We start from the raw sequence: 41419 nt of genomic DNA, 5'->3' as shown, positions 1-41419 counted from the left end.
CCAACGGGCTGCTGCGCCAATACTTCCCCAAAGGCACCGACCTGAATGTCTACGGGCCCGAGGACCTCGAACACGTCGCCCAGGAACTCAACGCCCGACCACGCAAAACACTCGACTGGGACACCCCCGCCGAACGTCTTCGTGCTTTACTGGAAGCCAGCTGACCTCGGGTGTTGCATCGACCCCTGGAATTCGCCCCCGGGTGTGAAGAATGGGCATGTCCCGCGGCGCGGAACGGTCCAGGCTCTGTCTGACCCCCGACGAACTAACGAAAATGACTGCTAGCCGCAGTCTGCAGGCAGGGCCCACAACGGGCTGCAGTCAACACCGGTAGGATTGAGCGATGACGTCCACCGCTGTTTCCATTCCGATGCCAACCGTTCCGCGCCGTCGGCGCACTCCGGAAGACGTGCTGGCGGCGGCCCCCGTACCAGGTCCCAAAAAGGTGCTGCTGGCAGCCCCGCGCGGCTACTGTGCCGGCGTCGACCGGGCTGTTATTGCGGTGGAAAAAGCCCTGGAACATTACGGCCCCCCGGTGTACGTGCGCAAGCAGATCGTGCACAACGTGCACGTGGTCAGCTCCTTGGAGGAAAAGGGGGCCATCTTCGTTGAAGAAACCGACGAGGTGCCCGAGGGGGCGCTGGTGATCTTCTCGGCCCACGGCGTCTCGCCCGCAGTGGTCCAGTCCGCCGAGGACCGTGGCCTGCGCACCATCGACGCCACATGTCCGCTGGTGACTAAGGTGCACAAAGAGGCGGTCCGCTTCGCGAAAGACGATTTCGACATCCTGCTGATCGGCCACGACGGCCATGAGGAAGTCGAAGGCACCGCAGGCGAGGCCCCCGAACACATCCAGATCATCAACGGCCCGCACGAGGTTAACAAGGTCACCGTCCGGGACCCGGAGAAAGTCATCTGGCTCTCCCAGACCACGCTCAGTGTGGACGAGACCATGGAGACCGTCCGGCTGCTCAAGGAGCGGTTTCCCACCCTGCAGGATCCGCCCAGCGACGACATCTGTTACGCGACCACCAACCGCCAGGTGGCGATCAAGAAGATCTCGCCCCAGGCCGACCTGGTGATCGTCGTGGGGTCGGCCAACTCCTCGAACTCCGTCCGGCTGGTCGAGGTGGCGCTGGAATACGGCGCGAAGGCTTCCTACCGGGTGGACTTCGCCAACGAGGTCGATGAGGCGTGGTTCGAGGGCGTCGCCACCGTCGGGGTGACATCGGGTGCCTCCGTCCCGGAGGTTCTGGTCAAGGACGTCCTGCGGCTCCTGGCGGACTACGGGTACGGCTCGGTCGAGGAAGTGGTCACGGCGGAGGAGGACTTGCTGTTCTCGCTGCCCAAGGAACTCCGCGCCACGCTGAAGCAGGCCGGCGATGTTACCCGCGCCCTCGGCGGCCGCGGCGCACGCACCGCCCAGACGTCCTGACCCGCCACCCCTAGGCTGCGGACTCGCCGGGCTCCGGCTCCCGCCGGGGTCCGGGCCCCGTATCCCTCAGTGGGCCGCTCCCGGTTGCGAGCTCTGACCCGCTGCCCGGCTGGAGTTCCGGGGCCGCCACAGACCGCGGCGTGACCTCGACGGCCGCGGGTGTGGCCAGCCCCGCGGCGTCGAGGGCATTGAGCTTGCGGGCGGTCGGCAGAACTCTCGCCTCGAGCGTGCCCACCATGGAGTTGTAGCGGTCCACAGAGGTTTTGAGCGAGGCGCCGAGTTTGGTGACGTTCTCGCCCAGCGTCCCCATCCGCTCGTAGAGCTGGTGCGCGAGCTCGAAGAGTTCCCGGGCACTGTCCGTGAGGACGTCCTGACGCCAGGTGAACGCGACGGACTTCAGCACCGCCAGCAGGGTCCCCGGCGAGGCGAGCACCACGTTCTTGGACAGGGCATAGTCCAGCAGTGCCGGATCCGCCGAGAGCGCGGCCGCCAGAATCGACTCCGCGGGCAGGAAACAGACCACCAGCTCGGGGGAGTTGCCGGGGATGTCCCAGTACTTCTTGTTGCTCAGTGCATCGACGTGGGCCTTCAGCGCTTTCGCATGGGCCAGGAGGTGCGCCTGCTGGCCGGCCGGTGAGGCAGCGCCGCTCCGGCCGGACGCGCCGAGTTCCTGGGCCTCAAGGTAGGACGCGAGCGGCACCTTGGCATCGACCACCAGTTGCTTCTGGCCAGGAAGCTGCACCACGAGGTCCGGCCGGATGCTGGTGTCTGTCGCGGCACTGTGCAGCTGTTCGTGGAAATCGACGTGCCGCAGCATCCCGGCAGCCTCGACCACCCGGCGGAGCTGGACTTCACCCCATTGGCCGCGGGCACTGTTGGACCGCAGCGCGGACTCCAGGGCATGGGTGGACCGCAGCAGCTGCTCATCGGAGAGCCGGGCTTCCTGTAACTGCTGGGCAAGCTGGCCGTATTGTTCCAGCCGGTCCCGCTCCAGCAGCGAGACCTGCTGCTGGACCGCGCTGAGCTTCTCGGCCACCGGGGCCAGGGCCCGCAGTACGCTTCCGTCCTGGGTCCTGGACTCGCCAAGCTCCCGGTTCTGCGCAGCGAGAAGGCGCCTCTCGGCGTCGGCCGCGGCGAACCGGGAACTGACCTCGGAGAGCCGCGCGGACACGGCGTCGAAGTCCTGCTCGACGGCCAGAGAGCGGCGCCGCAGCAGAACGTAGGCGACGGCGGCGCCGGCGATGGCGCCGACGAGCAGCATGAGCAGGGCAAGTATCAGTGCAAAAGCGTCCATGTCTTCACTCTGGCATGCCGCTGTGACAGTTTTGGTCCGGCTCCCTGCGGACAGCTCGCCGGGTGGCACACCAGCCGGCGGACCAGGCGGCCGCGGAGATCCCCGGCCGCAGCGGGTAGAATCTATCCTCGTGGCTCTTACTATCGGCATCGTCGGACTGCCCAACGTCGGCAAATCAACTCTTTTCAACGCACTGACCCGCAACCAGGTGCTCGCAGCGAACTACCCGTTTGCCACGATCGAGCCCAATGTCGGCGTCGTGAGCCTGCCGGACCCGCGGCTGGCGAAGCTGGCCGCCGTCTTCGGCTCCCAGCGGCTGCTCCCCGCCCCGGTGTCCTTCGTCGACATCGCCGGTATCGTGAAAGGCGCCTCCGAGGGCGAGGGTCTTGGCAACAAGTTCCTCGCCAACATCCGCGAGGCTGAGGCCATCGTCCAGGTGGTCCGCGTGTTCGATGACCCCGACGTCATCCACGTTGACGGCAAGGTGGATCCCCGCTCGGACATGGAGACCATCAACACCGAGCTGATCCTGGCGGACCTCCAGACAATCGAAAAAGCCGTCCCCCGGATTGAAAAAGAAGTAAAGATCAAGAAGCGGGGAGCCGCGGAACTGGCAGCAATCCTGGCCGCCCAGGCCGTGCTGGAACGTGGCGACACCATCTTCGCCTCCGTTAAGAGCGACAAGCTGGAGATGGAGCACCTCAGGGAGCTCAGCCTCCTGACCGCCAAGCCTTTCATCTACGTCTTCAACGCGGACGAAGGCATCCTGGGTAGTCCGGAGAAGCAGGAAGAGCTGCGGGCCATGGTTGCCCCGGCGGACGCCATCTTCCTCGACGCCAAGCTCGAATCGGACCTCGTGGAGCTGGACGAGGAAGAGGCCCGCGAGATGCTGGAAATGAACGGCCAGGACGAGTCCGGCCTCGATCAGCTGGCCCGCGTCGGCTTCCACACCCTCGGGCTGCAGACGTATCTGACGGCCGGCCCCAAGGAAACCCGGGCCTGGACCATCCACCAGGGCGCCACCGCCCCGCAGGCGGCCGGCGTGATCCACTCCGACTTCCAGCGGGGCTTCATCAAGGCCGAGGTGGTGTCTTTCGATGATCTGATGGAGGCCGGCACCATGGCTGAGGCGAAGGCCCGCGGCAAGGTCCGGATCGAAGGCAAGGAATATGTCATGGTCGACGGCGACGTGGTGGAGTTTAGGTTTAACGTATAGCTCAATGAATTTTTGAGACGGCCCCATCTGCTTCGGCAAATGGGGCCGTTTCTGTTTGTGCTGTTTAAGCATCCGTGGGTTCTGTGTGCTTATTGTGTAACAGGCGGGTGTGCGTCGGTGCCGCGGATGCCCGCAAATTGCAGCACCGAAGCGTGCGCTGACGCGTGGCATGACATACGTCCTTCCAACCCACAGGGCTGCGGCATGAGACTTGGGGCGCTTCACCCCGGGGGTGCGCGTGAAGCTTGCCTCGCTGCCTGGGGAATACCGCAGGCGTCCAACCTCAGCAAACAGACTCGGGCTGGGCTATCTGCCGCACGTGATTTAAGATCTATCCATGACGAATCTTCAGGGTGCGGTTGTTCTGGTAGTCGGCGCCACCGGCGGGCTCGGCTCGCGGATCGCCGATCAGCTGGAGAGTAACGGCGCTATTGTTGCCCGGTCGTCAAAGTCTGCTGGGCACGATCTACGTGCGCCCTCTGTGATTCGGGAGGTGCTGGATGCCACGAAGGCGCAGCACGGACGTCTCGACGGGCTTGTGGTTGCGTCCGGGGTCGTCGCCTTCGGCGCCGCTTCAGACCTTGAACCCGCCACGGTGGACGAACTGTTCGCTGTGAACACGACCAGTGCGATCCAGCTCATTACCCAGAGCCAGTCCTACCTCGCGGCCTCGGCACATGACGGCCGGGAGCCCTTCGTGGTAACACTGAGCGGCGTTGTCGCTGAGACACCCGTCGCCGGTCTGGCAGCATACTCGGCGTCGAAAGCTGGGCTCGCGGCCTTCGTTGTCGCAGCGGCGCGCGAGTATCGCCGCGTGGGAATCCGACTCGTGGATGCCCGCCCAGGCCACACTGGCACCGCGCTGTCCGAGCACCCGATCGCCGGGTCAGCGCCGCGATTCGGAGCGCCGCTGGATCCAGACCTCGTTGCAGCGCGGATCATCACCGCGATCGTCGATGGCGAGAAGGATCTGCCCAGCACCGCCTTCTAGGCGCGGCCGTGATGATGAAACTGAGCGCTGTATGCGAAAGGCACGGCTCGAGTGTGCGAGCCTGGCCTTTCGATTACAGCGCTAGAGAGTCGAATGGATTCTGAAGTGGGTCCATTGCTGACGGCCGGGGCATCGAATCCACCTTGCTCCTGCTCGGAACCGACCCGAGGCGTCAGAAGTTCCTTGCATGCCGCATGGGTGTCAGTCACAGTGCCTGAGTAGATCGTGTTGTCACCAGAGTTCAGGGCCGACAGTCTCGCGCTCCGAGCAGAAGTTATTCGGCTACAGAATGTGGTGAAATTTTGATTTAATATCTAGTTGATTCCGGTTGACTGTCTAAGCCAAGTGGACTTTCCGGCGCTGCAAGCAATGGTGACGCGCGGAGCTCGGGGACAGGATGCAAATCAATCTCGTGGCGGGCGAGAGCCATGATGGGCCCGACCGAACGAGTGCGGGAGCCGGACCGAACTGCTTGTTCGTGACTCTCAGGGTGATGGCTGCGCTCAGGGGACCGGTGGCGTCTCGGTCAAGATGCTCGAGCGCCTGCGGACGGCCGCGCGGCCACTGCCTCATGATGCGCTCGCTGCGCGCCGTGCCGACCTTGTGAGCCTTGCGGGCCGGTATGGCTTCGACAATGTCCGTGTCTTCGGCTCGGCGGCTCGCGGCACAGACAGTTACGGCAGCGATCTGGACATCTTGGTCACCCGATCGCCCGGCACCGGGTTGCTTACGGTCGCGGCGTTCGCTGCTGACGCGAGCGAGTTGCTCGGTGTCGAGGTCGATGTGGTGACCGACGGCGGTCTGCGTGCCGATCATGAGATCTTGGCGACGGCTGTCGCGGTATGAACAAGCGGGATGATGCGGCTCTGACGGAGATCGTCCGACTGTGCGGCGTCGGCGCGAATCTCGTGGCACGCGGCACCGAGTGGTACCTCGGGGACCCCGACAACGTTCCGGGCCTGGCGGCAGAGTCACTGATCATCAAGATTGGCGAGAATGTGGCTCGTTTGAGCGACGCCACGACCGACCGGCATCCCGAAGTGCCATGGTCATTGATCAAGCGGATGCGGGACTGCCTGGCGCATTACTCCGAGGGAACTGACTACGGTGCGGTCTGGGACACGATGGTCGTCGACCTGCCGGCGATCAGCAGATACATCCAGTCGCTCTCAGCAGAGTGAGACCGCGAGGCCCATCGGGGGAAAGGTTGCTCCGTGCCGGAACGCGGTGGGGTGCCGGTTTGATGTATAGCTAATTCGAGGTTCGCCATGATCGAAGCGTGCGACGGCGTGCGGCCACTCCTGCACGAAATCGTGGACGGGCGCATAAGCGCGGACCCAGCGGAACTACTTTCGCCGGCATTCATCGGCGAGTGGTCCTTTGAATCGCTCCGATGACAAAGCGGCGGTCGGAGCGGGTCGCACTGGGGTCCACGAACTCGGCCGCAACTATTGAGCGAGCGACTGAGCCGACGTCGTAGCACGGTGCGACAATTGGACCATGACTAGGACCAGCCAGCCGACCCGGCTTCCCGCAGACGTGTATGAGTCCGCTCTCGCAGCCACGCTTGTCACGTCGCGCACGGTGCCTCAGCAGATTGCCCATTGGGCACGCATCGGACGCGAGCTGGAGATGTCGCCGCGGGTGAACCACCGTGCGATCAGCCAGATCCTCGCGTGCACGGGTTCATACGACTCGCTCGGAGAGCAGGAGCAGGCCATCGTCCGTGAGGAATGGACAGGTCGCATGACGGTGCTGCGAGGCGAGCTTAACTACGCGGCGCAGTTCGTCGCCGCAGGGGAGTCGTACTCAGAGGTAGATAAGGACGGCAACCTCCTCATTCACCCGCCTCGCGGCTGATGCCGCTGCTGCATCTGCTCGTTGGACCCAACGGTGCCGGGAAGTCCAGTTACGTTCGTGACGTCCTGAAGCCAGCGACTGGCCTGCCGTTCATCAATGCCGACGAGATCGCCGCCTCGCTGTGGCCCGAGGCCCAGGCCGCGCATGCTTACGAGGCCGCGTAGATTGCCGAAGCGCAGCGTCGCGAGCGGATCGCCGACGGGGAGTCCTTTATCTCGGAGACGGTGTTTTCACACCCGAGCAAGGTTCAGCTTGTCTCAGATGCCGTGGACGCCGGATACCTCGCGTATCTTCATGTGATCATCGTCCCCGTCGAGCTCACGGTCCAGCGCGTCCTTGAACGCGCGCGCCGCGGAGGCCACGAGGTGTCTGAGCAGAAGATCCGAGAACCCTACTCGCGTCTTTGGGGGCACCTCCGCGCGGCGATCCGGATCGCCGATGTGACCGAGGTGCTCGACAACAGCAGCGCACGCGCTCCATTTCGTCCGGTCGCTTTGTTTGAGCACGGTGCGCTCATCGGCTCCCCAGGCTGGCCGGCGTGGACGCCGCACGTGCTGAGGGAGTCTGAAGGCAGGTCTGATGACGGCCAATGCGACGGTGCCTGAAGGTACCATCCGCGAGACGTTGCACAGTTGATGACGTTTCTCCATGACGGAACGCGGTGGGGTCCCGCTTCAACGCCTACTGCCCATCCGCTCGCTTGATCTCGATTCACGGTGCCAACCGGGAGTCTTGCTCGCCTACTTTCAGCTGCCCGTAACGAGATGCGCGCAGACAGCGACATCGACCTCCTCGTTGTCATGCCAGACGAGGCGACAGAAGACGCTGTAGAAGACTTAGTGCGTCGACTTGTCGCCCAAGCGACCCTGTGGACCGGAGACGACGTGCGCCCCCCCTTGTATACCGATGCGCAGAAGTGCGGCCGGCGAGCAGTGGCTCCAAGACCCATCGCGAACCGGACACGCGTGCTGATCTGGCTTGATCTCGCCAGGGATTCCATTCCCCCGACGCCTCGCAGCCGCGCACTGCCCTGATCGTGGTCCAGAAGGTTGCAAGCTCCATTATCGTAAAGGGATGAGTTCCGGCCCGAGTGTGCGCCTCGTTTTGCCGCATCAGCTCTTCGACGAACATCTCCAAGCGGCTGGCGACACCGTGTTCGTGCTCATCGAGCATGACCTGCTCTTTCGCCAGTACGCTTTCCATTCCCACAAGCTGGTCCTGCATCGCGCTTCGATGTCCCGCTTCGCGCGTCGCCTGCGCGGGCACGGCTACGAGGTTGAAGTCCTCAGCAGCGATGCTGACCATAGCTCCCACGATCAGCTCGCCGAATTTGTTCGGAACCGCGGCCCAATGCAGGTGACCTGGTTCGACGTGGTCGATGACTGGCTCGAGCAGGATCTGTTCGCAGGGCTCGCCGACGGCGGCTATCGGATGCTCGAGAAAGACGTGCTGGAGACGCCGAACTTCCTCACCGACCGCGAGCAGATCGCTGACTGGTTTTCACACAACGCCCCCCGCATGCACGACTTTTATATATGGCAACGCCGCCGGCTCAACGTTCTTCTCGACGACGGCGGACCCCTCGGCGGGAAGTGGTCCTTCGATGCCGAAAACCGCCGGAAGCTCCCCCGCGGGTACACTCCCCGGACCGTGGGCCGGTTCGCGCGCCATCCCGTCCTTCAGCGCGAGGGGACCTTCAATATCGAAGCACTGCTGGAGGACGCCGACGAGGTCAGTGACGAGGCATGTGACGAGGTCAACCTTGCGATCGCCTGGGTCAGTGCGGAGTTCCCGGACGCTCCGGGTGACCCCCACCTGTTCGCCTGGCCTACAAATGCCGACGAAGCCCGTGAGCATCTGCAGGAGTTCGTACGCGAACGCCTGGACGACTTCGGACCCTACGAGGATGCGATCTCCGCTGCGCATCCGTTCATCGCCCACAGCCTGCTGACTCCCGGTCTGAACATCGGACTGCTCAACCCGCGAGAAGTCCTGCGGACAATACTCGACGGTGCCGGTCACAACACCCCGCTCGCCTCCGTAGAGGGGTTCGTGCGGCAGGTGATCGGCTGGCGGGAATACATGCGCGCCACCTACCGAACCCGCGGCCGTCAGATGCGCACCTCCAACCGGCTCGACCACCGGAACGCACTCGGGGACGGCTGGTGGGATGCCACCACCGGATTGGAGCCCGTGGACCTGGTAATCTCCCGCGTGCTCGCCACCGGGTATGCCCACCACATCGAGCGGCTGATGGTGCTCGGCAACGCAATGTCCCTGCTGCGGATCCATCCCGATGCGGTCTACGAATGGTTCATGGAGCTGTTCATCGACGCTTACGACTGGGTGATGGTCCCCAACGTCTACGCGATGAGCCAGTTCGCTGCGGGGGAGGAGATCACCACAAAGCCCTATGTATCGGGCAGCAACTATCTGCGGAAGATGTCAGACCTCCCTGCGGGACAGTGGATGCCCGATTGGGATGGTCTGTACTGGACTTTCATCGAGGACCACCGCGCGGTCCTCGAAGTAAACCTGCGCATGCGTATGGTCCTCTCCCAGCTCGAAAAGATGGACCCCAACACACGGCGCGAGCATCGACGCCGCGCTGAGGCGCTGCTCGACGTCGGGCATGATGCGACACGGCTGTTGCGAACGACGCCGGCGGGCTGACAACATCACGGGCCAAGCTCAGGTCGGTCGGCTCCGGAACTGTGTTGATTTCCGCTTCGACGTGTGACGGCCCGATGATCTCGTCGCAGTTGTCGGCTCGGAACGCTGCTCGAATGTTGCAGCTCGATAACAAACTTTACAGTCGGTCAACTTTCCTCGCGCCTGCCGAACTTTGGGTTTACGCTTCTTCCCATGTGAGACGCACCACACTGCCACTGGGGGAGTGTGCACGTCTGTCCGGTGCCTTTGGCCCCGGTCTCACCCACACCACAGAAACAAGGAGGCGGAATGCGATTCGGTCGTATTTCCAAAGCAGTGGGCGTGGCAGCAGCAGCTGCCCTGGCCCTTAGCGCCTGCGCCGGCAACAGCGGCGGGTCAACCCCGACGACTGCTGCGGCAGGCGGCCAGCAGGGCGGCTCTGCCGCCGTTGCCGAAACGAATGGTTTCAGCAGCTTCAATCCAGTGACCGCTGACGGCAACTCAGACGTCAACGGTCATATCGCCTACGCCACCCACTCAAGCTTCATTTACATCGACGACAAACTGAACATCGTCAAGAACGAGAAGTTCGGCAAGTACGAGAAGCTCTCGGACGATCCGCTGACCGTCAAATACACAGTCAATGAAGGCGTCAAATGGTCGGATGGAACACAGGTGAGCGCCGCCGATCTGCTCCTCTCCTGGGCATCCGGCTCCGCATACTATGATGATGCCGATTCCGAGGCCAAGACCGGCACCACCTACTTCAAGACGGCGGCCGACACCTCCGGTCTCAACCTCACGGACTTTCCCGAGCTGGGGTCCGACGGACGGAGCCTGACGCTGAAATACTCCAAGCCATATGCCGACTGGGAACTGGCGTACAGCTTCCCCGGCAACGGCGGGGTCGACACCCCCGCCCACGTGGTGGCGAAGCAGGCCGGCCTGAAAGACGCACAGGCGCTGGTCGATCTTTTCAAGGGACTCAAGCGCGGTGACAGCAAGTCACCGCAGCCGGCCGACGCCGCACTGAAGGCCGTGGGTGATTTCTGGAGCACCGGGTTCGAGTCGAAGACGCTGCCGAGCGATCCGGGCCTGTACCTCTCCAACGGTCCGTACATTATCAAGTCGGTGGTGCCGGAACAGTCCGTGACACTGGTCCGGAACAAGGACTACAACTGGGGCCCGATCCCCAAGCTGGACGAGATCGTGGTCCGGACAATCGGCGCCGCGCCGGCCCAGGTCCAGGCCCTCAAGAACGGTGAAGTGGACATCATCAACCCGCAGGCTTCGGCGGACACCGTGGACCAGCTCAAGGCCCTCAGCGGCGTCAATCTGCTCCTGGGCAACCAGCTCTCCTACGATCACCTTGACTTGAACTTCTCGGGCCCGCTGGCGGAGAAGAGCGTCCGGGAGGCCTTCCTGAAGACTGTTCCCCGCAAGGACATTGTGGACAAGATCATCAAGAAGATCGATCCCAACGCCAAGCCGCTCGATTCGCAGATCTTCGTGCCGGCCCAGGCTGCGTACGCCGATTCGGCCGCGAAGAACGGGTCCTCGATGTACCAGGATGTCGATATCGACGGTGCCAAGAAGCTCCTCAACGGCGCCACCCCTGAGATCCGCATCATGTACAACAAGGACAACCCCAACCGGGTCGATGCCTACTCACTCATCCGCGAGTCCGCCACCAAAGCCGGTTTCAAGATCGTCGACGGCGGCCTGGGGAAAGCGGACTGGAGCTCAAGCCTGGGCGACGGATCCTACGACGCCACGATCTTCGGCTGGATCAACTCCGGTGTCGGTGTCTCCGGCGTCCCGCAGATCTTCAAGACCGGCGGCGGATCGAATTACAACGGCTTCTCCGACGCAGAAGCGGACAAGGCAATGGGTGAGCTGATCATCACGACGGACAAAGCCAAGCAGGATGAGCTCCAGACCAAGGTCGACGCGGCCATCTGGAAGTCCGCCTACGGTGCTCCGCTGTTCCAGTCTCCGGATGTCAAAGCATCCTCTGACCAGATCAGCGGCGTGACGTCAATGCCGAACCAGACCGGCGTCTGGTGGAACGTCTGGGACTGGTCCCGGAAGTGATCACACGCTGAGCGAGCGCATCGCCTAGCGGGAGGCGCCGGGGCCGGGCATGGCCCCGGCGCCTTCTGACAACCCACCGGTACCGTGCCGGCTCCGCAGGCATTACAAGTCCGTGGAGCCGGCGCGATTCTGCGATAGGCCCGGCCTGACCCCGGACCTGGATCCCGAGGCTTATTCATCATGGTGACCTATATTGTCAGGCGGCTCGTCACAGCCGCCCTCATCCTCCTGGGAGCATCCTTTCTCGTCTATCTCCTGACAGCGTCGTCTGGAGACCCGCTGGCCGATCTGCGCGCCCTCAACTCGCCCAACAAACAGCAGCTGATGAACGCCCGCACCGAGCTCCTGGACCTTGACACCCCTGCGCCGGTGCGGTATTTCAAGTGGCTGGCCGGGTCCGCACAGTGCCTCGTTCCGTTCGCCGGCTCGTGTGACCTGGGACAGAACATTTCCGGACAACCGGTCACCGAAGCGCTGGGCATCGCGCTGGTCCAGACACTGACGCTCGTCACCACGGCAACTATCCTGGCCATCCTGATCGGTATCACCCTGGGCATCGTCACGGCCCTCCGGCAGTACAGCGCCTTGGACTACGGGGTCACATTCATGGCGTTCCTCTTCTTCTCCCTCCCGATCTTCTGGGTTGCGGTGCTGCTGAAGGAGTATGGGGCCATCGGATTCAACGACTTCCTGCGGAAGCCGGAGATACCCATCCCGACGGCGCTGGGGGTGGGCGCGGCCGCCGGGCTGCTCGTCGCGGTGGCCCTGGGCGGCCAGCTCAAACGACGCTTCATCACGGGCAGCACGGTTTTTGCCGCCGTCGCGCTCGTCCTGGTCTACCTGTCCGCCACGGAGTGGTTCAAGACCCCGGGCCTGGGCCCGGTAGTGATTGCGATCGCCGGCGCCGGCATCGCCGTCGCCGTAACGGTGCTCGTCTCGGGTCTGCGGAACCGACGGGCCCTGCAGTCAGCACTCATCGTGGTGGGGCTAGGCGTGATCGCCTACTTCGCCGTGCAGCCCCTGCTGAACGAGGCCACAGCCCTCATGATCGCCCTGCTGGCGATCGCTGCCGTCCTGGTCGGCGTCGGCGTCGGGTACTTCATGGGCGGTTACGACCGCGGACAGTCGATGCGGGCAGCGGGTATCACCGCCTTCCTCGTGGGCGGACTGGTCGTGATGGACCGCTATATGCAGGCATGGCCCACATACTTCAACAACAGCCGAGTGCGGGGGCGTCCGATAGCGACGATCGGCGCCGGCACCCCCAATATAGAGGGAGACTACTGGGTGCTGGGCACGGACACTTTCACCCATCTGCTCTTGCCAACCGTGGCACTGATCCTCGTGTCGCTGGCGAGTTACACGCGGTTCACCCGGTCCTCGATGCTTGAAATTATGAACATGGACTACATCCGCACCGCGCGGGCCAAGGGTCTCTCCGAACGGTCGGTCATCATGGGGCACGCGTTCCGCAACGCACTGATCCCGATCGCCACGATTGTCGCTTTCGACATCGGCGCGCTGATAGGCGGCGCCGTCATCACAGAGAGCGTGTTCTCCGTCCGGGGGATGGGCTTCCTGTTTCTGGACGGAATCACCCGCATTGACCCGAACCCGGTCATGGGCGTCTTTCTCTGCGTCGCCGTCACCGCCATGGTCTTCAACTTGATAGCGGATCTGGCGTATTCCGCACTGGATCCGCGCGTAAGGATAAAAGCATGAGCCAGCCGACCCAAGAGGATGACATCCTGGCGCAGAAGGCCCTACGGGACCCGGGCACAACATCGCCCGAGCATGAATCGGCAGGACTCAGCCAGGGCCAGATCGTCCGGAAACGGTTCTTCGGGCACACCGGTGCGCTGATCGGGCTCGCCGTCTTTGCGCTCATCTTCATTGTGGCTTTCACCTCCGTCGGGGTGGCGGGGATACCCGGCTGGTGGAAGTACAACCATCTGGACGTTTCCCCGCTGGTGAACGACGGCGGGCCGACGGCGGGTCTCTGGCCCCCGGCGTGGGGGGAACACCCCTTCGGGCAGGACCGGATCGGCCGGGACCTGTTTGCCATGACGATGCGCGGGGCGCAGCAATCCATCACCATCATGGTCCTGATTGGCGCCATTGCCGGGATTCTGGGTGCCGTGATCGGCGGCCTCGCGGGCTATTTCCGGGGTTGGGTAGAAGCGGTGCTGATGCGGATCACGGATGTCATAATCATCATCCCCGTCCTGCTGCTCGCCGCTGTCGTTGCACAGACTGCCGGGCGCCGGGATGAGGGGAGTTTGTTTTCCGCCTTCGCGAACGCCAACGGGATAGTCGTTCTGGGCGTCTTCCTCGGACTCGTCAGCTGGGTGGGTCTGGCGCGGCTGGTCCGTGGCGAGTTCCTGACCCTGCGCGAGCGCGAGTTCGTCGATGCGGCCAGGATATCCGGGGCGTCCAACGGGAGGATCATTTTCAAACACATCCTGCCCAACGCCGTCGGGGTGCTGATCGTGAACGTCACGCTGACCATGTCGGCCGCGATCCTGCTGGAGACCGCCTTGAGCTACCTCGGCGTCGGCGTCAAATCGCCGGACACGTCCCTGGGGCTGCTCATCTCGCAGAACCAGGAGGCCTTCGCCACCAGGCCGTGGCTGTTCTGGTTCCCGGGCCTGTTCATCGTGTTGATCTGCCTGAGCATCAACTTCATCGGCGACGGTCTGCGCGATGCCTTCGATCCGCGGCAGAAGAAGTTCAATGCCAAGAAAGCCGCTGGCACCGGGGGGCACCCCCTTGCAGTGGCACCCGTCACCGCGTTCGATGAAACCAAGAGGGACTAGATGTCCGCCCCCCGCTGTGCCGGTGCTGCCGCCGGCCTAACCGGCGATGGCCCAGTAACTGGCCGCCAGCAGCAGTACGACGGCGCCGGCCGCCGCCCAGCGGACGGTCACTTTCACCGCCGTCGTGGCGGCCTCTCCGGCGACAAGCCCGCCGCTTTCCACCAGATACTGCCAGCGGGCGCGCACCAGCCGGGCTGCCTGGCCGGAGTCGGTGGACGTCAGGTCCCCGGGACGGACGGATTCGCCGGGGCCGTAGGTGGTGGCCGGCAGGCCGCGGAGGTCTTCCGGGCGGGCATTGCGGCCGCCCCAGATTCCGGGAGCCGGTGCGGCCCAGGACGTGTAGCTCTTCTCCGCCGTGATCAGCGTCAGAGCGAAGCGGGTATCCACATGCACCAGGGCCGCCCACGGCACCCGGATGGACCGGAACGGGTTCTCCAGGCTGACACCGTCGCCATGGACCACGACGGCGGGCATCCAGAACAGCTGCCAGCCCAGGAAAGCGATCAGCAGCAGCGGCGCCGCGCCGGCCAGTGCCCCGGGGCCCGCCGTCACTGCGGTCACTACCAGGCCGAACCCGGCGACCGCCCAGGACAGCCAGGCGAACCATTTGTTGGTGCGGGCCTTGAAGATTTCAACGTTACCGGCGTGCGGCGCAGAGCTCATGCCCCTAATAATTCAGTACTCCGAGCCGCAGCACCAATCCCCGGTGACCCGGCGGCCCGGGCGGAAGGAAAGCCCCATCATGACTGACTTCATCACCCTCGATCCGGCCGTCACCCCTGAACCCGGTAAAGGTGAACCCGTCCTGGTGGTTCGTGACCTCAGCGTCGACTTCGGCGTGGACAAGAAGTGGGTTCCGGCCGCGATCGGGCTGAACTACGAGGTGCGGGCCGGTGAAGTGCTGGCCATCGTGGGGGAGTCCGGCTCGGGCAAAAGCGCCAGTTCGATGGCGCTGCTGGGCCTGCTGCCCAGCAACAGCCGCGTGACGGGAAGCGTCAAGCTGGCCGGCAAGGAGCTGCTGGGCACGAACGAGGCAAACATCCGGTCCGTCCGCGGCAAGGACGTTGCGGTGATCTTCCAGGAGCCGATGACGGCCCTGAACCCGGTGTACACCGTGGGCGCGCAGATCGTGGAGACCGTGCGGCTGCACAGCGAAGTCTCCCCTGCGGACGCCCGGCTGCGGGCGCTGCGGATGCTGGAACTGGTGGAGCTGCCGGACCCCGAAATGGCATTCCGGTCCTACCCGCACCAACTCTCCGGCGGCCAGCGCCAGCGCGCCATGATCGCCCAGTCGCTGTCCTGCGATCCCAAGCTGCTGATCGCCGACGAGCCCACCACAGCCCTCGACGTGACCGTCCAGGCCGAAATCCTGGACCTCATGCGGAACCTGCGGAACAAGCTGGACAGCGCCATCGTGCTGATCACCCATGACATGGGCGTGGTGGCGGACCTCGCGGACCGGATTGCCGTGATGCGCCGGGGCCTGATCGTGGAAACCGGCACGGCCGCGGAGATCTTCCACAACCCGCAGCACGAATACACCAAGGCGCTGCTCGCCGCCGTGCCGCACCTGGGGCAGGGCGGGGCGGATTCCGCCGAAGAAGTGGACGTCACGGCCGCCCTCGCCGCCGCGACCAACATCGAGATCTCCGTCATCCCGGAAGAGGAACTGGTCCGGCGTGAGCGCGCGAACGCCGCGGCGCTGGCTGCCGCGGAAACCGCCGGGCCCCAGGGCCAGCCCGTCCTCGAGCTGAAGGACGTGGCAATTGAATACCCCAAGCAGGGCCGGGTGCCGGCGTTCCGTGCCGTGGAAGGCGCCAACCTGGTGATCTACCCGGGCCAGGTTGTGGGGCTGGTAGGGGAGTCCGGCTCTGGTAAGACCACCATCGGCCGGGCCGCCGTCGGGCTGCTGCCCGTCGCCGCCGGCACCATGAGGGTGGTCGGCCAGGACATTTCCGCCGCGAAGAGGAACGGCCGGCAGCTCCATGAGATGCGCCGCCACGTCGGCATGGTGTTCCAGGACCCGTCGTCGTCGCTGAATCCCAGGCTGCCGATCGGCGAAAGCATCGGCGAGCCGATGTTCCTCGCGAAGGTGGCAAAGGGCGCCGAGCTGCAGAAGCGGATCGAGGCGCTGCTGGACCAGGTGGAGCTCCCGCGCGACTACCGCAACCGCTACCCGCATGAACTCTCCGGCGGACAGAAGCAACGCGTCGGAATCGCCCGGGCACTCTCGCTCAAGCCGAAACTGATGGTGGCCGACGAGCCCACCTCCGCACTGGACGTTTCCGTGCAGGCGAAGGTGCTGGACCTCTTCCAGAACCTGCAGAAGGAGCTCGGGTTCGCCTGCCTCTTCGTCACCCACGACCTCGCCGTGGTGGACGTGCTGGCCGACAGGATCTGCGTGATGCAGCGGGGCCGGATCGTGGAGCAGGGGACCCGGAACCAGATCCTCCGCAACCCCCAGGAGCCGTACACCCAGCGGCTTCTCGCTGCAGTTCCGCTGCCGGACCCAGACAAACAGCGGGAACGGCGCGAGCTCCGGGCGCAGCTCCTCGCCGCCGAAACGAGTTAATCGGCAGTAACCGCGATCACGTTGGCGCGAATATTACCAGCCTCGGCCGTGTGCTTTGCGACCTGCCGTGGATGGGCCCGGGGGCCGTGCTTTCCCCGGGTCACGGTTTGGCAACAGAGTTCCACCATCCGGACACTCTGGGGTTAGGGTAGTTCCATATGTCGCCCACGTCACAGGATATCCCTGTGCCTGGGCCACGGGGAAGCACACGTTTTTCCCTGCCGAACTCCCACAACTCATAGGAGGCGGAATGCGTTTTTCGCGCACTTCCAAAGCACTGGGCATGGTGGCTATCGCCGCTCTCGCCCTGACCGGATGCGGTGCCGGAGGCGGCACCGCCAGTGGTGCCAGCCAGGCTGCCGGCGACCCCAACAAGGTCATCACCGCTTACAGCAACGAACCGCAGAACCCCCTGATGCCCGCCAATACCAACGAAGTGTACGGCGGCCGCGTCGTTGAGCTCCTCTTCGAGGGCCTGCGCAGCTACGACCCCAGCGGCAAATCTGTCGATGCCCTGGCCGAGTCGATCGATTCCCCGGACGGCCAGAGTTACACGATCAAGGTCAAAAGGGGCGCAAAATTCACCAATGGCGAGGAAGTCACCGCCAAGAGCTTCGTTGATGCCTGGAACTTTGCCGCGCTGAGCACCAACGCCCAGGGCAACAGCAGCTTCTTCGAGTCCGTCGAAGGCTACGACGCCGTCAGCGCCACCACGAAGCAGATGGGAGCGGACGGCAAGGAAACTGAGGTCCCCGCCCCGACCGCCCAGACACTCTCCGGCGTGGTCCTGAAGGATGACTCCACCATCACCGTCAAGCTGACGCAGCCGGAAGCCGACTGGCCGCTGCGCCTGGGCTACTCGGCCTTCATGCCGCTGCCTGCCGACGCGATCAAGGATCCGAAGAAATTCGGCGAAAACCCGATCGGCAACGGCCCCTACAAGATGGAAAAGGAAGGCGCCTGGCAGCACGACAGCCAGATCGCCCTGGTCAAGAACGCCGACTACAAGGGTCCCCGCGAAGCCAGGAACGGCGGCGTGACCTTCAAGTTCTACACCGACCCGGCCCCGGCCTACACAGACATCCAGGGCAACAACCTGGACGTGACGGACGTTCTGCCCACCAACGCCCTGAAGACCTACACCACGGACTTCCCGGAGAATCACCTGAACAAGCCGTATGCCGGCAACGCCACCCTGAACATCCCGGGCTACCTGCCGGAGTTCCAGGGCGAAGCGGGCAAGCTGCGCCGCCAGGCCCTCTCCATGGCCATCAACCGCGAGGAAATCACCAAGGTCATCTTCTCCGGCACCCGTATCCCGGCCAAGGACTTCACCTCCCCGGCGGTTGACGGCTACAACGACAAGGTCGCCGGCTCGGATGTCCTGAAGTTCGACGCTGCCAAGGCCAAGGACCTGTGGACCAAGGCCGACGCCATGAGCCCGTGGCCTGCAGACAAGATCCTGCAGCTTGCCTACAACACCGACGGCGGCAACAAGGAATGGATCGACGCCGTCGCCAACAACTTCAAGAACAACCTGGGAATCAAGGCCGAAGGCCAGCCCTTCGCCAAGTTCGCCGAAATCCTGAAGCTGCGCACCGCCAAGACCCTGCCGGGCCTCACCCGGGCCGGCTGGCAGGCCGACTACCCGTCGCTCTACAACTTCCTGGGCCCGCTCCTGAAGACCGGGGCCAGCGCCAACTACGAGGGCTACACGAACCCCGAGTTCGACAAGCTCCTCACCGAAGGCCTGGGCGCCAAGTCCACGGACGACGCCAACAAGAAGTTCACCCAGGCCCAGGAAATCCTGTTCAAGGATCTCCCCAACCTGCCGCTGTGGTACCAGGCGCGCCAGGCTGTCTGGAGCCAGAACGTCAGCAACGTTGATTCCGGCTGGAACGGCGTTCTCCAGTACTGGGCCATCACGGCCAAGTAATCCTTCGTAGAACCCATCCACGTCACTAAGCTATTGGGGGTCCGGCCTGGCCGGGCCCCCAATAGCCTTGAAACCGGCAGGAAAGCTGTCCCATGATTCCCCTCAGTTCCGTCAACGCACCCGAGGCAATGCTGTGATCCAGTACATCCTCCGGCGCCTGCTGCAGGTCATTCCGGTCTTCCTCGGAACCACCCTGCTCGTCTACTTCATGGTCTTTGCCCTCCCGGGCGATCCCATCAGGGCGCTCTTCGGCGACCGCCCGCCGAGCGATGCGATCATCGCCCAGCTCCGTCAGCAGTACAACCTGGACCAGCCGTTCTGGGTACAGTACGGGCTGTTCCTCAAGAACCTCTTCACCTTCAACCTCGGCGTCGACTTCACCGGCCAGCCGATCGGAGCCACCCTGGCCCGCATCTTCCCGGTCACGGCGATGCTCGCCATTGAAGCCCTCGTCATCCAGGCCGTCTTCGGAATCGGCTTCGGGCTCATCTCCGGCCTCCGGAAGGGCGGCATCTTCGACAGCACTGTCCTCGTGCTCTCACTCGTCGTGATCGCCATCCCCACCTTCGTGCTCGGCTTCGCGCTCCAGTTGCTGATCGGTGTCCAGCTGGGCTGGGCCAAACCGACGGTCGGCTCCAACGTCGACTGGGGGACCTTGCTGCTCCCCGCGACCGTGCTGGGCCTGGTGTCTTTCGCCTACGTGCTGCGCCTTACCCGTGCGTCCGTCATCGAAAACATGAACGCCGACTACGTCCGCACCGCCACGGCCAAGGGCCTGTCACGCCGCAAGGTGGTAACCACCCACGTCCTGCGGAACTCGCTGATCCCGGTGGTCACCTATCTCGGTGCGAGCCTGGGCGGCCTGATGGGCGGCGCAATCGTGACCGAAGGCATCTTCAATGTCCCCGGCGTCGGCCAGAAGCTGTATCAGGCCATTCTTCGAAGCGAAGGCCCCACCGTGGTCGCCATTGTGAGCGTGCTGGTCCTGGTCTTCGTTGCCGCCAACCTATTGGTCGATCTGCTGTACGCCTGGCTTGACCCGAGGATCCGCTATGAAAACTAACCGCCACATCGAGCACTTCGTTGCCCCCATCGAGGAGACCCCTCTGCTGGCAACCGACGCCGTCAAAGTTGACGAGGCCCCTCTGAGCCTCTGGGCAGACGCGTGGCGCAAGCTCCGCCGTCGTCCGCTCTTCATCATCTCCGCAGTGATGATCGCCCTGATCGTCTTCGTGGCCATCTTCCCGGGGCTCTTCACCCAGGTCGCGCCGGACAACGGCTGCGAGCTGTCAAACTCCAACGGCGGGCCTTCCGCCGGCCACCCGCTGGGCTTCACTTTCCAGGGCTGCGACATCTACTCGCGCATCATCCACGGCACCCAGGCGTCGCTGATGGTGGGCGTGTTCTCGGTGATCTGCGTGCTGATCATCGGCGTGACCTTCGGGGCCCTGGCGGGTTTCTATGGCGGCTGGGTGGATACGGTCATCGCCCGGCTCGGCGACATCTTCTTCGCCCTGCCGCTCATCCTCGGTGCCCTGGTCATCACCCAGCTTCCGCTGATGCGTGAAAACCGCGGCGTCTGGACCGTGGTTATGGTCATTGTGGTGCTCGGCTGGCCGCAAATGGCGCGCATCACCCGCGGCGCCGTCATCGAGGTGCGGAACGCGGACTTCGTCACGGCCGCGCGCTCGCTCGGTGTTTCCCGGCTCGGCTCGCTGGTCCGCCACGTGCTCCCGAACGCGCTGGCACCGATCATCGTGCTTTCCACCATGGAACTCGGCGTCTTCATCGTTGCCGAAGCCACCCTGTCCTTCCTCGGCATCGGCATGCCCGGTTCCGTGATGTCCTGGGGTAACGACATTTCCGCGGCCCAGTCGTCCATCCGCACCAACCCGGCCGTGCTGCTCTACCCGGCGACAGCCCTGTCCATCACCGTGTTGAGCTTCATCATGCTGGGCGATGCCCTGCGCGATGCCCTCGATCCGAAAAGCCGTCAGCGATGAAGGAGGCAAACATGACGACTTCCGACGTCACAGTTCACGAAGCCGGAACCCTGGCCGGCCGGCCCCTGCTGGAAATCCGCGATCTCGCGATCTCCTTCACCACCGGCAGCGGTGAGGTCCAGGCCGTGCGCAACGCGCACCTGACCATCATGCCCGGCGAAACCGTCGCCATCGTGGGTGAGTCCGGATCCGGCAAGTCGACGACGGCGCTGGCCGCCATCGGCCTGCTGCCGGGCAACGGCCGCGTCGCTAGCGGGCAGATCCTGCTCGACGGCGAGGACATCGCGCACGCCTCGGAGAAGCGCATGATCGAACTCCGCGGCAACACCATCGGCATGGTCCCGCAGGACCCGATGTCCAATCTGAACCCGGTCTGGAAGATCGGGCACCAGGTCATGGAGACGCTTAAGGCCAACGGCCGGCCCAGCGGCCCGGAGGACGTTGCCAAGGTCCTGGCGGAAGCCGGACTTCCGGACGCCGCCCGGCGGGCCAAGCAGTACCCGCACGAGTTCTCCGGCGGCATGCGCCAGCGTGCCCTGATCGCGATCGGCCTGTCCTGCCAGCCGCGGCTGCTCATCGCCGATGAGCCCACCTCGGCCCTGGACGTCACCGTGCAGCGCCAGATCCTGGACCACCTGGACAAAATGACCTCGGAGCTGGGCACCGCAGTGCTGCTGATCACCCACGACCTCGGCCTCGCCGCCGAGCGCGCGGACAAGGTGGTGGTGATGTACCGCGGACAAGTGGTGGAAGCCGGTCCGTCCCTGGAACTCCTGCAGAACCCGCAGCACCCCTACACCCAGCGGTTGGTGGCCTCGGCGCCGTCGCTCGCTTCACGCCGTATCCAGGTAGCCAAAGACCTTGGGGTGGAATCGGACGAACTGCTCGCCCCGAGCGGGGCTGTTGCGGCAGAGCCCGCGCTGCCGGACGAGGTGCTAAAGATCGAGAACCTGAGCAAGGTCTTCAAGCTGCGCTCCGGGTTCGGGCGGGCGACGGACTTCACCGCCGTCGACGATGTTTCCTTCAGTGTTAAGCGGGGAACGACGACGGCGATCGTGGGGGAGTCCGGTTCCGGCAAGTCCACTGTGGCCCAGATGGTCCTGAACCTGCTGGAGCCGACCTCCGGCAAGATCATTTTCGACGGCGTGGATACCGCCACGCTGAATAAAAAAGAGATCTTCGCCTTCCGACGCCGGGTGCAGCCGATCTTCCAGGACCCGTACGGTTCCCTGGATCCGATGTACAACATTTTCCGGACCATCGAGGAGCCGCTGCGTACCCACAAGATCGGCGACAAGGCCAGCCGCGAGAAGAAGGTCCGCGAACTGCTGGACCAGGTGTCCCTGCCGCAGTCCACCATGCGGCGATACCCGAACGAACTCTCGGGTGGCCAGCGCCAGCGCGTCGCGATCGCGCGGGCCCTGGCCCTGGACCCTGAAGTGATCATCTGTGACGAGGCCGTCTCCGCCCTCGATGTGCTGGTGCAGGCCCAGGTGCTGAACCTGCTCGCCGAACTGCAGTCCCGGCTGGGCCTGACCTATCTGTTCATCACCCACGACCTGGCAGTGGTGCGGCAGATCGCCGACCACGTCTGTGTTATGGAGCACGGCAAGCTGGTCGAGACCGGATCCACCGACGAGGTCTTCGACGCGCCGCAGCAGGACTACACCAAGGCGCTGCTCAACGCCATCCCGGGTGCACGCCTCATGCTGCCCCCGGAAGTTGCCTGAGCCTCGCTGATAGCACCGAAGCCGGTGTCCGCCCTTTGCTTTGGGGGCGGGCACCGGCTTCCTGCGCCGGGGTGACTACTGGCCGGCACCAAGCCCGGGCGGCTGGGCGTGCAGCCCGAGCTGCCTGAACTTCTCGCCCAGCACGGCGCCGAGCTCCTGATGGCCCTCGGCGCTGAGGTGAACGCCGTCGGCCGCGAACCTACCCAGCCGGTACTTGGACATCCAGTCCCCGACGCTGACGAACGGTATCGCGTGGTGTGCCGCGACGCGGCCCAGCAGGGCGTCCACCTCGGTGCGGCGTCCGCCGCCCTGATCCGCACCGAGGGCCAGAGTGCCGATCATGGCCAGCGTGGTCCCGGGGTAACGCTGTTTCAGGGCGGCAATCAGGCGGTCAGCATTGTCCGCGATCTGCTGATCGCTGGCGCCGACGGCGGCGTCGTTACCGCCGCCCTGGATCACCACCAGCGGAGGTGAGCCGTAGGGCACCCGCCAGTCGCCGCGCTGCAGGGCCTCGGGGTAGTTGCCGGTCCGGTCGTTTCCGGCCACGAAACCGGTCCCGCCGGCGCCGGCGAAGAAGACGTCATATCCCATCGCCGTCAGCGCTTCGCGGGGCCAGCCCACGGCGGGTTCGGATTGTGAGTCGCCAATCAGCAGCGCCGTCTGGCGGATATTGGCCACCGCCACCTCTTCGCGGCCGTTCGCCGGATTCGTCACGATGGAGCATGGCGGCAATTTGGCGGGATCGGTTTCGGTCCGGGCGCCGTCGGGCGGGGGCGGCCGGACCGTCTGCACCGGGCATACGTCGGGGTTGTACTCGGTGGACGGGCCACAGCCGGCCAGCAGGATGCCTGTGGCGATCATGGGTGCGACGAGGCGTAGCAGGGCCGAGGCGTTGCGCATGGATCTCTCCGAGCTGACTTGCTGCTGTCACAGCAATGATGGGGCACGGACCTGCGGAAATCCAGTGACATTAGTCACGGGCGCAGGCCGGGCCCGCGTCCTGATCACGCGAGTGGGTCCCGCCCGGATTGGGGATTTTAGGCCAATAAATGACCTAGCGCTTAGAATGGTAGAAGGTGCCCTGTGCGAAAGGGGCTCATCCATCGTGCGTTCCGGTTGGAAATGTCGCGATACAACAGCTGACTTCACCACTGAATCGAGCAATAACGCATGTCTGAAACCACCACCAACACCGCGGTAGCCACTGCATCGCGCAGTGATCTGCGCAACGTCGCGATCGTGGCCCACGTTGACCACGGCAAGACCACCCTGGTCGACGCCATGCTCAAGCAGACCAACTCCTTCGCCGCGCACAACCACCTCGAGGACCGGGTCATGGACTCCGGCGACCTGGAACGCGAAAAGGGCATCACCATCCTGGCCAAGAACACCACCGTGGCCTACAACGGACCGTCCTCAAAGGGCGAGACCATCACCATCAACGTGATCGACACCCCCGGCCACGCCGACTTCGGCGGCGAGGTGGAGCGCGGCCTGTCCATGGTCGACGGCGTCGTCCTCCTCGTTGACGCCTCCGAGGGCCCGCTGCCGCAGACCCGCTTCGTGCTGCGCAAGGCCCTGGCCGCGCACCTGCCGGTAATTCTCCTGGTCAACAAGACCGACCGCCCCGACGCGCGGATCGAAGAAGTCGTGCATGAGTCCATGGACCTGCTGCTGGGCCTTGCCTCCGACCTCGCCGACGAAGTTCCGGACCTCGACCTGGACAAGATCCTCAACGTCCCCGTCGTCTTCGCCGCCGCGAAGGTTGGCCGCGCCTCCCTCGAGCAGCCCGCAAACGGCTCCGCCCCGGACAACGAGGACCTGGAGCCGCTGTTCCAGGCCATCATCGAGCACATCCCGGCGCCGACCTACAACCCGAACGGTGTCCTCCAGGCCCACGTCACCAACCTGGACGCTTCCCCGTTCCTGGGCCGCCTGGCGCTCCTGCGTATCTACAACGGCACCCTGCGCAAGGGCCAGACGGTTGCCTGGGCACGTGCCAACGGTGAAATGAAGAACGTCAAGATCACCGAACTGCTTGCCACCAGGGCACTCGACCGCGTGCCCACCGAGTCTGCCGGCCCCGGCGAGATCGTCGCCGTCGCCGGCATCGAGGAAATCACCATCGGTGAGACCCTGACCGACGTCGACAACCCGCAGCCGCTGCCGCTGATCACCGTGGACGATCCCGCCATCTCCATGACCATCGGCATTAACACCTCGCCGCTGGCCGGCCGGGTCAAGGGCGCGAAGGTCACGGCCCGCCAGGTCAAGGACCGCCTGGACAAGGAACTGATCGGTAACGTCTCCATCAAGGTGCTCCCCACCGAGCGCCCGGATGCCTGGGAAGTCCAGGGCCGTGGCGAGCTCGCGCTGGCCATCCTCGTGGAGCAGATGCGCCGTGAGGGCTTCGAGCTGACCGTCGGCAAGCCGCAGGTAGTCACCAGGACCGTCGACGGCAAGATCCACGAGCCGATGGAGCACATGACCATCGACGTGCCGGAAGAGTACCTCGGCGCCGTCACCCAGCTCATGGCCGCCCGCAAGGGCCGCATGACCAACATGGCCAACCACGGCACCGGCTGGTGCCGTATGGAGTTCATCGTTCCGGCCCGTGGCCTCATCGGGTTCCGCACCAAGTTCCTCACGGACACCCGCGGCGCCGGCATTGCCGCTTCCATCTCCGAGGGCTACGAGCCCTGGGCCGGCCCGATCGAGTACCGCACCAACGGTTCGATGATCGCCGACCGCGCCGGTGTTGTGACGCCGTTCGCCATGATCAACCTGCAGGAACGCGGCTCCTTCTTTGTCCGGCCCACCTCCGAGGTCTACGAAGGCCAGATCGTCGGCGAGAACTCCCGCGCCGACGACATGGACGTCAACATCACCAAGGAAAAGAAGCTCACCAACATGCGTGCCGCTTCCTCCGACACCTTCGAGAACCTCACGCCCCCGCGCGACCTGACCCTCGAAGAGTCCCTCGAATTCGCCCGCGAAGACGAGTGCGTGGAGGTCACCCCGGAGTCCATCCGGATCCGGAAGCTCATCCTGGACGTCAATCAGCGCGCCAAGTCCAACCGGGCACGCGCCAAGTCCTAGTTCCGGCGTTCCTCGCTGAACCAACGGATCATTTGTGAATAAGGGAGCTGCCGGTATGGCAGGCGGCATCGCCGCCACCGTGCCGGCAGCTCTTTTTGTTGCCCTCGCCGGCACGGCCCTGCACCGGCAGAGCGTGCTGGTGGGCGGCGTCGGGCTGCCGTGGGGCGCTCTCGCAGCCCTGGTGCTGCTGGGCGCCGTGGAGCTGTGGCTCGGCGCGGCCTTCCGCTCGGTGCTTCCGGCGGCGGCCTGCGGGGCGCTTTGCTATGCGCTGATCGGCTGGTGGTCCACGCTGGAGCATGGGAGGCGCCTTGTCATCGGGGATACCGCCGGGAACATCTGGATCTTCGGCACCGCGGCTGTCACGGTTGCCACGCTGACCTGGTGCCGGCGGTACCGGGGCCCGGCGGGCGAGGTTCCGCAAGGTTAGATTTCCCGGTACGAGGTTCCCGAGTCCGGTGCTTCCGCGGGACAAGTTTCCGTGAGCGAGAGTTCACGGGACCGGTGCTCCCGCGGGACATGCCCAATCTTTGCCGCCGCGAGTGGACATACTGGCACTATGTCCATCCCCGGCTGCCTCCGAGGGGCATGCCCAGCCCCAACCAGCGGACATGCCCAGCGCCGGGCCGACGAGCGGGACATGCACTTTTGCACATAGCGCAATGGCACCCTTTTCCGGCCGCAGACTCGGGCGGCACTATGGCTGCATGGTTAATCTGCTTGAGGTGCTCTCAAACTACGACGGCGTCGCCCGCGCCAAACATCTCGCTGCCGCGGGGGTCACGGAATTCCAACTCAAGGCCGCGACGGGGCGTGGTGACGTCTCCCGTGTCGCCCGGGGCGTTTACGCAGTCCCCGGCGCGGATCCTCAGCTCATTTCCATCCGCTCGCTGCCGGCTGAGCCCGGGTGCGTCAGTGCTGCGCAGCTCCGCGGGCTCTGGGTTCTGACGACGCCGGAACAGCCGCACATAGCCGTCCCGCACAGCCGGCGCTATCCGGGATTCGTCTCCCATCGCTCAGTTGCTGCCCCGACACTGATGGACACGGTCGTTCAATGCCTGCGGTGCCTGCCGGACCTTGACGGCCTGGTCATTGCCGAGTCCGCCGTCGTACTGAAAGCCCTTCCGCTTCATGGCTTGCGCCGGCGGCTTGGCGGCAGGAACGACGCGCGGGAACGCCGGATCGTGGCCGGCATCGTCCCGCAGTCACAATCCGTCATGGAATGCATGGCCAGGTACCTGCTGCGCCGCGCCGGGTTCCACGTCGAATCGCAGGTCAACATTCCCGGTATGGGCCACCTCGACCTCATGGTCGACGGACGTCTCGGCATCGAAACCGACGGGGCCGGTTTCCACATGGACCGGACAAGCTTCGAGGAAGACCGGCGGCGATGGAACGTGACCACCCGGCTGGGTATTCCGACCCTGGTGGTGAGCTACGCGTTGCTGAAGCACCATCCGCAGGAGTTCATCGCCCTCGTGCGCGACGCGCTGAACAAGCTCTCCGCTGCCGCCTAGAACCGAACATATTCCGTGGTTGCAGGCTCCGCGGTGGGGTATGTTCAGCGGTCGCGGCCAGGAATGGGCATGTCCCGCGGTTCGTCCCGGCGGCCAATGGGCATGTCCCGCGCTCGCGGGCAGGGCTGGACATAATGGCAGTATGTCCAGCGGTCGCGGCCAGCAATGGGCATGTCCCCCGGTCGGCTCACGGCCGGGGCTGCCGCGGGGCCCGGCGCGGCGGTGCGGGCGGGATTTCCTTCGCGGCCACCACCAGCGCCAACGGAATCGGGACGTCGGCGAGCCGGGTCCGGACGGTGCACAGGCCGCCGGTCCGTCCCACCAGTTCACCCAACGCGTCTGTCAGTCCGCCTTCGATCCGGTACCTGACCACCACACGGGTGCCGAGTGGGGCAGCCGCAAGGAACTGCAGGGGCGGCGGCAGAACGGAAGTCACCAGTCCATCCTAGGACCAGCACGGCCAATGAACCGGGCCCGTATGACGCCCGGCTAGGTTCGCGCGACCAGGCCGGGGGATAATAGGCTCGGAAGTCAGCAGTCCGGCGCTCAGGCCGGAAGCACCATCCGGCCGGTCGCCGGAACCAACGTGGAGAGGCAAGGGACGTGACGTACGTAATCGCGCAGCCGTGTGTAGATGTCAAGGACAAGGCATGTATTGAAGAGTGCCCCGTCGACTGCATTTACGAGGGTGAGCGTTCCCTGTACATCCACCCGGACGAGTGCGTGGACTGCGGCGCCTGCGAGCCGGTCTGCCCGGTCGAAGCCATCTACTACGAGGACGACACCCCGGAGGAATGGGCCGACTACTACAAGGCCAACGTCGAGTTTTTCGACGTGCTGGGCTCTCCGGGCGGGGCCGCGAAGATCGGCAACACCCACACGGACCACCCGATGATCTCCGCCCTGCCGCCGCAGAACCAAGACAACTAAGGCGGTCGCCCGGTGACCTCCGCGTTGCGCGGCTTCGGCCTCAGCCTGCCCGACTACCCGTGGGAGGCCCTGGCACCGTATCTGGCCAGTGCGGCAGAACACCCCGGGGGAATCGCAAACCTCTCGATCGGCACCCCGGTGGATTCTACCCCTGACGTGGTGCAGGACGCCCTGCGGGCCGCGGCCAACGCCCCGGGCTACCCCACGGTGCACGGCACACCGGCCCTCCGTGAAGCAATCGCGGCATGGTTTGACCGCCGCCGCGGTGTTCCCGGTCTGGATCCGCAACACATCATGCCCACCGTCGGGTCCAAGGAACTCGTGGCCTGGCTGCCGTTTCTGCTGGGTCTGAAGCCGGGCGACGTCGTCGTCCGCCCCACTGTCGCCTACCCCACCTACGAGATCGGCGCCACCTTCGCCGGTGCCGAGCACGTCGCCGCGGACGATCTCGAAGAGCTCGACGCCGCCACCCGGGCGCGCGTGCGGCTGGTCTGGGTCAATTCACCGGCCAACCCGACAGGCAGCGTCCGGGACGTTTCCTCGCTCCAGCGGATCGTCCGGCAGGCCCGTGAGCTCGGGGCCGTCGTCGCCTCGGACGAATGTTACGCCGAACTCGGCTGGGGGGAGTGGGATGTCCAGCGCGGCGGCACGCCCGTGCCCAGCATCCTTGACCCGCAGGTGGCGGACGGCTCCCACGAGGGTCTCCTGGCCGTGTATTCGCTGAGCAAGCAGTCCAACCTGGCCGGCTACCGCGCCGCCTTCGTGGCCGGCGATCCGGTCATAATGGCCAACCTCGTCAACAGCCGCAAGCACGCGGGCATGATCGTCCCGTACCCCGTCCAGGAAGCCATGCGGGTGGCCCTCGGCGACGACGCCCACGTCCAGGCGCAGAAGGATCTGTACCGTGGACGCCGCCAACGGATCACCCCGGCGCTGGAGGGCTTCGGCCTGACGATCCATGAGTCCCGCGCCGGGCTCTACCTCTGGGCCACCGCCGGGGAACCCACCTGGGACACGGTGGGCCGGCTCGCGGACCGCGGGATCGTCGTCGGCCCCGGCGTCTTCTACGGCGACGCCGGCAACGGATTCATTCGGGTCGCGCTGACCGCCAGTGACGAACGGATCGACGCCGCGGTGGCACGGCTGGCGACGGGGCGGTAACGGTGCTGTGACCCCCGCCACAACCGGTGCGTTTTGGGCTGGTCCGGCGGGTCCCGGATTAGTGCCACCCGCGAACTGACGGTAGTTTTTAACTGACTATCAATGGTGGCTTTCCACAAGAAGGCAGCGCAGCCTTTGGAATCCGTGGCAAAACAGGTTCCTGGGCCGCTTCACCAGAAGTTGGACCAGCTTTCGACAGAGGCCCCGACGCCTCAGAGGAGACTCCATGACTGAGACCACCAGCGCAACCCTGCGCTTTGCCGACGGCGAGCTCGAACTGCCGCGCATCAAGGTTGTAGAAGGAAACGAAGGCTACGACGTTTCCAAGCTGCTCAAGGAGACCGGTGCGGTCACCTTCGACCCCGGCTTCGTGAACACGGCCGCCACCTCGTCCGCCATCACCTACATCGACGGCGACAAGGGTATCCTGCGTTACCGCGGCTACCCGATCGAGGAACTGGCAGAGCACTCGAGCTTCCTCGAGGTCTCCTACCTGCTGATCTACGGCAACCTGCCCTCCGCCGCAGAGCTTGATGCTTTCGACCAGCGGATCCGGCGGCACACGCTGCTGCATGAGGACCTCAAGGGCTTCTTTGGCGGCTTCCCGCGCGACGCGCACCCGATGCCGGTGCTCTCGTCCGCGGTGTCCGCGCTGTCCACCTTTTATCAGGACTCACTGGATCCGTTCGACGACGAACAGGTGGAGCTGTCCACCTACCGTCTGCTGGCCAAAATGCCCGTCATCGCCGCCTATGCCCTGAAAAAGAGCATCGGCCAGCCGATGCTCTACCCGGACAACTCGATGAACCTGGTGGAGAACTTCCTGCGCCTCAGCTTCGGCCTTCCGGCGGAGCCTTACGACATGGACCCCACCGTGGTCAAGGCGCTGGATCTGCTCCTGATCCTGCACGCTGACCACGAGCAGAACTGTTCAACCTCCACTGTGCGTCTGGTGGGCAGCTCCAACGCCAACCTCTTCGCCTCCGTCTCCGCCGGCATCAACGCCCTCTTCGGCCCGCTGCACGGCGGCGCCAACGAGGCTGTGTTGAACATGCTGCGCCAGATCCAGGCCAGCGGCGAGCCTGTTGAGAAGTTCGTGGAACGGGTTAAGAACAAGGAAGACGGCGTGAAGCTGATGGGCTTCGGGCACCGCGTCTACAAGAATTACGATCCGCGTGCCAAGATCGTCAAGGCCACGGCGCACGAGATCCTCGAGAAGCTGGGCGGCAATGACGAGCTGCTGGCCATCGCCATGCGCCTCGAAGAGGTCGCCCTGACGGACGAGTACTTCATTGCCCGAAAGCTCTACCCGAACGTCGACTTCTACACCGGCCTGATCTACAAAGCCATGGGCTTCCCGGAGAAGATGTTCACCGTGCTGTTCGCGATCGGCCGCCTGCCGGGCTGGATTGCCCAGTGGCGGGAAATGATGAAGGACCCGCAGACCAAGATCGGCCGTCCGCGGCAGCTGTATGTGGGGGAACCGGAACGCAGCTACCCTTCGGTATAGCGCACCAGGACCAGAACAGTACGACGTCGGCCGCGCGCCTTAGAAGCTGCGCGGCCGGCGTCGTTCCTGTTTCATCGATTGCCCGTGTCCGTGCCCGTGCCCACGCCAGGCCCGCAGGGACGTCCCGCCGGTGTGCCCCGACGTCGTGCCAGCACATCTGTGCTAAAAAGGACCTATGCCCAAATTTGTCGACGCTGCCGTGCGGCGCCGGGACGTGGTCGAAGCGGTGTTCAGGATCATTGCCGCCGACGGACTCGAGAGGGCTTCCCTCCGGGAGGTCGCAGACGAAGCGGACCTCGCCGTAGGATCCGTCCGCCACTACTTCGCCAGCAGCGATGAGCTGCTCGCCCATTCTTTCGGCGTCGTCGTGGACCGGATCGTCAGCCGGCTGACGGCAGCCGACGAGCGCCTCGGCGGGTTGGACCCCGGGACCCCCGAACACCACCAGGGCGTATTAACCCTATTGGGTGAGTTCCTGCCGCTGGATGATGAACGGGCCGTCGACGCCTGCGTCTGGATGGCCTTCAAGAGCGCCGCGAGGACCAAGCCCTTCCTGGCCCCGGAAGCAGACCGCAGCCACCGTGCCGTGGCCGCCATCGTCGGCGGGCTCATCCTAGAGCTGAGCCGGGCCGACGGCGGCTCCGACGGCGGCTACGGCGCGCAAAGCGTCGACCAGCAGCGGCTGGTGACCGAGGCCGAACGGCTGCTGGCCACCTTGGACGGTCTCACGATGCACGCCCTGCTGCAGCCGGAATGGATGACGGCCCGGATGTGCCGGGACGTGCTGGAATCCCATCTGGCCGGACTGAACAGCCACCCGCCGGGCCATTAACGTGCGTTGCCGTGAGGAATACACTGGGAACGTACGTCTTGCCAAGGGAGGCAATCGGATGCACCACACAGGCGGACCCGGCTGGCGGATCACCATGGACACATCCGGACCGATGCTCATTGCACTATATGTCCGCGACGCCGCCGGCCTGGACGGCGCCGGGCATCCGGCACTCTGCCACGCGGCACCGAAAATCCGTCCCTCGGACCACACCCACCTCATTGCGGAGGCGGGCGGCGTCAGCGCGCTCAAGACCGAATGGGAAGCCTGGTGGGAACAGCTGCTGAAAGCGCATCCCGAGATGTCTCCGGACCTGGGCCCTCCCGGCTTCCGGTCCTTCAGCAATTCGCCTGCCCTGCGGCGCGTGCTGCAGGCACACTTCGGCGCGGCGCTGTCCTGGGCGCGGGAACGCCGCGGCGAATACGTCGCGCTCGAAGCGGAGCGGGAGGCCGCCGGCGTGCAATTGCTGCAGGACATGGTGGACGACCGGCTCCTCGAGGTAGGCCGTGCCGCCAACGATTTCACCCTGACCATCATTGAACTGCCGCTGGCGGAGCCGAGGGCGTGGTACCTGGAGCCTGAGACGATCATCATGAGTTCGGAGCTGCTGTCCCAGCCGGAGCTCTTTCGCAGCTACGTGCAGCCCGTGGTGGACCTGCTCATCTGAGTCCGGCGGACTGTGACCGACTGGCTGGGACCGGCGGACTGGGACCGGCAAGTGGACATTTTCGTTAGTTCGTCGGGGGTCTTGGCCCGGGGCTGGGAGGGCACTGCTCAGGGACATGCCCCGCGCCGGAGTGCGCGGATGGACATAGTGTCATTCTGCCCAGTTCCGGGTGCGAAGAATGGGCATGTCCCCCGCGGCGCGAAAAGGTCCAGATTCCACGCCGCCGGACCCGCCCAACGCCTGACCGGACCAGCCCAACGCGACGGGCCGTGGCGTTCCTGCCCAGTTACTTCGGCGCCCGGCGCCACAAGCCCGCGGGAATCCGGGCCTTTCCCGGGCCGATAGGAGGTGTGGCGGCAGGTAACCGGGAAGGAGCGCCGCCAACGGCCACCTGCGTCTGGCCAGGTCAACGAAAATGCCCACAGGTCGGGACGTGCCCGCTCGACGGGACGTGCCCGCTGGGCTGGACATGCCCCGCGCCCGGGCCGGCCGGTGGGCATAGTGTCATTGTGCCCAGTCCCGGGGGTAAAGAATGGGCATGTCCCACTGGCGCTAAAGTGTCCTGGCGCTGCCTAACCCCCGCCGAACTAACGAAAATGCCCACAAGTCAGTGCGCCGCCAGCCGAGCGGAGCGGGCGCGAAGGGCCCTGCGAAGGTCTGCCTATTGCTGCGGGGCCTCGGCGACCGTCACCCTGACTTGTCCGGCGGGCACATCGGCGGGCTGCCAGCCGTTGCGTTCCGGCCGCGCCCAGCCACGGCCGTCCACCTGGACATCGATGATCGAGAGCGCTTTTGCGTTGGCTACCGCCCACTGCGCCATGGCCCAGGCCCGGGGGCCGTCCGCCTCGATTGTCAAGGTCCGGCCGTCTGCGGAGGCTGTCAGCCCGCCGAAGGCCTCGGTCAGCCGCTCCTGCACCGCACCGGCGTCCCCCGCCTCGTCGGCGGTGCGCAGTGAGCAGTCCAGGCCTGCGGCGGTCTGGCCGCTCAGCGCGGAGGCGAACGCCCGGGCCATCACCTCGTGCTGGGCGTAGGCTTCCGGGAACGCGGAGCGCTGAACCCGCTGGGCGGCGTCGGTAATCTCCAGCGTCTGGTAGCCGGGAACTTTCAGCAGGGCGCTGTAGAAGGAATTGCTCGCGTAGTAGGGATCCATCACCTGTTCCGTGGTGCCCCAGCCCTGGGACGGCCGCTGCTGGAACAAGCCGCGGGAGTCCGGCCCGGCCTGGTCACCGTGGCTGATGTTCCGCAGTTTGGATTCCTGCATGGCCGTGGCCACGGCGATGCTGGCAGCCCGGGCTGGCAAGCCCCGGCGGACGGCGACCGCGGCGATCAGGGCGGCGTTCGCGGCCTGGTCCGTGGCAAGTTCGCTCTCCCCGCCGCCTGGCGCCGTGCAGCGTTCGGCGACCAAGGTTTCCGAGCGCTGCAGGAACAGCACCGCCGTGTAGATGCCGCCCGCGACCATCGCGAGGGTCAGCAGGAGCACGATCCGACGGCGCCAGATGGATCTTCGTGCCACGAATCTACTCCCTCGGGCCCTTCCGGGCCGGTCCATTTTCACACCGCATTGTCCGCAGGCATCGAGTCCGCAGGCATCTTGTCCGCGCTAAGTGTCCGGCAAAACCTCAGTTGGCGTGCAGCGCCTTGTTGAGCTCGACGGTCTGGCCCTTGCGCGGGAGCACTTCCACTTCGCCCGTGGAGGAGTTGCGGCGGAACAGCAGGTTGGGAACACCGGAGAGCTCCACCGCCTTGACGATCCGGGCGGTGTCCTCGCCGTCGGCGTCTTTGCCGCCCACCACGCGTATCCGAGTGCCGGCCGTAACGTAGAGACCGGCCTCGACGACGGAATCGTCGCCGATGCTGATGCCCACGCCCGAGTTGGCGCCGAGCAGGACGCGCTCGCCGAGGGCGATCTTTTCCTTGCCGCCGCCGGACAGGGTTCCCATGATCGACGCGCCGCCGCCGACGTCGGAGCCGTCACCGGCAACCACGCCGGCAGAGATCCGGCCCTCGACCATGGAGGTGCCGAGCGTGCCGGCGTTGAAATTCACGAAGCCCTCGTGCATGACCGTGGTGCCTTCGGCCAGGTGCGCGCCCAGGCGGACGCGGTCGGCGTCGGCAATCCGGACACCGGAGGGGATGACGTAATCCACCATCCGGGGGAACTTGTCCACGCCGTAGACGGTCACGGCGCCGCGCTTGCGCAGCCGGGCGCGGGTCAGCTCGAAGTCCTCGACGGCGGCGGGCCCGAAATTGGTCCAGACGACGTTGGGGAGCTTGCCGAAGATGCCGTTCAGGTTGATGCTGTTCGGCAGGACCAGACGGTGGGAGAGCAGATGCAGGCGCAGGTAGGCGTCCGCCGTGTCCGCGGGGGCCTCGTCAAGGTGAATCTGGACGAAGACGACCTGCTGTTCGGTGCCGCGGTCGGCGTCGCTGCCGGCCTCTGCAATGTCCGTCAGTGTCCGGTCGGCGCGTTCGACGTCGCGAAGATTCCCGGCCGCGATGCCGAGCGCCGGTGCCGGGAACCACACGTCCAGCACGGTGGCTTCACCGTTCCGGGTGGACACGGTGGCTAGCCCGTAGCCGTATGCGGAACGGGAGTCGGCGGGCACGGCGGAAGAAGCGGTCTCAGTCATGCTCCAAGTCTATAGAGCGCGTCCGCGCACCCTGAAACCGGTGACGGCGTCCATATACAGTGGAACGGTGACTGAGCCTACTACCCCCGCCCGCCTGGACCCCCGCCAGGACGTCGCGCTGCTGACCGCGGAACTCATCGACATCTACAGCGTCTCCGGCGAGGAAACCCTGCTGGCCGACGCCGTGGAGCATGCTCTCCGCTCGATCCCGCAGCTGGAGCTGGTCCGTGACGGGGACTCGATCGTCGCCCGCACCAACCTCGGCCGCGCCGAGCGGGTGATCCTGGCCGGTCACCTCGACACCGTGCCGCTGCCGACGTCGGACGGTTCCCTCGGGACGGTCCCGTCCTGCTGGCCCTCGGGAGCGCCCGGCGAAGGCGCCCTCTACGGCCGCGGCGCCACCGATATGAAGGGCGGCGTCGCGGTACAACTCGCGCTGGCCGCCGGCTTGTTCGACGGCGGCACAGGGCCGGACAAGGACGTCACCTTCGTCTTCTACGACCACGAGGAAGTCGAAGCCGTCAAGAGCGGGCTCGGCCGGCTCGTCCGGAACCACGGGGGGCTGCTGGGCGGGGACTTTGCGATCCTGCTGGAACCCACCAACGGCACCGTGGAGGGCGGCTGCAACGGAACCATCCGCTTCGAAGCAACCATGCTCGGCGAAGCCGCCCACTCCGCGCGCGCCTGGATGGGCAGCAACGCCATCCACGCCGCCGCCCCGATCCTTGCCCGGCTGGCGGACTACGCGCCGCAGACCGTCACCGTGGACGGCCTTGACTACCGGGAGAGCCTCAACGCCGTGAAAATCAAGGGCGGTACCGCCGGGAACGTCATCCCGGACAAATGCGTTGTCGAAATCAACTACCGCTTCGCCCCGGACAAGACCGCGGATGAGGCGGAGGCCCATGTGCGCGAACTGCTGGCGGGGTTCGACGTCGTCCGCACCGACAGTGCTCCCGGCGCGCGGCCGGGATTGAACCACCCCGCCGCCGCGTCCTTTGTCGCCGCCGTGGGGGCCGAGCCGAAACCCAAATACGGCTGGACCGACGTCGCACGCTTCAGCGAACTCGGCATCCCGGCCGTGAACTTCGGCCCCGGCGACCCGCTGCTGGCGCACAAGGACAGCGAACATGTGGAGGCCGACGCGATCCGCGAATGCCTGCGCGTGCTGCGGAGCTGGCTGACGCAGTAAGCCTGCACGGAACGAAGAAGGTCCGGAACCCCCGTAGGGATTCCGGACCTTTTTCGCGGGCGCAGCGGCGTCTACGGAGGGCCCGCGTTTCCGACCTGCAGGTGTGCGGTCGCATCAGCTCCGGCCGTGCCCCCGGCCGCCTTCTTGGAACCGCGCCGCTCGATCCAGATGGCGAGGCGCGAAACCGCAAGGTTGATCGCAATGTAGATGGCCGCCGCAACGAAGAACACGGGGAACAGGAACTGCGGCCCGAGGAAGTCCGCCATGACCTGCACGGCACGCAGCAGCTCGCCGTAGGCGACGATGTACCCGAGCGAGGTGTCCTTGAGTAGCACCACGAGCTGCGCGACCAGCGAGGGCAGCATGCGCCGGATGGCCTGCGGCAGCTCGACGGTCAGCCGCGACTGAAAGCTCGTGAGGCCGATCGCCAGTCCTGCCTCACGCTGGCCCTTCGGCAGCGACTGGATGCCGGCCCGGATGATCTCGGCAAAAATTGCCGAGTTGTAGAGGACAAGGCCGGCCACGACGGCGACGAAGGAGCTGGTGGCAAAGACGAGCAGCACGAACAGCATCATGAGCACTACGGGCATGCCGCGCAGGAATTCCAGCACAATCCTGGTGGGCACCCGGATCCATGCGATCTCGGAAATGCGCAGCAGGCACAGGAGAAGGCCCAGCGGGAAAGCAATCACGGCCGCCACCGCAGCGGCGCTGAGCGTGGCGCCGAGGCCGTTGGCGATCAGCGTCCAGACATCAGCCTGGCCGAAGATGGCCCAGCGCCGGCCCTCGAAGATTCCCTGCTGGGCCAAAGTCGTGACAGCCAGGGCGAGGAGGGCACCGATGACGATGATCCCCACGATAGAGCCGATCAGGGAAACCCGGCGGGCCTTGGGACCCGGGACGTCGTAGAGTACTGAGCTCATCGGGCGATCGCCACCTTTCGTTCAACCACATTGGCGAGGTAGCCAAGCGGGACGGTTATGAGCAGGTAGAAGAACGCGACCCCGACCAGCACCCACATCACGGCGTCGCCGTTGGCGTTGGCCAGCTGCTTGCCGTAGCCGAAGAGTTCCAGCACGAAGAACGCTCCGGCCACGGAGGAGTTCTTCACCAAGGCGATGAGAATGTTGATCAGCGGAGGGATAACCGTCCGCAAAGCCTGCGGCAGGATGATCAGGGACAGCACTTGGCTGAATTTCATCCCGATGCTGCGGGCGGCCTCGGCCTGGCCCACGGGCACACTGTTGACGCCGGAGCGGACCGCCTCGGCGATGAAGGCCGCAGTGTAGGCGCTCAGGGCGATGATGGCGGCGACTTCGAACTGCTGGAAGGTCACCCCGAGGCGGGGCAACACCACGGCAGCGAAGAAGAAGGCGATGGTCAGCGGGGTGTTCCGGACAATTTCCACGTACGTCATGCTGAAGCCGCGCAGGGCGGCGACGGGCGATACGCGGGCTGCCGCGAGCAGGGTACCAAAAATTAGAGCCAGGATCCCCGAGACCACGGCCAGGAAGAGGGTTCTGAGAAAGCCGTCCCAGTACTGGGGGAGGCTTTCAATGATGACGTCCATAGATTCCTTCGGCTGCCTTGAGGGGATTCGAGCGGAAGACGGGAGTGGCGGTTGCCGGAGCGGCGACGGGCGCGCGCCCCGGCAACCGCCACACCTGACTAGTAGCGGTTGAGCGCGGGAAGTTCCGGAGCGGTCTTGATGACTGCGCCCGCGGTGGCTTCCCATGCTTTCTTATAGGAACCGTCCTTGGCAAAGGCTTCCAGCTGGTCGTTGATCCAGCCGCGGAAGACCTTGTCGTCTTTCTTCAGGCCGATGCCGTAGGGCTCCTTGGTGAACGTCTGGTCGGAGGCCAGCTTGAAGGCGTCCGGTTCCTTGTTCACGAAGCCGGCGAGGATGACGTTGTCGGTGGTGATCGCTTCAACCTGCTTGTTGCGCAGCGGCTCGAGGCAGGCGGAGTACGTGGCGGCCGGAACAAGGGTCGCTCCGTACTTCTCCACGATGGTGCCTGCCGGGGTGGATCCGGTCACCGAGCAAACGTTCTTGCCCTTGACGTCTTCCGGCTTGGTGATGGATGTGTTGTCCTTGTTCACCATGAGCGCCTGGCCTGCTTCGTAGTACGGGCCGGCGAAGTCGACTTCCGTCTTGCGCTTGTCATTGATCGTGTAGGTGGCGATGATGATGTCCACCTTGCCCTGCTTGATGAACTGCTCGCGGTTGGCGGAGACCGTCTCCACCCATTCGATCTTGTCGGCGGGGATACCGAGCTTGCCGGCGACCAGCTTGCCGATTTCAACGTCGAAACCGACCGGCTTTCCGTCGAGGCCCTTCTGGCCGAACAGCGGCTGGTCGAACTTGGTGCCGATGGTGATCTTGCCCGCGGATGAGAGCTTGGCCATGGCGGTGTCGGCGGCGAAGCTCGGTTTTTCGGCCACGGGCGGGTTGGATGTGGAGGACGTGCCGCCGCAGGCGCTCAGGCTGAGCGCCAGAACTGCGGATGCGGCCACCAGAAGGGATTTCCTTCGGGTCAAAAATGCCTTCATGACATACCTTTCATTGGACGGCCGCCGCGCGGCGGCCAGGGAGCGAACTCGGAGTGAAGCAGTGGGTGGGAACCTTGGATCAGTGGGTCAGCAGCTTGGACAGGAAGTCCTTGGCGCGGCTGCTCTTGGGATTGGTGAAGAACTCTTCGGGGGTCGCGTCCTCGACAATCTGGCCGTCGGCCATGAAGACCACGCGGTCCGCGGCCTTGCGGGCGAAGCCCATCTCGTGGGTGACCACGATCATGGTCATGCCTTCCTTGGCCAGCTGGATCATGACGTCGAGGACCTCGTTGATCATTTCCGGGTCAAGGGCGGACGTTGGCTCGTCGAAGAGCATCACCTTCGGCTTCATCGCCAGGGCCCGGGCAATGGCGACACGCTGTTGCTGGCCACCGGAAAGCTGGGCCGGAAGCTTGGGTGCCTGGTGCCCTACGCCGACGCGTTCCAGCAGCGCCATCGCGTCCTTGTCCGCCTCCGTCTTGGACATGCCCTTGACCTTGATGGGCCCGAGCGTGACGTTCTCCAGGATCGTCTTGTGCGCAAAGAGGTTGAACGACTGAAAGACCATGCCGACGTCGGCGCGCAGCTTGGCCAGTTCCTTGCCTTCTTCGGGGAGTTCCTTGCCGTCGATCTTGATGACGCCGTCGTCGATTGTCTCGAGGCGGTTGATGGCGCGGCACAGCGTTGACTTGCCGGAGCCCGACGGCCCGATGACAACCACAACCTCGCCCTTGCGGACGGACAGGTTAATGTCCTTCAGGACGTGCAACTGGCCGTAATGCTTGTTGACGGCATTCAGGGAGACGAGCGCATCGCCGGGCACTTGAGTAGTCATAAGAAGAATCTAGCGAACATTAGCGGCATATGACTGCAATCACTCCGACTTCCTGGAGATCGTGATTCAAGAGATACCTGCAGGTCAGGACTCTCGCGGCAGGGTCGGCCAACCTTCCGGGCACGCGGCAGCCGACGGGCCCTGAAGGGGAATGCAAGGTGTTCCGCGCTACCCTGTGGGCATGAGTACCGATCCGCAATACCGCCCAGGCCAGGACCCGAAGCAGGACGCTGCGGCAAAGCCGGCCACCGGAAAGCGCGAAACGCAGCCGGCAAACGGCATCCGGCGCAAGGGCCCGCTGGAGCTGCGGCGCAAACAGGCCAAGGTCACCATGTCCGACCAGACCCTGCTGGACACCAAGGGTCCGGGACAGTTCGTCCACACGGATCCGTGGCGCGTCCTGCGGATCCAGAGCGAATTCGTGGAAGGATTCGGCGCCCTCGCCGACCTCGGCCCGGCGGTGAGCGTCTTCGGCTCCGCCCGCACCCTGCCCGGTAGTCACAACTACGAACTCGCCGTAGAGGTGGGCCGGAAGCTTGCCGAGGCCGGTCTGGCCGTCATCACAGGCGGCGGCCCGGGATCCATGGAGGCCGCCAACAAGGGAGCGGTACAGGGCAACGGGGTGTCGGTTGGCCTAGGAATCGAACTTCCCTTCGAGCAGGGCATGAACCAGTGGGTGGACCTGGGCATCAACTTCCGCTATTTCTTTGCCCGCAAGACCATGTTCGTGAAGTACGCCCAGGGGTTCATCGTTCTGCCCGGCGGGCTGGGAACCCTCGATGAGCTCTTCGAAGCGATGGTCCTGGTCCAGACCCGCAAGGTGACGTCCTTCCCGATTGTGCTCGTGGGGACGGCCTTCTGGAGCCCGATGATGGATTGGATTCAGACCACGCTGGTGTCAGAGGGCATGGTGTCCGAGCCTGACCTCGACCTGGTACAGGTGGTGGACGATCCGGCGCTCGCCGTCGAGCTCGTAGTGGCGGGTGCCGCCCGGCACCGGAACCCGAACGGCCACAACCCCGGTCCGGGAACTGGCACCCACCCCCGGTAACACCGCGCCCGGCCGAGCCGCCAGAGTGAGCTGAACAGCCGGGCTGGGTTGCCGGGGGGCCGGCTTCTGGCACGATGGGGTTGTGAGTTTCTTCCTGGTTTTCCTTGCGATAGCGCTGATCGGCGTCGCCGTCCTGCTCGGCACACGTACGGCGTCGAAAATCTTCCGCCGACGCGGCGGCCATAACGACAGCACGTTGCACGACGGCGGACTGCCGCCCCTCGACGACGGCTTCGACGAGCCGGGGGCCAATCTGCCGCCGGTGCTGCTTCCTGCCGAGCCGGAACCGGCCGACGTCGACCGCCTCCGCTTTGCCGTGGGCCTCCGGGGCTACCGGATGGACCAGGTGGACCAGGTGCTGGACGAGCTGCGGGACAGGCTCGCCGCCAAAGACCTGAAAATTGCGGAGCTCGGAGCGGAACTTGACGGTCGGCGGACCGCGCCGGGGCAAGCCCGTGAATAGGGAAACATCGCATAGGGAAACAGCGGATAGGGCGACGCCGCAGAACGAAACGGCGCACCAGGAAACGCCGAGCGGTCCTGATAACCTGCCGGCCGGTGTCCCTGACCTGACATCGCCGGGCGTGAACTCTGGAGCCTGGCACCGGATGGCCTCCGCCGGCGCCCGGGTGGCGCGGTGGCCGTGGTGGATCCAGGTGGCCGGGCTGTACCTGGCGGCGCGACTCGTCAGCGCCTGGATCTTCATGGCAGCGGCCCTGCACCAGGGCGTCAACCCCTGGTTTCCGGCCAAGCCGGACTATTGGCTGTTCGTCAACGTCTGGGATGCCCGCTGGTACGGCGAAGTCCTGCAGAACGGCTACCCGGAGGTCCTGCCGACCGATGCGGCAG

At 65.3% G+C, this 41419-nt stretch carries 40 protein-coding genes and 1 pseudogene (1 of these 41 only partly in view); 31 read left to right on the top strand and 10 right to left on the bottom strand.

What is annotated here, in order from left to right; genetic code table 11:
- Together AC50X6_RS15815 and AC50X6_RS15810 are read left to right on the top strand one after the other, a co-directional pair.
- Positions 1 to 164 (top strand): annotated as a pseudogene (locus AC50X6_RS15815) (IS30 family transposase); the annotation flags it as partial.
- A 179-nt stretch (positions 165 to 343) separates the two neighbouring features.
- Positions 344 to 1435, top strand: a complete 1092-nt coding sequence (locus AC50X6_RS15810) for a 4-hydroxy-3-methylbut-2-enyl diphosphate reductase (protein ID WP_326968030.1) — start codon at positions 344 to 346, stop codon at positions 1433 to 1435.
- Positions 1436 to 1445: 10 nt separating this feature from the next.
- Here the strand turns inward: AC50X6_RS15810 and AC50X6_RS15805 are convergent, their stop codons facing one another.
- Positions 1446 to 2729 carry a DNA recombination protein RmuC gene (locus tag AC50X6_RS15805; RefSeq protein ID WP_494967124.1) on the bottom strand — a complete coding sequence of 428 codons (1284 nt, stop codon included), beginning with the start codon at positions 2727 to 2729 and terminating at the stop codon, positions 1446 to 1448.
- Positions 2730 to 2859: 130 nt separating this feature from the next.
- On the opposite strand from AC50X6_RS15805, the gene ychF reads away from it, so the two are divergent.
- The 12 genes from ychF to AC50X6_RS15745 all read left to right on the top strand — a co-directional run bounded on the left by ychF (position 2860) and on the right by AC50X6_RS15745 (position 14358).
- The gene (gene ychF, locus AC50X6_RS15800; RefSeq protein ID WP_494967123.1) at positions 2860 to 3945 is read left to right on the top strand and encodes a redox-regulated ATPase YchF; all 1086 of its coding nucleotides are present in this window, start codon (positions 2860 to 2862) and stop codon (positions 3943 to 3945) included.
- A 337-nt stretch (positions 3946 to 4282) separates the two neighbouring features.
- The gene (locus AC50X6_RS15795; protein WP_494967122.1) at positions 4283 to 4936 is read left to right on the top strand and encodes an SDR family NAD(P)-dependent oxidoreductase; all 654 of its coding nucleotides are present in this window, start codon (positions 4283 to 4285) and stop codon (positions 4934 to 4936) included.
- Between the two features lie 531 nt (positions 4937 to 5467).
- Positions 5468 to 5782, top strand: coding sequence for a nucleotidyltransferase family protein (locus AC50X6_RS15790; protein ID WP_494967121.1), 315 nt, complete (start codon positions 5468 to 5470; stop codon positions 5780 to 5782).
- Positions 5779 to 6117 carry a HepT-like ribonuclease domain-containing protein gene (locus AC50X6_RS15785; protein ID WP_494967120.1) on the top strand — a complete coding sequence of 113 codons (339 nt, stop codon included), beginning with the start codon at positions 5779 to 5781 and terminating at the stop codon, positions 6115 to 6117. The genes AC50X6_RS15790 and AC50X6_RS15785 overlap by 4 nt, the downstream gene beginning before the upstream one ends.
- A 319-nt stretch (positions 6118 to 6436) precedes the next feature.
- The gene (locus tag AC50X6_RS15780) at positions 6437 to 6796 is read left to right on the top strand and encodes a TA system antitoxin ParD family protein (protein ID WP_494967119.1); all 360 of its coding nucleotides are present in this window, start codon (positions 6437 to 6439) and stop codon (positions 6794 to 6796) included.
- Positions 6796 to 6960 carry a hypothetical protein gene (locus AC50X6_RS15775; RefSeq protein WP_494967118.1) on the top strand — a complete coding sequence of 55 codons (165 nt, stop codon included), beginning with the start codon at positions 6796 to 6798 and terminating at the stop codon, positions 6958 to 6960. Before AC50X6_RS15780 ends, AC50X6_RS15775 begins: the two co-directional genes overlap by 1 nt.
- A gap of 60 nt (positions 6961 to 7020) precedes the next feature.
- A complete protein-coding gene (locus AC50X6_RS15770; RefSeq protein WP_494967117.1) occupies positions 7021 to 7401 on the top strand; it encodes a hypothetical protein in 381 nt (126 codons plus the stop codon).
- A gap of 159 nt (positions 7402 to 7560) precedes the next feature.
- Positions 7561 to 7830, top strand: coding sequence for a hypothetical protein (locus tag AC50X6_RS15765; RefSeq protein WP_494967116.1), 270 nt, complete (start codon positions 7561 to 7563; stop codon positions 7828 to 7830).
- A 40-nt stretch (positions 7831 to 7870) separates the two neighbouring features.
- Entirely contained in the window at positions 7871 to 9469 is a 1599-nt protein-coding gene (locus AC50X6_RS15760) for a cryptochrome/photolyase family protein (protein WP_494967115.1), read from the top strand.
- Positions 9470 to 9790: 321 nt separating this feature from the next.
- Positions 9791 to 11542, top strand: coding sequence for an ABC transporter family substrate-binding protein (locus AC50X6_RS15755; protein ID WP_494967114.1), 1752 nt, complete (start codon positions 9791 to 9793; stop codon positions 11540 to 11542).
- Positions 11543 to 11722: 180 nt separating this feature from the next.
- Complete coding sequence (locus tag AC50X6_RS15750; protein WP_494967113.1) at positions 11723 to 13264, top strand: ABC transporter permease; 1542 nt, start codon at positions 11723 to 11725, stop codon at positions 13262 to 13264.
- Complete coding sequence (locus tag AC50X6_RS15745; protein WP_494967112.1) at positions 13261 to 14358, top strand: ABC transporter permease; 1098 nt, start codon at positions 13261 to 13263, stop codon at positions 14356 to 14358. The genes AC50X6_RS15750 and AC50X6_RS15745 overlap by 4 nt, the downstream gene beginning before the upstream one ends.
- 36 nt (positions 14359 to 14394) lie before the next feature.
- Here the strand turns inward: AC50X6_RS15745 and AC50X6_RS15740 are convergent, their stop codons facing one another.
- Complete coding sequence (locus AC50X6_RS15740; RefSeq protein WP_494967111.1) at positions 14395 to 15021, bottom strand: PH domain-containing protein; 627 nt, start codon at positions 15019 to 15021, stop codon at positions 14395 to 14397.
- Positions 15022 to 15100: 79 nt separating this feature from the next.
- Here AC50X6_RS15740 and AC50X6_RS15735 point away from each other — a divergent pair, with 79 nt between their 5' ends.
- The 5 genes from AC50X6_RS15735 (at position 15101) to AC50X6_RS15715 (ending at position 22599) form a co-directional block, all read left to right on the top strand.
- Entirely contained in the window at positions 15101 to 16930 is a 1830-nt protein-coding gene (locus AC50X6_RS15735) for an ABC transporter ATP-binding protein (RefSeq protein ID WP_494967110.1), read from the top strand.
- A gap of 250 nt (positions 16931 to 17180) precedes the next feature.
- Positions 17181 to 18866 (top strand): peptide ABC transporter substrate-binding protein, encoded by a 1686-nt coding sequence (locus AC50X6_RS15730; RefSeq protein ID WP_494967109.1) that lies wholly within the window; start codon positions 17181 to 17183, stop codon positions 18864 to 18866.
- A gap of 133 nt (positions 18867 to 18999) precedes the next feature.
- Complete coding sequence (locus AC50X6_RS15725) at positions 19000 to 19929, top strand: ABC transporter permease (RefSeq protein ID WP_326965778.1); 930 nt, start codon at positions 19000 to 19002, stop codon at positions 19927 to 19929.
- Positions 19919 to 20869 (top strand): ABC transporter permease, encoded by a 951-nt coding sequence (locus AC50X6_RS15720; RefSeq protein ID WP_494967108.1) that lies wholly within the window; start codon positions 19919 to 19921, stop codon positions 20867 to 20869. The genes AC50X6_RS15725 and AC50X6_RS15720 overlap by 11 nt, the downstream gene beginning before the upstream one ends.
- 11 nt (positions 20870 to 20880) lie before the next feature.
- On the top strand, positions 20881 to 22599 hold the full coding sequence (locus AC50X6_RS15715) for an ABC transporter ATP-binding protein (RefSeq protein WP_494967107.1): 1719 nt from the start codon (positions 20881 to 20883) through the stop codon (positions 22597 to 22599).
- A gap of 75 nt (positions 22600 to 22674) precedes the next feature.
- On the opposite strand, the gene AC50X6_RS15710 is transcribed toward AC50X6_RS15715, so the two are convergent.
- Positions 22675 to 23499: an SGNH/GDSL hydrolase family protein gene (locus tag AC50X6_RS15710; protein ID WP_494967106.1), complete on the bottom strand. Its 825-nt coding sequence runs from the start codon at positions 23497 to 23499 to the stop codon at positions 22675 to 22677.
- Positions 23500 to 23769: 270 nt separating this feature from the next.
- Between AC50X6_RS15710 and typA the strand changes: the two genes are divergently transcribed.
- The 3 genes from typA to AC50X6_RS15695 all read left to right on the top strand — a co-directional run bounded on the left by typA (position 23770) and on the right by AC50X6_RS15695 (position 27212).
- Positions 23770 to 25698 carry a translational GTPase TypA gene (gene typA / locus AC50X6_RS15705; RefSeq protein ID WP_326965774.1) on the top strand — a complete coding sequence of 643 codons (1929 nt, stop codon included), beginning with the start codon at positions 23770 to 23772 and terminating at the stop codon, positions 25696 to 25698.
- A gap of 34 nt (positions 25699 to 25732) precedes the next feature.
- Positions 25733 to 26125: a hypothetical protein gene (locus tag AC50X6_RS15700; protein WP_494967105.1), complete on the top strand. Its 393-nt coding sequence runs from the start codon at positions 25733 to 25735 to the stop codon at positions 26123 to 26125.
- Positions 26126 to 26402: 277 nt separating this feature from the next.
- Positions 26403 to 27212 (top strand): type IV toxin-antitoxin system AbiEi family antitoxin domain-containing protein, encoded by an 810-nt coding sequence (locus tag AC50X6_RS15695; protein WP_494967104.1) that lies wholly within the window; start codon positions 26403 to 26405, stop codon positions 27210 to 27212.
- 187 nt (positions 27213 to 27399) lie between these two features.
- On the opposite strand, the gene AC50X6_RS15690 is transcribed toward AC50X6_RS15695, so the two are convergent.
- Positions 27400 to 27648: a putative acetyltransferase gene (locus tag AC50X6_RS15690; RefSeq protein ID WP_494967103.1), complete on the bottom strand. Its 249-nt coding sequence runs from the start codon at positions 27646 to 27648 to the stop codon at positions 27400 to 27402.
- 167 nt (positions 27649 to 27815) lie between these two features.
- On the opposite strand from AC50X6_RS15690, the gene fdxA reads away from it, so the two are divergent.
- The 5 genes from fdxA to AC50X6_RS15665 all read left to right on the top strand — a co-directional run bounded on the left by fdxA (position 27816) and on the right by AC50X6_RS15665 (position 32312).
- Positions 27816 to 28142, top strand: coding sequence for a ferredoxin (gene fdxA / locus AC50X6_RS15685; RefSeq protein WP_326965770.1), 327 nt, complete (start codon positions 27816 to 27818; stop codon positions 28140 to 28142).
- Positions 28143 to 28154: 12 nt separating this feature from the next.
- A complete protein-coding gene (gene dapC / locus AC50X6_RS15680) occupies positions 28155 to 29303 on the top strand; it encodes a succinyldiaminopimelate transaminase (RefSeq protein WP_494967102.1) in 1149 nt (382 codons plus the stop codon).
- Positions 29304 to 29529: 226 nt separating this feature from the next.
- Positions 29530 to 30813: a citrate synthase gene (locus tag AC50X6_RS15675; RefSeq protein ID WP_494967101.1), complete on the top strand. Its 1284-nt coding sequence runs from the start codon at positions 29530 to 29532 to the stop codon at positions 30811 to 30813.
- Between the two features lie 175 nt (positions 30814 to 30988).
- Complete coding sequence (locus tag AC50X6_RS15670; protein WP_494967100.1) at positions 30989 to 31645, top strand: TetR/AcrR family transcriptional regulator; 657 nt, start codon at positions 30989 to 30991, stop codon at positions 31643 to 31645.
- Between the two features lie 58 nt (positions 31646 to 31703).
- Positions 31704 to 32312, top strand: a complete 609-nt coding sequence (locus AC50X6_RS15665; RefSeq protein ID WP_494967099.1) for a hypothetical protein — start codon at positions 31704 to 31706, stop codon at positions 32310 to 32312.
- Between the two features lie 661 nt (positions 32313 to 32973).
- Here the strand turns inward: AC50X6_RS15665 and AC50X6_RS15660 are convergent.
- Complete coding sequence (locus AC50X6_RS15660; RefSeq protein WP_494967098.1) at positions 32974 to 33825, bottom strand: hypothetical protein; 852 nt, start codon at positions 33823 to 33825, stop codon at positions 32974 to 32976.
- A gap of 106 nt (positions 33826 to 33931) precedes the next feature.
- A complete protein-coding gene (gene dapD / locus AC50X6_RS15655) occupies positions 33932 to 34942 on the bottom strand; it encodes a 2,3,4,5-tetrahydropyridine-2,6-dicarboxylate N-succinyltransferase (RefSeq protein WP_494967097.1) in 1011 nt (336 codons plus the stop codon).
- A gap of 67 nt (positions 34943 to 35009) precedes the next feature.
- Here dapD and dapE point away from each other — a divergent pair, with 67 nt between their 5' ends.
- Positions 35010 to 36134: a succinyl-diaminopimelate desuccinylase gene (gene dapE / locus AC50X6_RS15650; RefSeq protein WP_494967096.1), complete on the top strand. Its 1125-nt coding sequence runs from the start codon at positions 35010 to 35012 to the stop codon at positions 36132 to 36134.
- Between the two features lie 71 nt (positions 36135 to 36205).
- On the opposite strand, the gene AC50X6_RS15645 is transcribed toward dapE, so the two are convergent.
- The 4 genes from AC50X6_RS15645 to AC50X6_RS15630 all read right to left on the bottom strand — a co-directional run bounded on the left by AC50X6_RS15645 (position 36206) and on the right by AC50X6_RS15630 (position 39519).
- The gene (locus AC50X6_RS15645) at positions 36206 to 37057 is read right to left on the bottom strand and encodes an amino acid ABC transporter permease (RefSeq protein WP_494967095.1); all 852 of its coding nucleotides are present in this window, start codon (positions 37055 to 37057) and stop codon (positions 36206 to 36208) included.
- Positions 37054 to 37704, bottom strand: coding sequence for an amino acid ABC transporter permease (locus tag AC50X6_RS15640; RefSeq protein WP_494967094.1), 651 nt, complete (start codon positions 37702 to 37704; stop codon positions 37054 to 37056). Before AC50X6_RS15640 ends, AC50X6_RS15645 begins: the two co-directional genes overlap by 4 nt.
- Positions 37705 to 37802: 98 nt before the next feature.
- The gene (locus tag AC50X6_RS15635; protein WP_494967093.1) at positions 37803 to 38684 is read right to left on the bottom strand and encodes a glutamate ABC transporter substrate-binding protein; all 882 of its coding nucleotides are present in this window, start codon (positions 38682 to 38684) and stop codon (positions 37803 to 37805) included.
- Between the two features lie 79 nt (positions 38685 to 38763).
- Entirely contained in the window at positions 38764 to 39519 is a 756-nt protein-coding gene (locus AC50X6_RS15630; RefSeq protein WP_326965759.1) for an amino acid ABC transporter ATP-binding protein, read from the bottom strand.
- A 181-nt stretch (positions 39520 to 39700) separates the two neighbouring features.
- Between AC50X6_RS15630 and AC50X6_RS15625 the strand changes: the two genes are divergently transcribed.
- The 3 genes from AC50X6_RS15625 to AC50X6_RS15615 all read left to right on the top strand — a co-directional run.
- Entirely contained in the window at positions 39701 to 40570 is an 870-nt protein-coding gene (locus AC50X6_RS15625; protein WP_494967092.1) for an LOG family protein, read from the top strand.
- 82 nt (positions 40571 to 40652) lie between these two features.
- On the top strand, positions 40653 to 41033 hold the full coding sequence (locus AC50X6_RS15620; RefSeq protein ID WP_494967091.1) for a DivIVA domain-containing protein: 381 nt from the start codon (positions 40653 to 40655) through the stop codon (positions 41031 to 41033).
- Between the two features lie 145 nt (positions 41034 to 41178).
- Positions 41179 to 41419 carry the beginning of a putative hexosyltransferase gene (locus AC50X6_RS15615; protein WP_494967127.1) on the top strand. 1010 nt of this gene lie beyond the right edge of the window, so 241 of the gene's 1251 nt are visible here — the first part of the coding sequence; its start codon is at positions 41179 to 41181; the stop codon falls past the right edge of the window.

It is taken from the genome of Pseudarthrobacter sp. HLT1-7 (assembly GCF_059383435.1).
This window is presented reverse-complemented; position numbering and strand designations above follow the sequence as displayed.

Coding starts and splice junctions, on each gene's coding strand:
- AC50X6_RS15795 (WP_494967122.1), top strand. CDS start 4,283: ATGACGAATCTTCAGGGTGCGGTTGTTCTGGTAGTCGGCGCCACCGGC.
- AC50X6_RS15675 (WP_494967101.1), top strand. CDS start 29,530: ATGACTGAGACCACCAGCGCAACCCTGCGCTTTGCCGACGGCGAGCTC.
- AC50X6_RS15750 (WP_494967113.1), top strand. CDS start 11,723: ATGGTGACCTATATTGTCAGGCGGCTCGTCACAGCCGCCCTCATCCTC.
- AC50X6_RS15630 (WP_326965759.1), bottom strand. CDS start 39,519: ATGACTACTCAAGTGCCCGGCGATGCGCTCGTCTCCCTGAATGCCGTC.
- AC50X6_RS15635 (WP_494967093.1), bottom strand. CDS start 38,684: ATGAAGGCATTTTTGACCCGAAGGAAATCCCTTCTGGTGGCCGCATCC.
- AC50X6_RS15715 (WP_494967107.1), top strand. CDS start 20,881: ATGACGACTTCCGACGTCACAGTTCACGAAGCCGGAACCCTGGCCGGC.
- AC50X6_RS15780 (WP_494967119.1), top strand. CDS start 6,437: ATGACTAGGACCAGCCAGCCGACCCGGCTTCCCGCAGACGTGTATGAG.
- AC50X6_RS15740 (WP_494967111.1), bottom strand. CDS start 15,021: ATGAGCTCTGCGCCGCACGCCGGTAACGTTGAAATCTTCAAGGCCCGC.
- AC50X6_RS15810 (WP_326968030.1), top strand. CDS start 344: ATGACGTCCACCGCTGTTTCCATTCCGATGCCAACCGTTCCGCGCCGT.
- AC50X6_RS15790 (WP_494967121.1), top strand. CDS start 5,468: ATGCTCGAGCGCCTGCGGACGGCCGCGCGGCCACTGCCTCATGATGCG.
- AC50X6_RS15735 (WP_494967110.1), top strand. CDS start 15,101: ATGACTGACTTCATCACCCTCGATCCGGCCGTCACCCCTGAACCCGGT.
- AC50X6_RS15730 (WP_494967109.1), top strand. CDS start 17,181: ATGCGTTTTTCGCGCACTTCCAAAGCACTGGGCATGGTGGCTATCGCC.
- AC50X6_RS15640 (WP_494967094.1), bottom strand. CDS start 37,704: ATGGACGTCATCATTGAAAGCCTCCCCCAGTACTGGGACGGCTTTCTC.
- AC50X6_RS15785 (WP_494967120.1), top strand. CDS start 5,779: ATGAACAAGCGGGATGATGCGGCTCTGACGGAGATCGTCCGACTGTGC.
- AC50X6_RS15625 (WP_494967092.1), top strand. CDS start 39,701: ATGAGTACCGATCCGCAATACCGCCCAGGCCAGGACCCGAAGCAGGAC.
- AC50X6_RS15710 (WP_494967106.1), bottom strand. CDS start 23,499: ATGCGCAACGCCTCGGCCCTGCTACGCCTCGTCGCACCCATGATCGCC.
- AC50X6_RS15695 (WP_494967104.1), top strand. CDS start 26,403: ATGGTTAATCTGCTTGAGGTGCTCTCAAACTACGACGGCGTCGCCCGC.
- AC50X6_RS15775 (WP_494967118.1), top strand. CDS start 6,796: ATGCCGCTGCTGCATCTGCTCGTTGGACCCAACGGTGCCGGGAAGTCC.
- dapD (WP_494967097.1), bottom strand. CDS start 34,942: ATGACTGAGACCGCTTCTTCCGCCGTGCCCGCCGACTCCCGTTCCGCA.
- AC50X6_RS15805 (WP_494967124.1), bottom strand. CDS start 2,729: ATGGACGCTTTTGCACTGATACTTGCCCTGCTCATGCTGCTCGTCGGC.
- AC50X6_RS15760 (WP_494967115.1), top strand. CDS start 7,871: ATGAGTTCCGGCCCGAGTGTGCGCCTCGTTTTGCCGCATCAGCTCTTC.
- AC50X6_RS15645 (WP_494967095.1), bottom strand. CDS start 37,057: ATGAGCTCAGTACTCTACGACGTCCCGGGTCCCAAGGCCCGCCGGGTT.
- typA (WP_326965774.1), top strand. CDS start 23,770: ATGTCTGAAACCACCACCAACACCGCGGTAGCCACTGCATCGCGCAGT.
- AC50X6_RS15765 (WP_494967116.1), top strand. CDS start 7,561: ATGCGCGCAGACAGCGACATCGACCTCCTCGTTGTCATGCCAGACGAG.
- AC50X6_RS15745 (WP_494967112.1), top strand. CDS start 13,261: ATGAGCCAGCCGACCCAAGAGGATGACATCCTGGCGCAGAAGGCCCTA.
- AC50X6_RS15720 (WP_494967108.1), top strand. CDS start 19,919: ATGAAAACTAACCGCCACATCGAGCACTTCGTTGCCCCCATCGAGGAG.
- AC50X6_RS15670 (WP_494967100.1), top strand. CDS start 30,989: ATGCCCAAATTTGTCGACGCTGCCGTGCGGCGCCGGGACGTGGTCGAA.
- AC50X6_RS15665 (WP_494967099.1), top strand. CDS start 31,704: ATGCACCACACAGGCGGACCCGGCTGGCGGATCACCATGGACACATCC.